57 protein-coding genes, 1 riboswitch and 1 other annotated feature (2 of these 59 cut by a window edge) are annotated in these 57,671 nt (G+C 50.0%); of the genes, 5 read left to right on the top strand and 52 right to left on the bottom strand.

Annotated elements, in window-relative coordinates:
- A protein-coding gene (locus K331_RS0102595; protein WP_018886272.1) for a CPBP family intramembrane glutamic endopeptidase crosses the window boundary here: on the bottom strand, positions 1–474 show its 5' portion. 114 nt of this gene lie to the left of the window's left edge; 474 of the gene's 588 nt are visible here — the first part of the coding sequence; it begins with the start codon at positions 472–474; its stop codon lies beyond the left edge, outside the window.
- Positions 475–662: 188 nt separating this feature from the next.
- Positions 663–905: a binding site (T-box leader), on the top strand.
- 175 nt (positions 906–1,080) lie between these two features.
- Between K331_RS0102595 and serA the strand changes: the two genes are divergently transcribed.
- Positions 1,081–2,673 (top strand): phosphoglycerate dehydrogenase, encoded by a 1,593-nt coding sequence (serA, locus tag K331_RS0102590; protein WP_028589063.1) that lies wholly within the window; start codon positions 1,081–1,083, stop codon positions 2,671–2,673.
- Between the two features lie 241 nt (positions 2,674–2,914).
- Here serA and K331_RS0102585 read toward each other — a convergent pair whose 3' ends face one another.
- From K331_RS0102585 to K331_RS0102435, 31 genes are all read right to left on the bottom strand, one after another.
- On the bottom strand, positions 2,915–4,342 hold the full coding sequence (locus tag K331_RS0102585; RefSeq protein ID WP_028589062.1) for a HAMP domain-containing sensor histidine kinase: 1,428 nt from the start codon (positions 4,340–4,342) through the stop codon (positions 2,915–2,917).
- A 1-nt stretch (position 4,343) separates the two neighbouring features.
- The gene (locus K331_RS0102580) at positions 4,344–5,060 is read right to left on the bottom strand and encodes a response regulator transcription factor (protein WP_018886275.1); all 717 of its coding nucleotides are present in this window, start codon (positions 5,058–5,060) and stop codon (positions 4,344–4,346) included.
- Between the two features lie 267 nt (positions 5,061–5,327).
- The gene (locus K331_RS0102575) at positions 5,328–6,062 is read right to left on the bottom strand and encodes a pseudouridine synthase (RefSeq protein ID WP_028589061.1); all 735 of its coding nucleotides are present in this window, start codon (positions 6,060–6,062) and stop codon (positions 5,328–5,330) included.
- 54 nt (positions 6,063–6,116) lie between these two features.
- Positions 6,117–6,647, bottom strand: a complete 531-nt coding sequence (locus K331_RS0102570; protein ID WP_028589060.1) for a spore maturation protein — start codon at positions 6,645–6,647, stop codon at positions 6,117–6,119.
- A 7-nt stretch (positions 6,648–6,654) separates the two neighbouring features.
- Positions 6,655–7,281: a nucleoside recognition domain-containing protein gene (locus tag K331_RS0102565; protein ID WP_028589059.1), complete on the bottom strand. Its 627-nt coding sequence runs from the start codon at positions 7,279–7,281 to the stop codon at positions 6,655–6,657.
- Between the two features lie 40 nt (positions 7,282–7,321).
- Entirely contained in the window at positions 7,322–8,515 is a 1,194-nt protein-coding gene (locus K331_RS0102560) for a D-alanyl-D-alanine carboxypeptidase family protein (protein WP_028589058.1), read from the bottom strand.
- A gap of 205 nt (positions 8,516–8,720) precedes the next feature.
- Positions 8,721–9,233, bottom strand: a complete 513-nt coding sequence (ytfJ, locus tag K331_RS0102555; protein WP_018886280.1) for a GerW family sporulation protein — start codon at positions 9,231–9,233, stop codon at positions 8,721–8,723.
- Positions 9,234–9,439: 206 nt separating this feature from the next.
- Positions 9,440–10,162, bottom strand: coding sequence for a DUF2953 domain-containing protein (locus K331_RS0102550; RefSeq protein WP_028589057.1), 723 nt, complete (start codon positions 10,160–10,162; stop codon positions 9,440–9,442).
- Between the two features lie 141 nt (positions 10,163–10,303).
- Positions 10,304–10,915 carry an SMC-Scp complex subunit ScpB gene (scpB, locus tag K331_RS0102545; RefSeq protein ID WP_018886282.1) on the bottom strand — a complete coding sequence of 204 codons (612 nt, stop codon included), beginning with the start codon at positions 10,913–10,915 and terminating at the stop codon, positions 10,304–10,306.
- The gene (locus tag K331_RS0102540) at positions 10,884–11,681 is read right to left on the bottom strand and encodes a segregation and condensation protein A (RefSeq protein ID WP_028589056.1); all 798 of its coding nucleotides are present in this window, start codon (positions 11,679–11,681) and stop codon (positions 10,884–10,886) included. Before K331_RS0102540 ends, scpB begins: the two co-directional genes overlap by 32 nt.
- A 204-nt stretch (positions 11,682–11,885) precedes the next feature.
- Positions 11,886–12,353 carry a 6,7-dimethyl-8-ribityllumazine synthase gene (ribH, locus tag K331_RS0102535; protein ID WP_018886284.1) on the bottom strand — a complete coding sequence of 156 codons (468 nt, stop codon included), beginning with the start codon at positions 12,351–12,353 and terminating at the stop codon, positions 11,886–11,888.
- Between the two features lie 31 nt (positions 12,354–12,384).
- The gene (locus K331_RS0102530; protein ID WP_028589055.1) at positions 12,385–13,620 is read right to left on the bottom strand and encodes a bifunctional 3,4-dihydroxy-2-butanone-4-phosphate synthase/GTP cyclohydrolase II; all 1,236 of its coding nucleotides are present in this window, start codon (positions 13,618–13,620) and stop codon (positions 12,385–12,387) included.
- Positions 13,621–13,691: 71 nt separating this feature from the next.
- Positions 13,692–14,354, bottom strand: coding sequence for a riboflavin synthase (gene ribE, locus K331_RS0102525; RefSeq protein WP_028589054.1), 663 nt, complete (start codon positions 14,352–14,354; stop codon positions 13,692–13,694).
- Between the two features lie 318 nt (positions 14,355–14,672).
- Positions 14,673–14,840: riboswitch (FMN riboswitch) on the bottom strand.
- 230 nt (positions 14,841–15,070) lie between these two features.
- A complete protein-coding gene (locus K331_RS0102520) occupies positions 15,071–15,520 on the bottom strand; it encodes an IDEAL domain-containing protein (protein WP_028589053.1) in 450 nt (149 codons plus the stop codon).
- Positions 15,521–15,743: 223 nt separating this feature from the next.
- A complete protein-coding gene (locus K331_RS0102515; RefSeq protein ID WP_028589052.1) occupies positions 15,744–16,208 on the bottom strand; it encodes a V4R domain-containing protein in 465 nt (154 codons plus the stop codon).
- 236 nt (positions 16,209–16,444) lie between these two features.
- Positions 16,445–16,876, bottom strand: a complete 432-nt coding sequence (locus tag K331_RS0102510) for a peptidylprolyl isomerase (protein WP_018886289.1) — start codon at positions 16,874–16,876, stop codon at positions 16,445–16,447.
- Positions 16,877–17,053: 177 nt separating this feature from the next.
- Entirely contained in the window at positions 17,054–18,376 is a 1,323-nt protein-coding gene (gene lysA / locus K331_RS0102505) for a diaminopimelate decarboxylase (RefSeq protein WP_028589051.1), read from the bottom strand.
- Positions 18,377–18,494: 118 nt separating this feature from the next.
- Positions 18,495–20,132: a spore germination protein gene (locus K331_RS0102500; protein ID WP_028589050.1), complete on the bottom strand. Its 1,638-nt coding sequence runs from the start codon at positions 20,130–20,132 to the stop codon at positions 18,495–18,497.
- Positions 20,133–20,175: 43 nt separating this feature from the next.
- Complete coding sequence (locus tag K331_RS0102495) at positions 20,176–20,598, bottom strand: stage V sporulation protein AB (RefSeq protein ID WP_028589049.1); 423 nt, start codon at positions 20,596–20,598, stop codon at positions 20,176–20,178.
- A gap of 2 nt (positions 20,599–20,600) precedes the next feature.
- Positions 20,601–21,236: a stage V sporulation protein AA gene (locus K331_RS0102490; RefSeq protein ID WP_018886293.1), complete on the bottom strand. Its 636-nt coding sequence runs from the start codon at positions 21,234–21,236 to the stop codon at positions 20,601–20,603.
- A 154-nt stretch (positions 21,237–21,390) separates the two neighbouring features.
- Positions 21,391–22,146 carry an RNA polymerase sporulation sigma factor SigF gene (gene sigF / locus K331_RS0102485; RefSeq protein ID WP_018886294.1) on the bottom strand — a complete coding sequence of 252 codons (756 nt, stop codon included), beginning with the start codon at positions 22,144–22,146 and terminating at the stop codon, positions 21,391–21,393.
- 11 nt (positions 22,147–22,157) lie between these two features.
- The gene (gene spoIIAB, locus K331_RS0102480) at positions 22,158–22,613 is read right to left on the bottom strand and encodes an anti-sigma F factor (protein ID WP_028589048.1); all 456 of its coding nucleotides are present in this window, start codon (positions 22,611–22,613) and stop codon (positions 22,158–22,160) included.
- Positions 22,610–22,963, bottom strand: a complete 354-nt coding sequence (gene spoIIAA, locus K331_RS0102475; RefSeq protein ID WP_025678469.1) for an anti-sigma F factor antagonist — start codon at positions 22,961–22,963, stop codon at positions 22,610–22,612. The genes spoIIAB and spoIIAA overlap by 4 nt, the downstream gene beginning before the upstream one ends.
- A gap of 272 nt (positions 22,964–23,235) precedes the next feature.
- Complete coding sequence (locus K331_RS0102470; RefSeq protein WP_028589047.1) at positions 23,236–24,414, bottom strand: D-alanyl-D-alanine carboxypeptidase family protein; 1,179 nt, start codon at positions 24,412–24,414, stop codon at positions 23,236–23,238.
- A 204-nt stretch (positions 24,415–24,618) separates the two neighbouring features.
- Positions 24,619–25,446 carry a purine-nucleoside phosphorylase gene (locus tag K331_RS0102465; RefSeq protein WP_028589046.1) on the bottom strand — a complete coding sequence of 276 codons (828 nt, stop codon included), beginning with the start codon at positions 25,444–25,446 and terminating at the stop codon, positions 24,619–24,621.
- A gap of 169 nt (positions 25,447–25,615) precedes the next feature.
- Entirely contained in the window at positions 25,616–26,566 is a 951-nt protein-coding gene (gene xerD, locus K331_RS0102460; RefSeq protein ID WP_028589045.1) for a site-specific tyrosine recombinase XerD, read from the bottom strand.
- A gap of 53 nt (positions 26,567–26,619) precedes the next feature.
- Complete coding sequence (locus K331_RS0102455) at positions 26,620–26,856, bottom strand: DUF4227 family protein (protein ID WP_028589044.1); 237 nt, start codon at positions 26,854–26,856, stop codon at positions 26,620–26,622.
- Positions 26,857–27,094: 238 nt separating this feature from the next.
- Positions 27,095–27,559 (bottom strand): ferric iron uptake transcriptional regulator, encoded by a 465-nt coding sequence (gene fur / locus K331_RS0102450; RefSeq protein ID WP_018886301.1) that lies wholly within the window; start codon positions 27,557–27,559, stop codon positions 27,095–27,097.
- A gap of 99 nt (positions 27,560–27,658) precedes the next feature.
- A complete protein-coding gene (gene spoIIM / locus K331_RS0102445; protein ID WP_028589043.1) occupies positions 27,659–28,309 on the bottom strand; it encodes a stage II sporulation protein M in 651 nt (216 codons plus the stop codon).
- 88 nt (positions 28,310–28,397) lie between these two features.
- Positions 28,398–29,621, bottom strand: coding sequence for an endonuclease Q family protein (locus K331_RS0102440; protein WP_028589042.1), 1,224 nt, complete (start codon positions 29,619–29,621; stop codon positions 28,398–28,400).
- Between the two features lie 25 nt (positions 29,622–29,646).
- A complete protein-coding gene (locus tag K331_RS0102435; protein ID WP_208115161.1) occupies positions 29,647–30,204 on the bottom strand; it encodes an NUDIX domain-containing protein in 558 nt (185 codons plus the stop codon).
- A gap of 392 nt (positions 30,205–30,596) precedes the next feature.
- On the opposite strand from K331_RS0102435, the gene K331_RS0102430 reads away from it, so the two are divergent.
- Positions 30,597–30,812: a Z-ring formation inhibitor MciZ gene (locus K331_RS0102430; RefSeq protein WP_028589040.1), complete on the top strand. Its 216-nt coding sequence runs from the start codon at positions 30,597–30,599 to the stop codon at positions 30,810–30,812.
- A 21-nt stretch (positions 30,813–30,833) separates the two neighbouring features.
- Positions 30,834–31,424 carry an SMI1/KNR4 family protein gene (locus tag K331_RS0102425; RefSeq protein WP_084165310.1) on the top strand — a complete coding sequence of 197 codons (591 nt, stop codon included), beginning with the start codon at positions 30,834–30,836 and terminating at the stop codon, positions 31,422–31,424.
- A 133-nt stretch (positions 31,425–31,557) separates the two neighbouring features.
- On the opposite strand, the gene K331_RS0102420 is transcribed toward K331_RS0102425, so the two are convergent.
- Entirely contained in the window at positions 31,558–32,685 is a 1,128-nt protein-coding gene (locus K331_RS0102420; RefSeq protein WP_028589038.1) for a M20/M25/M40 family metallo-hydrolase, read from the bottom strand.
- Positions 32,686–32,764: 79 nt separating this feature from the next.
- Between K331_RS0102420 and prli42 the strand changes: the two genes are divergently transcribed.
- Entirely contained in the window at positions 32,765–32,866 is a 102-nt protein-coding gene (gene prli42, locus K331_RS31330) for a stressosome-associated protein Prli42 (RefSeq protein ID WP_018886308.1), read from the top strand.
- A gap of 148 nt (positions 32,867–33,014) precedes the next feature.
- Here prli42 and K331_RS0102410 read toward each other — a convergent pair whose 3' ends face one another.
- The 12 genes from K331_RS0102410 to K331_RS0102355 form a co-directional block, all read right to left on the bottom strand.
- On the bottom strand, positions 33,015–33,314 hold the full coding sequence (locus K331_RS0102410; protein WP_028589037.1) for a hypothetical protein: 300 nt from the start codon (positions 33,312–33,314) through the stop codon (positions 33,015–33,017).
- 121 nt (positions 33,315–33,435) lie between these two features.
- Complete coding sequence (locus tag K331_RS0102405; RefSeq protein ID WP_028589036.1) at positions 33,436–35,226, bottom strand: SWIM zinc finger family protein; 1,791 nt, start codon at positions 35,224–35,226, stop codon at positions 33,436–33,438.
- 80 nt (positions 35,227–35,306) lie between these two features.
- A complete protein-coding gene (locus tag K331_RS30855) occupies positions 35,307–38,831 on the bottom strand; it encodes a DUF4132 domain-containing protein (RefSeq protein WP_028589035.1) in 3,525 nt (1,174 codons plus the stop codon).
- 55 nt (positions 38,832–38,886) lie between these two features.
- Positions 38,887–40,086, bottom strand: a complete 1,200-nt coding sequence (locus K331_RS0102395; protein WP_226383520.1) for a VWA domain-containing protein — start codon at positions 40,084–40,086, stop codon at positions 38,887–38,889.
- Positions 40,062–42,824: a DUF5682 family protein gene (locus K331_RS0102390; RefSeq protein WP_028589034.1), complete on the bottom strand. Its 2,763-nt coding sequence runs from the start codon at positions 42,822–42,824 to the stop codon at positions 40,062–40,064. Before K331_RS0102390 ends, K331_RS0102395 begins: the two co-directional genes overlap by 25 nt.
- Entirely contained in the window at positions 42,812–43,915 is a 1,104-nt protein-coding gene (locus tag K331_RS0102385) for an ATP-binding protein (RefSeq protein WP_028589033.1), read from the bottom strand. Before K331_RS0102385 ends, K331_RS0102390 begins: the two co-directional genes overlap by 13 nt.
- A 376-nt stretch (positions 43,916–44,291) precedes the next feature.
- Positions 44,292–44,981, bottom strand: a complete 690-nt coding sequence (gene lipB, locus K331_RS0102380) for a lipoyl(octanoyl) transferase LipB (RefSeq protein ID WP_028589032.1) — start codon at positions 44,979–44,981, stop codon at positions 44,292–44,294.
- 97 nt (positions 44,982–45,078) lie between these two features.
- Positions 45,079–46,461 (bottom strand): dihydrolipoamide acetyltransferase family protein, encoded by a 1,383-nt coding sequence (locus tag K331_RS0102375; protein WP_028589031.1) that lies wholly within the window; start codon positions 46,459–46,461, stop codon positions 45,079–45,081.
- Positions 46,462–46,567: 106 nt separating this feature from the next.
- The gene (locus tag K331_RS0102370; RefSeq protein WP_018886317.1) at positions 46,568–47,554 is read right to left on the bottom strand and encodes an alpha-ketoacid dehydrogenase subunit beta; all 987 of its coding nucleotides are present in this window, start codon (positions 47,552–47,554) and stop codon (positions 46,568–46,570) included.
- 3 nt (positions 47,555–47,557) lie between these two features.
- Entirely contained in the window at positions 47,558–48,586 is a 1,029-nt protein-coding gene (locus K331_RS0102365; RefSeq protein WP_028589030.1) for a thiamine pyrophosphate-dependent dehydrogenase E1 component subunit alpha, read from the bottom strand.
- 154 nt (positions 48,587–48,740) lie between these two features.
- Positions 48,741–50,162: a dihydrolipoyl dehydrogenase gene (gene lpdA / locus K331_RS0102360; RefSeq protein WP_028589029.1), complete on the bottom strand. Its 1,422-nt coding sequence runs from the start codon at positions 50,160–50,162 to the stop codon at positions 48,741–48,743.
- A 204-nt stretch (positions 50,163–50,366) separates the two neighbouring features.
- Complete coding sequence (locus K331_RS0102355; RefSeq protein ID WP_018886320.1) at positions 50,367–50,576, bottom strand: hypothetical protein; 210 nt, start codon at positions 50,574–50,576, stop codon at positions 50,367–50,369.
- Positions 50,577–50,898: 322 nt separating this feature from the next.
- Between K331_RS0102355 and K331_RS0102350 the strand changes: the two genes are divergently transcribed.
- Complete coding sequence (locus tag K331_RS0102350; RefSeq protein ID WP_018886321.1) at positions 50,899–51,495, top strand: thymidine kinase; 597 nt, start codon at positions 50,899–50,901, stop codon at positions 51,493–51,495.
- Between the two features lie 127 nt (positions 51,496–51,622).
- Here the strand turns inward: K331_RS0102350 and K331_RS0102345 are convergent, their stop codons facing one another.
- The 7 genes from K331_RS0102345 to K331_RS0102315 form a co-directional block, all read right to left on the bottom strand.
- Positions 51,623–51,976 (bottom strand): hypothetical protein, encoded by a 354-nt coding sequence (locus K331_RS0102345; RefSeq protein ID WP_028589028.1) that lies wholly within the window; start codon positions 51,974–51,976, stop codon positions 51,623–51,625.
- Positions 51,977–52,166: 190 nt separating this feature from the next.
- Positions 52,167–52,973, bottom strand: a complete 807-nt coding sequence (locus K331_RS0102340; protein WP_028589027.1) for a nucleoside phosphorylase — start codon at positions 52,971–52,973, stop codon at positions 52,167–52,169.
- Positions 52,974–52,976: 3 nt separating this feature from the next.
- On the bottom strand, positions 52,977–53,648 hold the full coding sequence (locus K331_RS0102335; protein WP_028589026.1) for a sulfite oxidase-like oxidoreductase: 672 nt from the start codon (positions 53,646–53,648) through the stop codon (positions 52,977–52,979).
- Positions 53,649–53,765: 117 nt separating this feature from the next.
- Entirely contained in the window at positions 53,766–54,689 is a 924-nt protein-coding gene (locus tag K331_RS0102330) for an ABC transporter permease (protein WP_028589025.1), read from the bottom strand.
- On the bottom strand, positions 54,673–55,740 hold the full coding sequence (locus tag K331_RS0102325; RefSeq protein WP_028589024.1) for an ABC transporter permease: 1,068 nt from the start codon (positions 55,738–55,740) through the stop codon (positions 54,673–54,675). Before K331_RS0102325 ends, K331_RS0102330 begins: the two co-directional genes overlap by 17 nt.
- The gene (locus K331_RS0102320; protein WP_028589023.1) at positions 55,737–57,236 is read right to left on the bottom strand and encodes an ABC transporter ATP-binding protein; all 1,500 of its coding nucleotides are present in this window, start codon (positions 57,234–57,236) and stop codon (positions 55,737–55,739) included. Before K331_RS0102320 ends, K331_RS0102325 begins: the two co-directional genes overlap by 4 nt.
- Positions 57,237–57,329: 93 nt before the next feature.
- Positions 57,330–57,671 carry the 3' portion of a BMP family lipoprotein gene (locus K331_RS0102315; RefSeq protein WP_028589022.1) on the bottom strand. The gene runs 702 nt beyond the window's last position, so 342 of the gene's 1,044 nt are visible here — the last part of the coding sequence; the start codon falls outside the window, past its right edge; its stop codon occupies positions 57,330–57,332.

The following is a 57,671-nucleotide window of genomic DNA, read 5'->3' as shown; positions in this document are numbered from 1 at the left end:
GCTGCTCAAGAATACCCAGCCAGTAGGGATCCAGTGCCGCAAATACCGAATGTGGATCAGCGCAAAAATAATGCTCGTCCAGTAAGGACCAAAGGCATGTTGTATCGCTCCACGAAACAGAAGCTCTTCACAAATCGACACGATGGCAGCAATACAGACAATATGCCATACAGGACGATTGCGGAACAACATCCGATTAATACCGCCATCATCCATAGCATCCTCTGGCACCACATTAGAGATTAGGAGATCCACTACCAGCATGACTGCAGCAAAGCCTAGCCCCCACCAGAGAAACCGCAGATCGCCAGGCAGGTCAAAAAGAACGAGTAGATTGCGTCCCTGCAATAGTACCCACACTGTTCCAATCAACAAGGTCAGGAACTGGGTCAAATACAGATTGATGAGCAGCATTCGCTCATTCAACTCATGAATTTCAGGCTGCCTGAAATTCAGCTTCCATTTCTTTTTCATATTGTACACGTAGTCCTCTGCTAAGTTATTCATTAAGCATCATAGCCAATTTTACCGCTTGATTCAAGGCACCAGACTCCTTATATTAGCACATTTAGCCCCCTGTAGACTCACTAGATTTAAACTCCTCATGCCCTATTGACATCTCCATGTCAGGCATGATACATTATGAAAAAATTAAGAGTATATGACAGACATCGATGGAGAGAAGACACTGACATTGTCCCTCAGAGAGTCGGTATTTGGTGAAAGCCGACGGCAATCAGTATGGTCTTTAGCGCTCCTGAGTTATTGCCCCGAATGTGGATTTTGTATATCCAGTAGGCGCAATCGGTTGAAATCCGTTATCTTTCAGGTCAATTGACCGTTGAGGCAGTTATTGCGAAATAATTGCGAATTAGGGTGGTACCACGACAGCTCTCGTCCCTTACTATGGAGATAGTATGCGGATCGGGGGCTTTTTTGTGCAAACTCCGAACCTGCGCATCTCCTCGGAGCTCAGCGCGGCGTGCTTTACCATGTGCCTTTGGTACGGTAATGCGGTGCTGCTGAAGTGTGGTTGACTGACATAGTTCACAAGTAGGATCAATTAAGAGGAGGATTCACATGTACAAAGTATTAGTTTCCGACCCCATCAGCGATCTTGGAATTCAACAGCTCATGGACGCAAGTGACGTCACCGTCGACAAAAACACAGGACTCAGCGAGGATGAGCTGGTTGCGATTATTGGCAACTACGATGCCCTGCTTGTGAGAAGCCAGACACGTGTAACGGAGCGCATCATGGCCGCCGGTACCAATTTGAAGGTCATTGGACGCGCTGGCGTGGGCGTAGACAACATTGATCTTGATGCCGCTACACAGCGCGGGATTATCGTCATCAATGCACCAGACGGCAATACCATTACAACATGTGAGCATGCGTTCGCTATGATGATGGCTCTTGCCCGTCATATCCCGCAAGCATACGCCAAGACAGTCAACGGAACTTGGGACCGCAAGAGCTTCCTCGGCGTTGAGCTCCGCAACAAAACGTTGGGTGTACTCGGCATGGGACGAATCGGAAGTGAAGTCGCCAAACGGGCCAAAGCCTTTGGCATGAACATTCTCGGCTATGATCCATTCCTGACAGAAGAGCGTGCCGAAAAACTTGGAGTGAAGCTAGCAAGTGTGGATGAAATCGTCAAGCATGCTGACTTCATGACGGTGCATACACCACTTACGCCAGAGACGCGCCACATGATCTCCCGTCCGCAATTCGAGGTTATGAAAAAAGGCATGCGCATTATCAACTGTGCTCGTGGTGGTGTAGTTGACGAAATGGCACTTGTAGAGGCTATTGACGAAGGCATTGTGGCTGGAGCTGCATTTGACGTCTTCGAATCTGAGCCACCAGCACCGGATCATCCTTTCTTGGGGCATCCAAACATTATCGTTACGCCTCACCTGGGAGCATCCACCGTGGAAGCTCAAGAAAATGTAGCCATTGACGTATCGGAGCAGGTGCTTCACATCCTGCGCGATGAGCCGTTCAAGAACGCCGTCAACATGCCGCCAGTTGCACCTAGTGTCATGAGCAAGCTGCAGCCTTATTTCACGCTTGGAGAGAAGCTTGGTAGTATGGCAGCTCAAATTATTAATGGGCCCGTCAGTGAGATTCAAGTGGACTATGCCGGTGAACTATCCGAGAGTGATACACAGCCACTGACGCGCTATATTATTAAGGGCGTGCTGCGCCGCCACCTCGGCAATGATGTTAATATCGTGAATTCCATGCACCTGGCTAAATCGAGAGATGTGAATTATGTGGTATCGAAATCCACAACGACCAAAGGCTTCACGAACCTGATTACCGTAACGCTCAAGAGCCAGAACGGTGAGGAGCACAAGGTCGCAGGAACACGCTTGAACGGCTATGGAGAGCGCATCGTCCGTCTGGATCAATTCCCGGTGGATGTATCACCAGAGAAGCACCAAATTCTGATCTCCCACAACGATAAACCAGGGATTATCGGTCGTGTTGGTACCCTTCTGGGGCAAAATGAAGTGAACATCGCCGCCATGCAAGTAGGTCGTAAAGTAATCGGCGGAGAAGCTATCATGATTCTGACGGTTGACAAGGCTGTTCCGAAGGACGTACTGGTACAGCTGACCACACTGGAAGACCTGAACATGGCTCAGGAAATCGTACTGGAATAGAAGCCTATCATTTCTGAAAGACAGCAGTATAAGACATCATCAAGCTGTACAGAAATGAATAGAAACCTACACGAAAGAAAAGCCTGCCGAACGAGGATAAATCCTTGCTCGGCAGGCTTATTTTTGTAATATCATTAGCGGCTCTACAAAGAACGTGTCATGCTTGTTTGCTTTTGTTCCACGATGAACAATATTATCTCTCAGCTTTCAACAAAAAACGTTCTGTTGCCTACACCATTCTTCAAGTAGGAAGGATCATTGTAAATACAGAGCCCTGACCAATACCACTCTCGGCTGTTATTTTACCATGATGGGCTTCAACGATAGTCCTGACAATCGCCAGGCCAAGACCAGTGCCTCCATCCTCTCCTCTTACCCTTGCCTTGTCTGCCTTATAGAAGCGATCAAAAATATAAGGGAGATCCTCCGGTGGAATGCCAACTCCTTCGTCCTTCACTCGGATTCTTACAGCCGAGCGTCGATCTGTCTCTGTCTCGTCGGCATGAATGACGATTCCCCTTCCAGCTGGTGTATGCCGGAAGGCGTTGTCCAGTAGATTCGTCAATACCTGCTCCAGACGATCCTCGTCAGCAGCAGAGAGCACTAATGGGCGATCTGCTGCTTCATAGACGAGTTCTACCTCCCTCTCCTTGGCTCGTACCAGGAACTTGCGCTGCACCCGCTGAATAAGCTCATGTACGTCCACTTGCTCCAGATGCAGGTCCATATGCCCAGCATCCATGCGAGTGAGGTCCAGCAAATCCTTTACCAATCTGCCCATTCGCAGCGATTCATCGTGAATGACCTGTACAAGCTCCTCGCTCTCCTCCGGGGAGGAAGCCATGCCATCAAGCAAGGCCTCACTGTAGCCCTGCATCATTGACAGCGGCGTTCGAATCTCATGCGATACATTCGCCACGAAATCCGCACGCATCTTCTCCAGTCTGGCCTCCTCGCTCACATCACGCAGTACAGCGACGACACCCCGGATGCTGTTATCCGTGTACAACGGCGCCATCTGCACAGACCATACATTTTGCTTCACGTGAACATTAGCGGATGCGTCCTCCCCATGCTTCAGCACACTATGGAATAATGGACGAAGCGGTTCAGGCAAGGCTGAGAAGCTCTCACTCTCCTCCTCTGCCTCCTGCTGCTCCCAATGCAGCTCACGCCAGCCATCTAGCAAATCCTGCCCTGGCGGGTTCGTCAGGACGATCTGTCCCTCACGATCAAAGGTTAGCACCGCATCCGTCATGCTGCGCAGAATGCTGGAGAGCTGATTCTTCTCTTGATTCAGGCTGCGAATCGTGGATTCCAGCTCTTCGGCCATATGATTGAACGTATGGGAGAGCACTCCGATCTCATCGCTATTCTCTAAAGAAAGTCTTGTCTCGTAATTGCCCTCTCGAATCGAATTCGTCGCCTGAATGAGCTGCTGCATCGGCTGCGTTATCTTCGTGAACAGAAACAGAGCAAAAAATGTCGTAAGCAAAAAGCCGACGATACAGGTGTAAGTGAACAGTCGCTTGATCTCGGCCGATTCATTCACAGCGAAGTTAGTATCAATATATGGCATCAAAAACAAACCAAGAAAGATAAGCACACACCCAACCAAGAAAATAATCGTCAGCCATAGTTTCCCTACGAGGGATCGCCAGAAATTCACGTTACTTGGGAACCTCCAATTTGTAACCGACTCCCCATACGGTTGTAATCATGCTGGCCGCCTCCGGTGATACTTTATTCAGCTTCTCCCTCAGACGCTTCACATGGGTATCTACTGTACGTAAATCACCGAAGAATTCATAATTCCACACATCCTTTAGCAACTCCTCGCGCGAGAAGACCTTGTCCGGAGAGATCGCCAGGTAGTGCAGAAGCTCATACTCCTTCGGCGTCAAGCTAATCTCAATTCCTCCTGCCGTGACCCGATGGGCATCGTTCTCAATGACCAGATTCGGGAATACGATGCTGTTGCTCGGGGTCGCTTCCTTGGTTAAGAATGCCGTCTCGGAGGAACGACGTAATATGGCCTTTACCCTGAATATAACTTCACGTGGACTGAACGGTTTCACGACATAATCATCCGCTCCCACTTCAAAGCCCTGTACCCGATTCATCTCCTCACCCTTGGCTGTAAGCATCAGCACAGGCGTAGCTTTGACCTGCCGCAGACGCGTACATACCTCAATGCCATCCATGCCAGGCAGCATAAGATCCAGTAGAATAATGCTGTAATCATTCGAAGTGGCTTTGCGTAAAGCCGTCTCTCCATCCTCGGCTTCCTCAATGATGTATCCTTCCTTCTCCAAATACATCTTCAGCAGCCTTCTGATACGCTCCTCATCATCAACGATCAGGATGCGGTTACCTTGATCCGACATCTAGAAACAACCCCTTTATGCGCTTTGCAGCCCTTACGCGCTTGGCCCCCATTACCTTGTCCTGAAAGCAAAATCCGTAAGCGCCATCATGAATTTCATGAAATGTTTTATATTTTGGTAATCAAGCCACTTTCTCTATTTTACTATTTTCCCGGCTTTGGTCAAATCCCGACCCACAAAAAAACAGAGGGGAAGCAACTCACCTCTGCTTGGAATGATCGCAAGCAGCCGAAGCTGCCCGCATTTTGGCTTCCTTACTGCTTATTTCTATTTCGCTTTTTTGGATTTGGCAAGCTGGATCAGACGGTTAATCTCATCCTTCGTGAGTGGCCGAGTCAGGCCACGCTTCAGGTTTTGCAGCAGCAAATCTCCAAAAGCAATACGCTTGAGTCGAAGCACCGGATGACCGATCGCTTCGAACATACGGCGAACCTGACGGTTCCGTCCTTCGTAGATCGTAATCACGATGACTGCTTCCTTCCCGTCAGGGTCAACATCTCGATATTCCACCTCAGCAGGAGCTGTGATACCGTCCTCCAGTACAATGCCAGCACGGAGCTTGTCCAGCTCGGTACCATGCGGTACCCCTTTAACGGTAGCTAGATACGTCTTGGGTACGTGATGACGTGGGTGTGTCAGCAGATTGGCGAACTCGCCATCGTTGGTTAGCAGTAACAGCCCTTCGGTATCGTAGTCCAGTCTCCCAACTGGATACACGCGTTCCTTGACGCCCTTCAGATAATCAGAGACGATCTTGCGACCTTCAGGGTCCGATGCACTTGTAATTACACCCTTAGGCTTATTCATCATTAGATAAATCTTCTTCTCTTGCTTAATTGGCTTGCCACTTACCGTAATCATATCCTGATCGGGATCAGCCTTGGTGCCGAGCTCCTGGACAACAACCCCGTTGACCTCAACTTGTCCGGCCAGAATCAGTTCCTCACATTTGCGTCTGGAGGCAACCCCTGCCTGTGCCAGAATTTTCTGTAAACGTTCCATTATCGTTATTTTCACCTCATGCTAATGATACCCAGCAAAGCGGGAAATCACAAGCTAAAAAACCAACAAACAAATAACGATAGCAGCGATGAAGCCAACCGCGTCCGAGAAGAGGCCTACCTTCAGGGCATATCGCCCATTACGAATGCCTACGGCTCCAAAATATACCGTTAGCACATATAGTGTCGTATCCGTGCTTCCCTGAATTGTCGCAGCAATGCGACCAATCATGGAATCAGGCCCATAGGTGCGTATCAGGTCTGTTGTAAAGGCAAGCGAGCCTGTTCCTGTCAATGGACGGAGCAAGCCCAGCGGTAGCACCTCCGGCGGAACGTCCCATAGTCGAAAAAGCGGAGCGAACCAGCTCAGCATATAATCAAGAGCACCCGATGCCCTGAAGATGCTGATCGCTACCATCATGCCTACCAGATGGGGGATAATGCCGATTGCCGTAGAAAAGCCATCCTTGGCACCTTCAACAAAGGACTCGTATACCGGAACTTTTCTGACATAGGCATATAGAGGAATAAAGGCCAGAATACATGGGATGGCCCAGGTGGATATGAGGGTGATCACCTGCAGCATGACGGTATCATCCTTTCGTAGCTCTATGGGCAGCAGTGCGTTCTGGTGGCGGACGTCGCGTCATGCGCTTGCGGTACCAGCGGTCCGCCGCAATAGCAGCTACCGTAGCGACCGCCGTAGCAACGAGCGTCGTTCCGACGATCTCAGCAGGATTGGCAGATTGATAATTAAGACGTATAGCAATCATCGTGGTCGGAATTAGTGTAATGCTTGCTGTGTTCAAGGCCAACAACGTACACATGGCTGGAGAGGCTGTCTGTTTGTCTGGATTCAGCTCCTGCAGCTCCTGCATAGCCTTGATCCCCATAGGCGTGGCTGCATTTCCCAAGCCTAGGAGATTCGCACTCATATTCGATAGAATGTAGCCCATGGCTGGATGATTCTTCGGAACGTCAGGGAAGAGAAAGCGAACGACAGGGGCCAACAGCCTGGATAGCTTGCCCATCAAACCCGCATCCTCTGCCATCCTCATCATTCCCAGCCAGAATACCATGACACTTATTAATCCAAAGCATACTGTAACCGCTGAAGCTGCACCGTCAAAAGCAGCCTTCGTTACGGCCTCTATGTTCCCCTGTACTGCTGCGAACCCAATTCCAATCAGGATCAATGCCAGCCAGATCAAGTTGATCATGTCTGCACCCCCCTTTTACTTAATGCCTCCCGGCGACATATCAGTTTCTGAATATGTTTCTTATGACATCCCGCCATGTATCTAACCAGGTCAGATTACGGGTGGTTGACATGAAGGAAGTAACCGTGCCATTGCTCTTCGTGTCTGGAATAAAGCTACCTTGCTCATATACAGGCACCTGCCCAATCACGTTACCATCCAGTACAAGCTCAACTCGACCACGCAGTCCAAAGTCGGCTGTTCTCTGCGACTCTGCGGCTGGCTTATTTAGCACCAGCTTGGTTACCAGCTTCTCTTTCTCGCCATCAGCCAGCGGATAAGTGAAGGATGAACCTGTCACGAAGTTATAGCCTTGAAGCGGCGTATTCTTGCGGGTAATCTCCTCTAGTGGATAATACTTGAAGCCGTAATCCAGCATGTTAGCATGATCATTCCAATCGTCTCCATCGTTGAGGGTCACCGCTGCAAGCTGCCTGCCATCTCGCGTAGCTGAGCTAACCAGGCATCGGAATGCCTTTTTCGTATATCCCGTCTTCACCCCATCTGCACCTTCATACAATCGGAGCATTTTATTCTTGTTCAGCCAAGTATAATCCCAAGGATCATTGGGGTTCGGCGCTTTCTTGTCACGTGTGCCTACGATTTTGCGGAAGGTAGGATTATGTAATGCGTAGGCGGTCAGCTTGGCCAAATCATTGGCGGTAGAATAGTGTCCTTCTGCATCAAGACCATGTGGATTCTGGAATTGTGTGTGATGAAGCCCCAGCTCCGCAGCCTTTTCATTCATCATAAATACGAAGCCCTCTTCCGATCCACCCACATGCTCTGCAATCGCTGTCGCGGCATCATTCCCGGAGCGAAGCATTAGCCCGTATAGCATATGCTCCAGTGTCATCTTCTCTCCCAGACGCAGGAATAGAGAGGAGCCTTCTTTGGCAAAAGCCCGGGAGCTGACCGTCACGTCATCGTTCAGATTCCCCTGCTCAATGGCTACGATTGCTGTCATAATCTTTGTAAGGCTGGCAATCCGTAGCTCCTTGTCCCCTTCCTTGGCATAAATGATCCGACCAGAGGTCACATCGATCAGGGCAGCAGCTTGAGCATGCGTCGACAATGGTGGCGGGGTATCGTCTGCCGGGCGACTCTTTTCAGCCCATGCAGGCTGAACCGATGACATGACCAGCATCAGACTACATAGCATCACAATGGTATGAATCCATTTCTTCTTTATCATCGGGGCACTCCTCATCTTTCCTGTCATACGGGAACTCCTTCCCTCAACTCATATCTTGTACCATCTTATGTACAAGTTGTATCGAGTATGTTATGAGTTTTGCGGCTAAAAACGTATAAATTCTTATATCTAATAAAAAAACCCTCTCCGCTCACATCGGCCACAAGGCACATGTTATGAGCGAAAAGGATTGTATACGAATGCATTACAGATAGGTTGGTCCCTGATGATGAGTTGTAGTGTCCGTTACGGGAACCTGAGGGATCAACTCAGATTGATCGCCTGCTGCATATCCGTTATTTCGGAACATGGACTGAATTTTATCCACCAGGATGGGCGTTGCATCAATAATTTTTTCGAACAGATGCGTCTGGTTATCCAGTGGGACAATCTGCGCACCATGGTGACCTACGACCAGAAAAGCAATCGGGTGGATGGAGACGCCACCGCCGCTACCTCCGCCGAACGGATGACCTTGTTTGAGTCCGCTTCCGGATTCATGATGTGAATGAGAATGCGAGCCATACTCCTCATCCTCGCCATTTACATTAAAATCACTACCACCCGCCGCAAAACCGAAGCCGACTTTACTAATCGGTAATATGACGGTACCGTCTTTCGTCTCAACTGGCTCCCCGACGATCGTGTTAACATCAACCATACCCTTGATATTTTCCATTGCAGTCTGCATTAGACCTTGAATAGGATGCTCTGACATTCAATATTCCTCCTCAATATACAATCCTTAATACGATGTACTTGCTCGTATTATGCTTCAGAGGAAGGCTGAATATCCATATAGGTAAGTTTCCACAAGAGAAATATATATCATTTCTTCGTATCAGCATGGGAATGTTTGTTGGATGCTTACGTGCCATTGGCTACATAATCCTTGGACATGAAAACCTGGGTCTGATTCGACCTTCATATTGTCGGCTCAGGGCGCTTTCTTCTTTCTTTCCCCGCAGACATCACTTTTCTCCATACTCTGAGCCCTCCCGGTGTACGGGATATTCGCCACAGCAGCAGGAGTATCGCTTTCAGCAGAGAGCCACTAGACACATGCAATTGCATATGAAATCTCATACTCAGTCGATAGCCCCCCTTCCATAGAGGTACAACAAAGAGGGACGGAGCGTGGTGAAATTGCAATAACGTACTTAGCCAGCCGACCAACGCGGATTTAATCGCCCAAAGCACGCCTGTCGAGGTAGCTGTATGCGCGCAATCCGCCAGCCCGATATTAGTGGACCAGTCCAGCTTATTCACGTGAAAATGGGCTATCATGGACATAGCCCAGCGTCCCAGCGATTGTGTACCTATAAGCAATTCTTTATATTGGTCATACCATTGCTTAATCTCATCCTTATCGATGGATTTCTTGCTGATCGTAGATTCATGCATGTGTAGATTGCCGTTGCGGTCAACTCGGAACAATAAGCCCTTCTTTAAGCCCAGCATTAGTACAGAGGGGACATCATAACGGAATCGGATTACACCATACAGTGCTCTAATTTTAATATGTAGCCGATCATCCTGATCATGCTTGACGAATTCTACATCAATATGTATGCGTGAGTATAGCACTGCTATTAGCAAACTTAGCAACACTACCGCTGCACCGATGATCCACCACCAGAACCACACGAATAACTCCCTCCTCTCCCGTCCATTTCTTACCTCAGGCAAGGTTGTATAAGTGTAGTATGAACCCAATGAAAGGAAAAGATTCAGACGCAAAAAGAGGGCGTCCCAGCTTGTTCAGCTTGAGAGCCCTGCTCTTAGTAGCTATACTTCTGTATCAGGCTCGACCTCTTCGAAGGTCAACTGATCTCCCAGCTTCTCGAATAGCAGCTGCGTCTCTTCCTCCAGCTGATCTGTATCCTCGAACAACTCTGGCTGCGGAAGATCCGAGAGGCTTGCCAGTCCAAAATATTCCATAAAGGCTTTGGTGGTTCCATAGAGAATGGGTCTTCCGATCGCATCAGCTCGTCCAGTCTCTTCTATAAGCTCTTTGTTCACCAATGTATGTATGGCTCGTTCTGACTTGACTCCACGAATCTCTTCAATTTCTACACGTGTAATCGGCTGCCGATAGGCCACAATCGCCAGCGTCTCCAGCGCAGCCTGTGATAGTGACACACGAGCGGGAGAATACGCTAGCTTCTCGAAGAATGGTGCATGCTCAGGTAAAGTCGCCAGCTGATATCGTCCAGCAAGTGTAATCAATTGAATCCCCCTGCCGGACTGCTGCATATCGTTCCTCATATCCTCCAGACAATCCTTGACCAGCTCTGGACGCTGCTCCACAATCTCGGCGATCTGCTTCACGGCAAGCCCTTCTTCCCCTGCCAGAAAAAGCAGTCCCTCAATAATCGATTTCAGCTTCGGGTATTCCATCGCCCAGTAATTCCCCTCTCCACTCCATAACAATATCCTCAAACACATGTTCCTGGAAACATACAATTTGCTTCATTTTCATCAGCTCCAGAATCGCCAGAAAGGTCACGACGATCTCATGGCGCTGCATATCCTCATGCATCAGCTTGGAGAAGAGCACCTTGCCTCCCCGCCCAGCTCCCTGCAGCACTCCCAGCACCTGCTGAATACGGTCTTTCACAGAAATCTCGTCGCGATGAATACGTGTGACGACAGAACGCCGTTCAGACTTACGTAGAGCCCGTTGAAAAGCTGCGATCAGGTCTGAGACATGCAGACCTTGCACAGGGTTAGCCGGAACAGAAGGCATGTATGAGCTGAGATCCTCCGGCTCCTTGCTGAACATGAGGCTGCGCTCCCATTCGCGTTCATTCAGATGCTGCGCGATTCCTTTATACTTACGATATTCGATCAGTCTACGTATCAGCTCTGCTCGTGGATCTTCATCGTCCTCTTCATATAAGAAGTAATCCTCCTCAAAGTCGAGAACCGGAGGCTTCGGAAGAAGCAGCTTGCTCTTGATGGACAAGAGCGTGGCCGCCATTACCAGAAATTCGCTCGTGATCTCGAGCTCCAGCTCCTGCATGCTGTTCAGATAAGCCATATACTGGTCGGTTATTTCACTGATGGGTATGTCCTGTATATCAATCTCGGCTTTATCAATTAAATGCAGCAGCAGATCAAGCGGACCCTCGAACGTCTCTAGTTTATATGTTACCACTGTCAAAAGTGCTTCCTCCCGCCAAATTACTACTTCCGGCCTGTGCTCATCTACAGTAATGTCACTTGTGGATTCCCAACAGGCTCATAAAGACGCTCGCCGTGAGTTGCACCGATGGCTGACAAGTCTCCTGATTGCAGGAGCTTATTCAGTAGACAGTACAATGTCCCGGCAAGCTATTCCATACTACCTTAGCAAGCCAGCAAGCTTCTATTGTAGCTGCTTGCTCAGATTTGCCATTTCAATAGCTGCGACAGCCGAATCCCAGCCTTTATTACCAGCCTTGGTTCCTGCACGTTCGACAGCCTGCTCTATATTCTCTGTAGTGACTAGACCGAAGATAACAGGCACCCCTGTCTTCAGGTTGATGGCAGATACGCCCTTAGCCACTTCATTACATACATAATCATAATGTGTTGTAGAACCACGAATGACCGTTCCCAAGGTGATGACTGCATCATACTTTCCACTCTCAGCCATCTTCTGTGCAATCAATGGAATCTCGAATGCACCTGGCACCCACGCCACGTCAACCTCTTCATCCATCACACCGTGACGGTTAAGCGCATCAAGTGCCCCACTCAGAAGCTTGCTGGTGATGAATTCATTGAACCTTCCTACTACAATACCATATTTTAAACCTTTAGATACAAGATGACCTTCAAAATAATGTGCCACGCTTCATCAGCCTCTCTTTTTCATAGTGATTTTAGATTTGCTCGTTCTGCTCTAATGCGTCAAAAGTCAACAGGTGCCCAAGCTTGGCCTGCTTGGTATGAAGATAGCCCGTATTGTTCTCATTCTCCGGAATTTGGATCGGAACACGCTCTACAACTTGCAAGCCATAGCCTTCCAGTCCTTTTATCTTGCGGGGATTGTTCGTCATGAGACGAATCTGCCGCACCCCCAAATCCCGAAGCATCTGTGCACCGATGCCATAATCGCGTAGATCAGCCGAGAAGCCCAGCTTCAGATTGGCGTCAACTGTATCCAGTCCTTCTTCTTGAAGTTTATAGGCTTTTAGCTTATTAATCAAGCCAATGCCACGGCCCTCCTGACGCATATACAGCAGCACACCTGCACCCTCTGCTTGAATCTGTTGTAGAGCGGCAGCGAACTGCGGCCCACAATCACATCTTAAGGAATGGAAGACATCTCCTGTCAGGCATTCAGAGTGAACTCGCACCAGCACAGGCTTGCTTGGATCGATCGTCCCTTTAACCAGTGCCAGATGCTCCTTGGAATCAAGCTCATTCGTATAGGCTACCGCCTGAAATTCACCGAACTCGGTTGGCATCTTCACAGATACCTCCCGCTGAACCAACTGCTCTCTGCTGATTCTGTAGCTGATGAGGTCCTTGATGGTGATTAGCTTCAATCCATGCTTCGTAGCCAGCTCAGCCAGATCCGGTAGTCTTGCCATCGTGCCATCTTCCTTGATGACCTCGCAAATGACCCCTGCCTCTGCTCCGCCGCTAAGCCGTGCCAGATCAACAGCAGCCTCCGTATGTCCGGCCCTTCTTAGTACGCCGCCATCCTTGGCAATCAACGGGAACATGTGCCCAGGCTTGCGGAAATCCTCCGCTCCTGTAGATTCATCGACCAAGGCTCTTACCGTCATCGCCCGCTCGACAGCGGAGATGCCAGTCGTAGTAAGCTTATGATCTACCGATACGGTAAAGGCGGTCCCATGAAAATCCGTATTCTGGCTGACCATCGGCTTCAACTGCAGTTGATCCGCACGCTGCTGTGAAATAGCTACGCAGACGAGACCTCGACCTTCTGTAATCATGAAATTAATGGCTTCAGGCGTTACCTTATCAGCCAGAACGATGAAATCCCCCTCATTTTCACGATCTTCGTCATCCACGACAATGACAATTTTGCCTTGGCGCAGATCAGCGATTGCATCCTCAATGCGATCCAATCGAATGGTGTCATCCACAATAATCCCTCCTTCAAATTACTCTATCTGTTGTCAGTCTCCTGACTTTCACTGCTCTGGCCGACCCTTTTTTAACAAAAGCCATGCTTGGACAGGTACTCCATGTCGATGCGGCTGCTCTCCTGCTTCGGTCCGCTCTCATATCTGGCATGTAGCAGATGCTCTACATATTTCCCTAGAATGTCGCACTCCAGATTCACAACGTCACCATTGTGCTTACCCTGCAGGGCTGTAGCTGCCAGTGTATGCGGGATGATCGATACAGCGAATAGATCCTGCTGCGTGTAGGCCACCGTCAAGCTAATCCCGTCAATCGTCACAGAGCCCTTGGGAATCAAGTATTTGAATAATGCTGTATCCTCAGGCATGAGCTCGAAGACCACCGCATTCTGATCCTTATACACCCGGATAATCTTCCCTGTTGCATCTACATGCCCTTGCACAATATGTCCGCCAAAGCGTCCATCGGCCAGCATGGCCCGCTCCAGGTTCACACGGCTGCCAGACTCCAGCAAACGCAGACCTGTATGGCGGAACGTCTGCGGCATGACATCCGCCCCGAAGCTGCTGCCTGCAATCTGTGTGACGGTCAGACATACACCATTCACCGCCACGCTGTCACCCAGCTTCAGATCATCCATAATGAGAGCAGCCTGGATGTGCAGCACCATGGCTTCTCCGTTACGGGTGATCCGATTCACCGTGCCGACCTCCTCCACCAAGCCAGTAAACATGCCTCTCCCTCCTTTCCAGCCACCGTACCGAGTGCACGGGACTATGTACAAATGAACCGTAAAACACAGAAAACCCCTAACGGATGCTCCGCCAGGGGTTTGAGAGATATCAGATCATTTTCAATCATTCACATTATCCATAGGTCAACAGACCATCCCAGCAGGAATAGCGTTGCCTAAATAAGCCCTGCTCATTCGAAAATGAGTAGACTACTTTGTGAAATGAAGCACAGCATAGCATCTGTAGGTATGTAAGAAACATACCTGCGTACAACCACTGTCTTATACAGCAGATGTACATAGAGCTATTCTGTGTCCGATCTCCTTCTCCCATCCAGACTATACTGTCGGTCCCGGAATTGCACCAGGTCCACCTTCTGCTGTCTTGCAGACAGCATCCGGGTCACGGACTAAGGCTAATCACGCTTCGTAAGCGTAAGAGCCATCACCGCCGGTAGGGAATTTCACCCAACCCCGAAGGAAACTTACATGTAGTTGTACAAGCAAATTACGACAATTCTGTTGAACTGCCATCTCAGAACAAAATGAATTGTTCAAGAAATTATATCTAAACTAACACTAGACTGAAAAAAATGCAAGCCAGTCTTATAAATGTGTTCCTACACCCACCCCGTGCTTGTTAGCTTTTTTACACATCCCACTGCAAAAAGGCTACTCGTTGATCACAAGTAACCTTTCGCCATACAGACAGTCCTTTAACGCTGCATTTCCGTGTATTTGTACATTAGCTCTTTGAACCAATGCTTGTCATTCATCTGCAAGGCCAGGTCAATCAGAATTTCAAGATCCTGTATATCCAACTCAGCAGTATCATCAAAGGTAATGACAGCTATTGCCGAAGGAGCCTGCTCCATCCCCTCACGCAAATCATAATCAAGCCGCAAGTCTACGGTCCCGTCCATGTACTCACATTTCAGAAAATAGATAATTTCACACATCAAAATAGGCCGAACCTCATGCTCCAGTACACAGTCCATCACCTTGGCCGAATAATGTTGGTTCGTTAGACTGAATTTCTGTGCAGCTGTCGGACGTTCTCGTCCAAAATCGTTTGTAAATTTCAACTCTATAGGAAATAGCCGCATGACCTTCGCCATTTGCTTTCTTGTAATATCAATAATCTCAGCCTTGTTTAGCGTCAGCATTAATGCACCTCTCGTAATTCCAGTTTGTCCCATTTCAAGTGAGCATCGCTATATTTAAAGTAGCCCCTACCGCTATATCGGAATTTACATCACCATTGTTTAATTGTGCACGTGAAAAATATGTTCATTTTGCCGCATAAAAAAGACCTTGCTCCTGTCATTATCAGGACCAAGGTCTTCTGGTTCGAGATGGACTCACATGAGCCAAGTCTCTTATTGTCATTTAGTAACGAACCTCATATTCGCAATGCTCATCGCCGTTAACATTGCATTTAATTTCACGAACATGAACTCTCCGTTTCAAAATTTGGGTCAAGGCACCCTCCATGATCGCCCCCTCCAGGTCACACACCATGCTCTCTTCCATCTCGGGCAAGCCTGAGCAAAAGCAATCCTTCACTGCGACGACCATACGATGTTCTTCCTCTACGACAATCTGAGGGTCTCCGATCTTCAGCTCGCGAAATAAATCCAGCAATTCTGTCACCGATTGGACAGGGAGGCTTTCGCCTATTTTTCGACCGATAGTCACCGTGGTACCCTTGCCCTTCATAGGAAGCCCTTGATACATGCCAATCAGGCGGATTGCCCGATACAGCTCGATTGGAAGTGAATCGCCCATTCGGGTTCGGGAGATTTTTTTCAGGTCAGCAAATGTATATTCTTGTACTGTATTGGCTTTATTCATAGCGCTCCCACCCCTAGTTTGAATTATGTACTCCGCAAGTAATGCACACATGTACAGCTGATTTTTCATTTCTCAGAAACACTAAATTTTAAATATATGCACATTATAGTCCTAGGTGAGAGAGTCACTTGTGATTGAAATCACGAGACCTCGGGCAATTGAGCGCAACAAAAAAAGTACAGATCAGAACCAATCTGACCTGTACTTCCCTACGTGCATAACGCACATGTATTCAATTAAACCTCTACAACCTCTACAGTCTCCATGCGATCACGGCCTTGGAAAGCATCAACCAATTCCATACCTTTGGTCACTTTACCAAATACGGTATGTTGACCATCCAGGTGAGGCTGTGGCTGGTAGCAGATGTAGAACTGGCTGCCACCTGTGTTGCGTCCAGCATGAGCCATGGCCAGCGTGCCGCGCTCATGTTTGTTCGGGTTGATTTCACAGTTAATAGTGTAACCAGGGCCGCCTGTTCCTGAACCGTTCGGGCAACCGCCTTGGGCTACGAAGCCAGGAATGACACGGTGGAATACCAATCCGTTGTAGAACCCGGAATTCGCCAGCTTCTCAAAGTTAGCTACCGTATTCGGTGCTTCATTGTCAAACAGATCGATCAGCACTTCGCCGCCGTTCTCCAGCTTGATTTTTGCTTGTTTTGCCATCTATGTTCGTTCTCCTTTCGCTCTTCAGCGTCAATAAAAAGTCCAAGTACTAGTGTACTATGAAACCGCACAGTTAGCAAAATTTTCACATCTTTTTTACGATCTATACATCATCGAGTATGTCGAATCCGTCACATCCAGTCTGTCGAAGTGATCATCTTTGCTCACAGTTAGTCTCTAGCATTGCGATAGCGCCTTCTTCGGCACCAGATCATTACGCACAATATCCTCAAAGGTCTCACGGCGTACGACCAGCTCTGCGTGACCATCCTTCACGAACACAACGGCCGGACGGCGCAGTCGGTTGTAATTGCTCGCCATCGAATAGTTATAGGCTCCTGTAGCCGCTACAGCCAGCAGGTCTCCAGATTGTACCTGTGGCAACTCCATATCCCAGATTAACATGTCACCACTCTCGCAGCATTTCCCGGCAATGGACACTGTCTCTTCATCCGAATCATTGGCCCGATTGGCCAGCATAGCCTCATACTTGGCCTGATAGAGCGCAGGTCTTGGATTATCGGTCATCCCGCCGTCTACTGACACGTATTTTCTGATGTCCGGAATATCCTTGACACTTCCTATCGTGTACAGGGTAGTCCCGGCATCCCCTACAATACTGCGACCTGGCTCAATCCAGATCTCGGGCAACTGCTTGCCAATTCCCGAAAAATGAGTGTGGACCGCTTGGCTAATGGCCTCCACATATTTGGCAACAGCCAGAGGCGTATCCTCTTCTGTATAACGAATACCGAAGCCTCCGCCCAGGTTAATGACCCTGAACTCCGCATGCAGCTGTTCGTACACCTCACGAGTAAAATGAGCCACACGCTCTGCCGCAACCATAAATCCGTCTACCTCGAAAATTTGCGAGCCGATGTGGGAATGCACACCTAGCAGGCGCAGATGGCTTTTTTGCAAGGCAAGCTTAACCGCCTCGTAAGCCGACCCGTTACCGATGTCGAATCCGAACTTGGAATCCGTCTGTCCCGTAGAAATGTACTCATGGGTGTGGGCCTCGACTCCCGGAGTTACACGGAGCAAAATATTCGCCTGTACGTTCTTCTCGCTTGCAATCGCCTGCAGCAGATGCAGCTCAGTCTCATTGTCTACGACAAAGCAGCCGATTCCGGCTTCCAGCGCCATCTCGATCTCGTCGGGAGTCTTGTTGTTGCCATGAAAGTGAATCCGTTCAACAGGGAAGCCCGCCTGCAATGCAGTGAACAATTCCCCGTCGGATACGACATCCAGCGACATGCCTTCCTCGGCAACCAGTGCACACATGGCCACCGTACAGAATGCCTTGCTCGCATATGCGACCTGGAAGGACAGTCCTGTAGCGCGGAATGCACTCACGAACTCCCGGCAGCGCTGACGAATCAATTGCTCGTCCATAATATATAATGGGGTGCCGAATTGTTCCTTCAACTGAACCGTATCGCAGCCCCCGATCTCCAAATGTCCCTGTGCATTAATTTGACTTGTACCATGTAAAAACATACCCTGGAGCCTCACTTTCTGGGAATCCTGTCTCATTCCATCGAAACATTTACACCAGTATAGCAAAAATCCGATGAATGGGTATGGATTTTTATGCAAATCGTTTGTACTTGCCGTCTTATTCTCTTCGACGCTCACGAGGCGGCATCCGCGAGCTATCCCGTGTCTTGTTGAAGGAAGGACGATCTCTGGAGGTCAGCATCGGCCTACGAAGTATAATTTCCGCCATAGCCTTCGCATTGAACGGAATGAACGGCCACATATAGGATGAATTATACGAACGGTGTGTGATCAGTAGGATCAGAATCAAGGTAACACCTACTACGAAGCCTTTAACCTTGAATACCGCCACCAGTACCAGTAATACGAGGCGAATCAGCCTGTTGGCTAGACCCAACTCATAGCTTGGCGTAGCGAACATCCCGATCGCAGCCACGGCCATATACAGTACCACTTCATTCACGAAGATGCCCGTCTTGACCGCAATGTCTCCGACCAGAATGGCAGCAATCAGACCCATCGCAGACGCCAGCGGTGTCGGGGTATGTACAGCAGCAAGACGTAGCAGGTCCACCCCAAACTCAATCATCAGAAACTGGGCAATTAGTGGAATATGAGTATTGTTCTCGTTAGGTCCCAAAAACTCAAGACCTGGCATGCGCACCTCAGGATAGATAACCATCAGCATCCACAATGGCAGCAGGAACAAGGAGGCAAATATCCCCGCAAATCGAATCCAACGTAAATAGCTCCCCATAAATGGTGTCTGCCGATTCTCCTCTGCATGCTGACACAGATCAAAAAACGTGGTCGGCATAATCATCGCACTTGGCGAGGTATCGACGAGAATGACTACACGCCCCTCCATAATATGCGAAGCTACCGCATCTGGTCTCTCCGAGTAACGCACTAGCGGATACGGATGCCAGCCTTTATTAATAATCAGCTCCTCCAGCTGCTTGTCTGCAAGTGGAATACCATCATTATCAATCTTTTTGATCTTCTCGCGGATCGAATCGACCATCACTTTATCAACAATATCGTCGATATACGCAATACACACGTCCGTCCGCGTCCTTCTCCCCACCTGCATCACCTCGAACTTCAGACCCGGATCACGCAAACGTCTACGGATCAAGGCTACATTCGTCAGCATGGTCTCCGTGAAGCCGTCTCGCGCACCGCGGACGACACGCTCCAATGATGGCTCCTCTGGCCCTCTGGCTGGATAGCTGCGTGTATCGAGGACGATTGCAGCCATCCCGCCTTCCACGAAGATCGCGCTCATCCCCGTCATAACACTGTTAATGACTGACGACAGCTTGTGCTCCTTGGTGACCTGGATGTGAGGTATATAATATTCAAAATAGGAATGGAGCGCATGGGAGGATACCTGCTCCGGCGTCAGATAGCTTAGTCTTTTCAGAATCTCGGTCAGAATGTTATCCTTGGCGAACCCGTTGATGAATAGTATGCCAGTCGGTGTCCCGCCAAATGTCATCTCCCGAAATACGACATCAAATGTCTCTCCGAGTCCAAGCACCTTGGTCAGCGTCTCTTTGTTCTCCTTGAGGCTTCTGGATATATCATCCTGTCCCTGCCAATAGATGACGGATTCCTCGACATTGGCCGAAGTCTCCTTCTCTTTCTTTCGTTCCTCTTCCTCCTCATGCTGACGCTTGTGCTCGACATAATCAGCATCCAATACAGGCTCGTCGGTATGCTCCTCCTGTCCCCTTCGCCCCATTTTGCGCATCACGATCATGCTCCTTTCCAAAATCAATCCATATGTCTGACCTTTATCGGTAGTAGACGAACCAATCGAACAGCGAACCACATACCTTGCCGATGACCATAGCCATGTATAAACCAAAAATGTATGGCATCATATTCATACGCTTGGCCAAAATCGGTAGCACATTCAGGACCTCTGTCAAAGCAGCTGCCAGCATGCCGACAAATACCCCGCAGAACAGTCCCGGCAGCCATGTTACCCAGACGGGTGCATATCCCGTCAGATTCCAGAAATCCCCGATCGTACCGGCAACCGAGCCGAACACCATGACACCCTCGTACCAATGAGCCTTGTCATAGGATCTTGTGAGCTGGGCGAGACGCGGGATAATGTTCAGTACGATAAAGAGCGCCACCACTCCGCCGCCAATAGCTATACCAGAGGCTAGTCCAAGCAACAGCTGGAGTCCCCAGCTGACAAGCGTCATCATCATGACGTATCCGCATCCTGCTTATGAATGCGCTCATATTCCTCGGCTACGACATACTGATCCACGTTCTGCTGGTACAAAAACATTTCCACCTCCAGCGGCGTAGGCTCCTCGTTCCACTTTTTCTTGAACAAATGGTTGAAAAACACGATCATCCCTGCTCCAATGCCTATAGAATAGGCGATCTGGAATACATGCGGATTCGTATTCTTCTTCCCCGTAATCATTTCTACAATTCGAACATGTACAGCCTGCATGCTGACGTCCGCATGAAAATTCATGATGGTCAGTGCCGAACCGAAAAATAGCAGCACCCAGACGATAACAAACAGTATTTTCGAAGGCTGACGGGGCTTCTCCACCAGCTCCACCAGAACATGCGACTTCCCCATGGATTCAATCACTGCGCCCGGCAGCTTTTGCCGAATAGCAGCAATAATCTGCAGGATGTCAATCAGGATGAGGTTGCCCTCATTCACTTGAGGACGCTTCAATGTCAATTGCAGTAAGGGCTTCTCCCATTGCGGGTCGGTTAATAGCTGCGCTACGTCCCCCAGCCGCAGCTGCTGTCCGGGTGATACCTGTACACGAGTACGTAAGCGCAAATAGACAGTTGGCGCGTTGTAATTCTCCATGCTGTCCCTCTCCCAACATTTTGAGATGTAGTCATAGTATGAATTGCTTCCCGTTTTTTATCCCGTTACGCAAAAAAAGACAAGGCACCCTAAGTGGCTATATCCTTGTCGACTCGACAGGGGTATACCCAAAGTGCACTTGTCTCAGCTACGCTTATTGTGCGATCTGCTCTTTGATGGACTGCAGAATCTTTTTTTCCAGACGGGAGACCTGCACCTGAGAGATGCCCAGACGCGCTGCCACCTCTGATTGGGTCTGATCCCTGTAGTATCGTAAATAGACGATAAGCCTCTCTCGCTCGGTAAGTCCGCCAATGGCCTCGTTGAGGGCCAGCTTCTCGAACCACTTCTCCTGAGAATCATCAGCAATCTGATCCATGAGGGTGATTGGATCACCATCATTCTCAAATACAGTCTCATGAATAGAGCTCGGCGGCTTGTTGGCTTCCTGGGCGAATACTACCTCTTCCGGCGATACGCCTAGGCCATCTGCGACCTCCTTGATCGTCGGTAGCCGATTCAGCTCCTTGGAGAGCTCGTCCCGCTTTTTACGGACTTTATTGGCCATTTCCTTCAATGAACGACTGACCTTCAAGGTCCCGTCATCCCGCAGGAAGCGTTGAATTTCCCCGATGATCATAGGTACCGCGTAGGTAGAGAACTTCACGTCATAGCTCAAATCGAACTTATCCACGGACTTGAGCAGTCCGATACAGCCGATCTGGAATAGATCCTCGGGCTCATAGCCGCGATTCATGAATCTTTGTACTACAGACCATACGAGACGGATGTTGCAATTGACGAGTGTATCTCGGGCCGTATGATCTCCTGCCTGACTGAGAGCAATCAGACGCTTGACTTCCGCATCATCCAGATAAGTTTGCGCACCACGCTTCATTTCAGCATCCATAGGTCCAACCCCTAATTATACAAGGCTTTCTTAGATTCAATCCTTTTCTTCATACGGATCGTGGTTCCTGTGCCTGGCTGACTGACGACCTCAAATTCATCCATGAAGTTCTCCATGATCGTGAACCCCATACCAGAACGCTCAAGCTCTGGCTTCGATGTGTAGAGTGGTTGCTGTGCTAACTCCAGATCCTCAATGCCTAATCCCGAATCCTCAATGATGATGGTTACCACGTCGCTATCAATCGCTGCCTTGATTGTCACTATCCCTTCAGGATTGCTGTTGTAGCCATGGATAATGCTGTTCGTCACAGCTTCCGATACGACCGTCTTCAGGTCGCTCAGCTCATCCATGGTCGGGTCCAGCTGGGATACAAAAGCCGCCACCGTGACGCGGGCAAAGGCTTCATTCTCGGAGCGGGCAGCAAATTGCAGTGTCATGAAATTATTTCCCTGAGCCTCCATCATGACACCACCTCCATTTCTGTAAGCGCATTGTCTTCCTTCTCATAGCAGGGCATGATTTTGAACAGTCCCGACATCTCCAGCAAGCGATACACCGCAGTATTCGCTTCACAGATGGCCATTTTGCCACCCTTCTGCTTGAGCAGCTTGTAACGGCCCAGAATGACACCCAGCCCGGAGCTGTCCATGAATTGAAGGTGCTGTAAATTCAACACGACATGCTCACACTGCTGCCGCATAATCGCTTCATCCATCTGAACACGTACCTGATCTGCCGTATGGTGATCGAGCTCACCTGATAAACGAACGATTAACACACTGCGATGGTGCTCCATATGCAACTGCAAATCCATGCTTGTTCACTCTCCTCCCTGTCTTAGGACAAGGATTTCTCCACTTTAGAAGGGGAATCCTGCATGCCGACAAAACTAGAAGAAAACTCCGAGAAATCAACAACACTGCGGCGAAAATCTACACGGGACCGTAATGTTCCTACCCCGATACCCATCAATCGACGAATCCGCATAGAACAACAGCGATCTACAAGAGGTCCGTTGCAGCTGCTAAAGACACCTGACGATTCAATTCGTATGAGACCGATTGTTCTGAAAGTCTCAAATGAGGACTACGAGAACAGCTCAGAAGTAGTGCGCTTGAATAGCTGCCACCAATTCGCCTTCTGAACATCCGTATCCGAATAGATCTCGAATTCCTTTAGTACTTTGTCCTTCTGATATACGACCAGCTTACCGATCGTCTGACCTTTGTGAACAGGTGCCTTTAGATGTTCTTGAAGCTGCACCTCATGACGTATTCCTTCCGCTGTGCCGTCTCGTTTGACGAGCACACTATACGGCTTGTCTGCACGGATCTGCAAGGAGGATTGCGTGCCCTTCTCAATCGGTAGTGTACCGATGACTTCGCCACTCTTGACGATTGATTTCATTGTATATTGCGTGAAGGCGTAGTCGAACATGGATGCAACCTCACTGTTGCGTGTCTTCGTATTCGGTTCGCCCAGCACCACAGCTATGACACGCAGGCCATCCTTCACGGCTGTAGCCGAGAGGCAGAATTTTGCCTCCGAGGTGTAGCCCGTCTTCAGACCGTCTGCACCCGTATAGAATCTCACGAGCTTATTCGTGTTGACGAGCCAGAAGGGCTTCTCGGACGTCTTGCGCAAATAATCCTGATATGCCCCCGTGTATTTGGTAATCTGCGGATACTTCAATAGCTCACGGCTCATGACGGCGATATCATGCGCAGATGAATAATGCTCAGCAGAAGGAAGTCCATTGCAATTCGCAAATTTAGTATCCTTCAGGCCCAATTGCTGCGCCTTCTCATTCATCTTCGCCACAAAGGCCTGCTCCGAGCCTGCGATCTTCTCGGCCATGGCCACAGATGCATCATTACCGGAAGCCATCGCAATGCCTTTCAGCATCTCATCGACAGTCATCTCCTCGCCAGGCTCCAGGAAGATTTGCGAGCCTCCCATCGAAGCAGCGTATTCGCTCGTCCGCACCTTATCCGTCAGCTTCAGGCGTCCATCGTGCAGCGCCTCCATCGTCAGCAGCATCGTCATGATCTTGGTAATGCTCGCCGGGGGTAGCTTGGCATGACTATTCTTCTCGTAGATGACAGTCCCTGTGTCAGCATCCATCAGAATAGCTGAGCCTGCGCCAGGTGCCAGTTCTACTGCTGAAGTCACATTCTCCCGGGAATCAACTGCAAGCACTGCCGGATTCAGTGTAGACAGACCAATGGCAGCGGACAACATGAGCGATATTCCTAACTTCTTCACTTCGGTTCCCTCCTCTGGACATAACCCGTGAGCTGCACAGAATCTGGTCTCTGTCTGCTCATACGGGTGCTGCTAACCATTGTCGGCAGAACTTGTGAAAATTATTCCAGTACCACGCACAAAAAAGAAAAGGTGCCCCGGCAGGAACAAGCACCTGTAGGACACCTTCGTGTATCTATGTTCAACTATTGTATTAGGCTGCAATTACATCTTCGGGATAATTCCAAGTACCAGCTTCAGGAACTTCTCACGGACCCGATCAGCGGTCTCCATGACCTCGCTATGGTCCAACGGCTGGTCAAGAATTCCCGCTGCCATATTCGTAATACAGGAGAAGCCCAGCACTTCCAGGCCAGCATGACGTGCCACGATTACCTCTGACACAGTGGACATTCCCACGGCATCAGAACCGAGTGTGCGCAGCATTACGATCTCTGCAGGCGTCTCGTAGTTCGGCCCCAGTAGTCCTGCATATACACCCTCCTGCAGCTTTACACCTTGTTCCTGCGCTACTTCATGAGCTACCGCGCGCAATCTTTTGCTGTACGCCTCAGACATATCCGGGAAGCGCACACCCAAGGCATTATCATTTGGCCCCATCAGCGGATTGGTACCTGTCATGTTCAGATGGTCACTAATGACCATCAGGTCTCCAGCTTCATAGGACGTATTCACGCCGCCAGCGGCATTGGTGACAAGCATGCTCTTGACGCCCAATTCCTTCATGACACGGACAGGGAAGGTCGTGAGCTCTGGCTTGTAGCCTTCGTACAGATGGAATCTGCCCTTCATCATCATCACTTTGCGGCCCCCTACGGTGCCGAGCAGAAGCTCACCAGCATGTCCTTCTACTGTGGACACCGGGAAATGCGGAATGTCATGGTAAGGAATGCTAATGCCATCCTCAATTAGATCTGCCAGTACTCCCAGACCTGAGCCCAGGATGAGGCCGATTTCAGGATTGATGTTGTTGCTGTGCTGACGAATATACGCCGCTGCTTCTTGGATGGCTGCTTGATTAATTGTAGACATATGTATCTCTCCTTATGCTGTTATTGTTTTAGATAGAACGAAGCGCTTCAAAGGCTAGACGTTCCTTTCGCGGAAGCGAAATCTGAACCTGTGACCAGCACCTTGACCAGATCAGTCGGGTCCAATTCAACATGAAATCAGTTTCGAGCCAAGATACCAAGAGCTTTGTCTAGGTCTTGGTATCCCCGACATGCGCCGAATCTGGTGAAGCCGTGGATGATTTACCGGCCCGCGGATGAAATTTCTCATAGATATCCTTCATGTTCCCCTTGGACGTATGAGCATACATCCGTGTCGTGGATACATCAGCATGACCCAGAAGATCCTGCACAGCTCGCAGATCAGCTCCGTTATGGACCAGATGCATCGCGAACGAATGACGCAGGGTATGCGGGGTAAGCTTGTCCTCCATCCCGATTAGAGCTGCATGCTTCTTGAGTATTTTCCATAGACCCTGACGGCTTAAGCGTCCCCCTGCTGCGTTGATGAACAGGGGTCTGTGTGTATCGCGCCCGCTCGTATCAGGCTCTGTGCCTAGATTATGCTTGTCCAGATAGCGTTCAAGCCATAGACAGGCCTCCCGGCTGACCGGAATGATTCGTTCATTCCCCTTGGAGTCGGTACAATGCACATAACGTAGCTCCAAATGTACATCATTGACGTTCAACCCTACCAGCTCGGATACGCGCATACCCGTGGCATACAATAGCTCCAGCATAGCTCTGTCCCGTAGTCCTTGTGCTGAGGAGATGTTCGGCGTCTCCAGCAGCTTCTCCATATCCTCAGTTGTCAGGACGACCGGTACCTTCTTCTCCTTCTTGGGCGCCTCCAGCAGGACAGTAGGGTCCTGTAGGGTGACACCTTCCCTGATCAAAAAATGAAAGAAGGCACGAATTGCGATTAAGCTGCGGGCCACAGTGGCAGACGCCTTGTCCTTCTTCAACCCATTCAAGTAGGCCGTCAGATGCAGCCGCCGTACGTCGTCCGGCTCCTCAATTCCCTGCTTGTCTATATAGGACAGGAACGATTCCACATCATGCTGGTAAGCTTCCCGTGTAGCTGCAGATACTCCTTTATCCTCCACCAGATAATGGATGAAAGGCTGTATATATTGCTTCATACAATCATTTAACGCTCCTTGCCCGAAAATTCATGCCGTAGCCAGTGGCTACTCTACTCCCCATACCAGTAGAAGAAGCGAAGTCGTTCCGACAATGGAGACGGCTCTTCCTTGGCTGGCAGTTCATCAATGAACACCTTGATCGCATTTCCTTCCGGAATTCTGTAATGATCGACTGGTGAGATCCAGTCGCTTATCCACTGCAGCGCCAAATAGAGTACAAGCGTCAGACAGCAGAATACACAGAGCAGTGCCAGCGTTCTGCAGGCCCTCCTAATAGACAATATCATTTTCACAGCCCCCTAGGCAATGGCTTCCTTCTTCACGGCATGCGCGAATACAGGCTATCACTACACTATATGATCAATCAAATCAGGTTATGAAAGGGCGTGCCGCTTCTGGCAGGCAGTCTACATGGGCAGCAAAAAAGCTCTCCCGAAATATCGGTGAGAGCTTGGCTCTTCAGTTTCTTGAGTCTTAAGCAATCGAATACTCATACAATTCTGTTGTCTACCTGAATAAGTCGGATTAGTCAGTTCCATCCTGCTTGTCATTCTTGCTTTTACAGCGATAGCAGATGCCATGGAAATCAAGTCGGTGATCCAGAACTGAGAAATTGAATTCACGCTCCAGACGCTCCTCCAACGGCCCCAGCCAATCTTCCCTGATCTCATCCATACTTCCACACTGTACACAAATCAAATGATGGTGATGATGCTTGGAGGTATCGCCACGCAAATCATAGCGCGCAACGCCGTCACCAAAATTGATCTTCTCAACTACATGCAGCTCGCTTAGTAGTTCAAGGGTACGGTATACGGTTGCCAGACCGATTTCAGGAGCTTTTTCTTTGACGAGCATGAATACATCTTCCGCACTCAGATGGTCTTCTTCATTCTCAAGCAATACTCTTACTGTGGCTTCCCGCTGAGGCGTTAACTTGTAGCCCTGCGATTGCAATTGTTGTTTAATCTTGTCGATCCGCGCTTCCATTGTCTCCCTCCCCCTCAGAGATTTTGTGCGCACTGCCCAATTTTCACTTCTACTATTATAGGGGGAAAATTCAAATAAAGTCAAACACTTTGCGCACACTCAAATCTTCAACAAAGCGGTCAGCATTGGCGTGGTCCATTGCATCATCACCGGGGTCACCCAGGTCTCGAAGCAGGCACTTCCGATGAGCAATACGATCATGGAGGCTGTTACCAGCGAATACGATGTGAAGGGGCGCAAAAATCCATTCGATCTGCCTGGCATAAACACGCTATCTTTAATCATCTGAATTGAAAAGTTCATAGCTGCTACGCTGCATACCAGCAATGCAGGAATGACCAGCAGATTATGTGGTGCTATAGATACCAAGGCAAACAGTAATCCCTTCCATGAATACTGCCCCACCAGAAATCCGACAGAGAAGCCGATCAAGGCTCCCTTCAGAAAATTCAACACTAGAATACCCGGCAGCCCAATTACAGACAGGCCGCATACCCATATGATCGCTACCCATTTCAAATGAAGAGCGACGATATCCCAGAAGGAAGCAATCGTTGCTGCGGTGCCAGAGCCAGACATCTGATTCACCGTAATAAAGAAATTATTCAGATATCTACCCAGATCCTGCTGCTGCTCCAGCGACAAGGCATTTACCATGAGTGCCCCAAATACGACTCCTACCAAAAATAAGACGGCAAAGAAGATATAGAACGTCATTCGTTCCCGGAAAGATTGGATCATCCGTTGCATCGGCTACCTGGCCCCTTTCGTCTGCTTATTCTAAAATATGAACAAGCAGGGTAGCCTATGACTCTTGTTATTTAATCCATGAACTCTTTCATTTACCGGGGCCAGCAGCGATCTTGCCGTAGGTACCTCCACCACCGTCTACGACCTGAAGCCGTCCCTCGCGAGCCTTCACGATCTTCTCGGCTACATCCGCTCCCGCCACGTCAGCCAGTGAGGCTTCGTCTGCGGCATGCAATATATTCATTTCTGTTCCGAATGCTGTCAGGAGCTTTGCGAGCTTCGCCTTTCCAAGACCTGGAATGAATTCTAGCGGCACCTGGTACCGATAAGGAGGACGGGCGAAGGATTTCTGATTCTGTGGTTGCTCCTGATCCGCAATGCTCACAATGCGGTCCCAGACACCCCGGACGAGCTTCTTCTTGCCGCATGTCGTACAGCAAGAGCTCAAGTCACCCGTATGGTCTGCCATCGTCCCACAAGCAGTGCAGCAGGTCCGGTGATATTTTCCGAGTCGCGGATTCAGCCCGTAATTGGCCACAATCGCTCTTCCTTCATACCCTTGCAAGGCCAGGCGAAATTCCTCGAAGCTCGGCTCACGAAGCAGCAGCTCGTTGTATTCCCGACCGATCTTCCCAAGCGAATGAGCGTCCGAGTTCGTGAGAAATGCATAACGGTCCAGCTCCGAAATCATCCCGGCCATAGCCGTATCCGCGGACAGTCCCAGTTCTACGGCATGGATCTGCTCCAGATCCAGAATCTCAGCCATTCGCTCAGCAGAACTTCCATATATCCCCTTATGAGGGGTGAAAATATGGGCAGGAATGAACAGCCCTCCGCGTCCGATGACCTCCTGCTGAATCTCCTTTGGTGGAGCGTAGATGCGTTGAGAGCTGAGATTTACATTTTTCATATGGCGGCTCATCCAGTCGGTGAAGTCCTCCATGATCACAAGGGTAGGAAAATAAGCAAGCACATGCGCCTCTGGGCGTCCGGCCTCTCGAATCTCCATCTCAGTGCCCAGCAGAATAACTGTATTCCTGTAAGCAATTCCCCCACCAGGTAGCTCAGACATGTCCCCCTTATCCAGGCTATTGTGTATATCCATCTGAACAGCCGGAGAGTGGCAGTCAATGACGCCAGTGAGCTGGATGCCTTTCCGCTCAGAAGCTTCGTGTGCAATATTGGCAAAGGTAAGGTCTCGACTGCCGCTAATCTTGACCGGAATACCCCGTTCGGTACGACCGATATGAATGTGAAGATCAGCATAGATCGTCTGCAGCCCGGTTACGGTTACTTTATCATTTTTATTCATTACTAAATTTCGCCTCTTCCTGTAGTTAAGAGAAGCTCCCTGTCAGCATGCGCAACTGCCAAGCATACACCGCCATGATGGTCTTGGCATCACTGATACGCCCTTCCTTAATCCACGTCAAGGCTTCCTCCAACGTAATCTCGGATACCTCCAGGAACTCATCCTCATCTGGTGACATCTGTCCTGGCTGAAGATCTTCTGTGACATAGAGGTGGATAATCTCATCAGCAAAGCCTGGTGAGGTATAGAACGACTGGAGCAGTCGCAGGCTGGTGGACGTATAGCCCGTCTCCTCACGCAGCTCCCTTCCTGCCGCTTCCAGCGGGTCCTCGCCGGGATCGAGCTTGCCTGCAGGAATCTCTACCTCGCAGCGCCCCAACGGCTGTCTATATTGATCGACGACCAGTAGCTTCCCTTGATGCAGGGCGAGTACAGCAACAGCTCCTGGATGCTTCACCACTTCACGTGTAGCCGAGCTACCATTCGGTAGCCTAACAGTATCCACCTGCAGTGATATGATTTTGCCTTGAAATACAGGCTCAGTGGATATAAAGCTCTCTTCCAGCTTCGGATTCGAGTACACTACGCTGGCGTGGGCTGGATTGAGACTGTCCAGGTTCGTGTTAGACCGGGTTGCGTTGGACGAGTTCACATTAGATGAGTTAGTACTGATCGAGTCAGTGCTAGTCGGGTTGGAGCTGATTGAGCTGGAGCCTGAATTATTGGAATTGGTTGGGTGATTGGAGCTTGTCTGTTGGGACTTCATCTGATTAGTATGCCTCCTTAATGATTAAGCTAGGCTCTTAGAAGAGCCTTTATTGTTAACAAACCTTAAATAACAAAAAAAACAACAAAAAAATCTGTCATTCACCTATTATTAGCCACTAATCGAATTTGTAGCTTACGCGTATATCATTCTCTCAACCTACATATGATCTCATTATAGCAGATCATAGAGGGAAGGAGTTGAGGGGCATGACAACACACCGAGCCACACAAGCCTTGTTCATTGTAGGTAAAGGCTGGGAAATTCGAGCGACGCTTCGGCAGTGGCAACGTGCGGCTGGAAGCGACATGACGCTCATCGAATGGCAAAACTGTCAGGCAGCGCGGAGCAGCTCTGGACATATGGATAATAATGTATTAGAATACACAAAGAACACACGTTCCTGTAAAATGACTTTGGAATGAGGATAAGAAGGAGCTTTCAGCATGGAACATTTGAACATTCGTAGCTACATCAAGCAAGGACTTGAAGCCTACTACGAGCGCTACAATTATATGATAGAGGATGACTTTTGCCGCTGGATGCACCCTGATGTTCCAGACGAGATGAAGGTCGAGAATGCTACCATTTCTTCTGAGCAGGACTGGACGAGATGGAGGATGATAACTTCCATGGTTACCCGGGAGGATATTGCACAATTGGAGCATGAGTTTGGCTTGACCTTTCCTGAGTGGTATCAGGCGTTTATTTCCACTTATCATCATTACTTTGACGTCGTTCCCTCTCAAGGTGTTGATGACCCGCTGGGTGACATTAGAAATATGTACAATCCTGTCCTCTGCAAGCTTGGGTATCTACCATTCGCCTGGGATGCCGAATATGGCAAGATTCGCTGTATAGATCTGAGCGCAGCTCCGAATGAAGATGAGTGTGCGATCTATGAGATTGAGCATGAAATTCTGTTCGGTCTGGACGAGCTCGTGGCTGAGCGCAGTAGTCTGCAAGACCACCTTGTGCAGCTATATCCGAATTTCAAAGCTTACTTTGATCATACATTCCTTGAAGAACGTCACTGAGAGCTGATTATACCATTGCCATGTAGTACAAATGTACAACAATGATTCGTATTCACAGTCGATACATAGAAGATATGGCCTGAATCGGAGATGCTCCCAATCCAGGCCATTTTTATGTTCTAGAGCCCGTGTCTCATTTACCTGCAGTCTCACGGATAATGGCGACCACAATCTCCGCTGCCTTGACGATATCGTCTGCCTTAATTTTCTCTTGAGTCGTATGAATATATTCATAACCTAACGCAAGATTAATTGTAGGAATGCCCAAGCCATTAAAGACATTCGCATCAGACCCACCACCTGAGACAAAGGTTTCTGAATTCAGCCCAATGCCGCGAATCGCCCGTTGTGCAAGCTGCACCAGTTCATCGTCCTCCTTGAACTTATATGCAGGATAGGCAATCTCACTGCGGAATTCAGACTGTGCTCCGTACTCCCGACAGGTCGTCTCCAGCGCGTCCCTCATTTGCTGAATCTGCTGACTCATCTTCTCCTGCACATTGCTACGTGCTTCAGCGTATAACGTCACCAGTTCACATACAACATTAGTTGCTCCGCCACCTTCGAATTTGCCAATATTTGCGGTCGTATCCTTATCAATCCGGCCGAGCTTCATGGCACTGATAGCCTTGGAAGCAACCTGAATAGCGCTGATTCCATCCTCAGGATTTACCCCAGCATGAGCAGACTTGCCAGTAATCGTCATCTCAATGTTCGCTCTGGTAGGGGCACCGATGCAGATGGATCCTACTTCGCCATTCGAGTCCAAGGCGAATCCGAATTCCGCATCGAGATCCTCAGGCTTCATCGCACTTGCACCAATCAGACCAGATTCCTCGCCCACCGTGATCACAAATTGAATCTGACCATGTGGAAGCTTCTGCTCCTCTGCGACGCGAATGGCTTCGAATAGTGCAGCTATTCCCGCTTTATCATCGGCTCCCAGAATCGTCGCACCCTTGCTACGAATCCATCCATCTTCGCCCAGCTCTGGTTGTATTCCTACACCTGGAGCAACTGTATCCATATGACAGGTAAACAGAATTTTCGGTGCTTGTTCCGTGCCTGTTGCCTTCCAGGTCGCAATCAGATTGCCTGCACCGTGCCCAGTACGTTCCTTGGAATCGTCTTCCTTCACCTCTAGACCCAACGCCATAAATTTATCCTTCAGCACCTTCGCAATTTCCTGCTCGTGCCTAGTTTCACTATCTACCTGTACAAGTTCCATAAATTCAGCAATCAATCGCTCTTTAACAACCATACTACCTTTCCTCCCTACTCGGATTGCGTTACAATAGTATTAACTTCAACATTCCATATTCATTATAAAGGAGTTACACATGCAGCACAAAAAATGGTTTAAAGTATTTGTATACGTCATGCTAATCGCCATGGTCGGCTCGACCCTACTGGCAGTGCTGGAGCCTCTTATATTTAGATAACCAGCAATAAGGATGACAACACAACAATACTAATAACAGCAAATAAGAGCGAATGCTACACACAAATAGGCAAGCTGCATTTAGAAGCAGACTGCCTATTTTGTGCTGGTATTTATTTGTAATCGGCCTCCTCAATCTCAACTTAAGATCATTCTGCCAGTGCATGCAGAGCCTCAGGCTCCTGAACAATCAGACTAACATACTGACTAAGCATGCAGTAGGCCTCCAGCAATTGTGTACCTGCATCACCACCCAGTACAGCAGCTCGTCCAGTATATATCACCTGCTCCAGCAATTGCTGGAGGAATAGGAGATTGAGTCGGGCAGCTTCTGCCGACCGCTGTTCTAGTAGAGCCAGATCATCCAATGTGAGCTGAGACAAGCCTCGAAGCAGTAGCTCCTGACACCAGCTATGTATCTTATCACTGAGCGAATGCATTCCCTGCACGACTTCACCTCACTCCTCTTCTTCATTTATTTTCTGAGCATAATCCTGCTTTGCTAGTCTTAATACTGAGACTGGATAATAACTAAAGATTGCTCTTCTATCCAGTTCAGTAGATCCGAAGCTACAGATCGAGCTTGAGATTTACCACCTGCGTTCCCTTCAAAAAACTGATCGGATAGAGCTTCTGTCCCTGTATTCTTACGAGCGTGTAAAAATGCTCCAGCTCCTGGGTGCGATTATCCTTCTCCAATGCTTTGATAGCCGTCTTCCATTCCTGATCATAGGGAATCGTCATTGTCACCCTGAGTTGGTCCGTATCTTCCCCAATCAGAATCAGCTCTTGTGCCAACTGATCAAAATAACGATCCACGATGCGTTCAAGCTTCAGCACAACCAATTGCTCCGTTCGGGCAGCAAATAGTTTTGGCTGCCGTGAGGCTCCTTCCAACTGTGAAATACTTTTGAACAAGTCCCCCTCTAGCGGAATCTCCTCAATTCGATTTCGTGGCAGCAATTCAAGCACTGCCGAATCCGACGAGGATAGCCTGTGGTCGCGATTTACTTTCACTTGCCTAAACTCCAGCTGCTCTCTGGATAGACGATCCATTGTTAATCCTGGCAACCATGGGGCAAAGGATGCATAATGCACTCCGAACGCGAACTCGTTCTTTTCATAGAACACCGGTCGAGCATCGGTATAAGTATATATACCTTGATCATCCGGGCAATAAAAATAGTAAGTAATTCCCCGATAGCCGGAACGACTCTCCCAGGGCTCCGCCCCCAGTCCATACAGCTGCAGACGAGGCACAGTATGGTAACGGGAGCGATATTCGCCTGCCAGCTCGGATAGTTGAGGTAATGACAGCTGCTGTTCACCCAATAGCTTGAGGGTCAGTTCCAATCGGGTTATGCGGTCCAGGAGTACCCCCATGGAGCTCCGGATATGTCTGTTGAAGAACAGCTCTAGATCCCCCTTCAATCCACGCAACTGCCGTTCTACTTCAGGAAGCTCCCCGCTATGGGCTGTCACCGCGGCAATCTCAAGCCGGGCCAGCATACTCTCTGGCAATCTGGCTAGTCCTGTCAACAGCAGCTCCTGAAGGAGTCTACGGCACTCACGAACTGCCTGCATAGAATAGCGGACAGAATACAACGAGGAATTCAAGGCTTCGATATCCTTCAGACCATGCATTCTACGATAGCGCAGCAACGCCTCTAGTCGAAGCAGGTCTCCCTCCTTACCCTTAGCTGAGCACAGAGCCTTCGCCGGTTCAGGCTTCCCTGTGAAGGATACCTCTACTTCTCGTCTGGCTAATCGTACTGTCAACAAGGAGTCATGCTTGACCTCCAGTGGCTCCTCATACTTCAACCGGAACACCACTTCTTCCAGAATTGCCGGCTTAAAACCAGCAATCAGAGATTCAGGTTCCGGGGTCAGCAGCCAGCTAAAATCGACCTTGGGTTGAACAGCTAGAGGGGACGGTGTTGCATGGGTTGGTTTGGTTATCTGGGATACTGCGTTCGCGTCAGTCTCCATTGGAACCTGTGCTGAGACTTGCACATCCACCATGCTACTCTCCACCTGCGAAGCCGTTCCTTCCGGTTCCTCTCGGCTCTCCATGAGCTGCTGCTGATAATATAACACGGAGGTTAGAATGTGCTTGCATATAGCTTCAGATGGACAACTGCATTCCCATTTCTCTAGCGTGTCATACAGCTTACATGTCGTTCCATCATCAAGCTGGCAGCTCACCGACGCAGGCAGAAAGGTATAATCAACACGGGTACCCTTGGCTATTTCCTTAAGCGCGCGATTGTACAACCCTTTATTGGCATAACGGATCAAATAATCCGCTGTGCATAAGTCGATAAATTGATTAAATTGCAACCTATAGCCAGCATCATCCATGCGCCGTCCTCCTCCTGTTCGCCGCAGCTACACCGCTGCCTTGATGCGCTTCCTATACTGCTCTCACCGAGCAGTTGCTATTACCGTCCTGTGGCACGCAAAATATCATAGATGGTCTCACTGTACACACGAGCGGGTACACGCTCTAGCTCCATAGCCTCATCCCTATAATAGGAGTGGTATTTATTGTTCCGATTGCGATAGAACTCCAGCGAGGTAAGTGTAATATCCTCCAGGCCCTCATAGTACACAACACTGGTTCCACTGAATTGCAGCTCGACAATCAATTCGCCGTACGCCTTGTACATCTCGTGGTAGAAGCCACCATCTGCAGGGGCACCTTTATACCAGCCATATTTCTCAAGCGTCTTGGGGAGGGCAGTCGGAGAATACTCTTCGGCAGGCAAGTGAGCATACTCACGCGACTTCCTCTCATCCTCTGCGACAATATATACGGTACGCTCCAACTGCTCGAAGGGCTGTTCAATTTCATAATCCTGAAGCTGAGTCTTCCAGGCCTCAAGCTGCTCCTGATCAAGCTCCAACGGGTGCACGAGTCCAATCCGGACATCTGCCCCCAGCTCGTATTCCTCTTCATCAACCGTGTTGAAGGTTCCGTCGTCCATGTATCGGAAAGTATCCTTGAGCTGTTCGTTCTCATAGACGCCCCACACAAGTCCTACGGCAAAGTGATGCATAATCACATTGTTAACGAACAAATCCGTCCATTCCTGGGTAGACCACAGTCGCTGTTTGGACAAGGATTCTTCCAGCCGCTGTGACTGCAACGTAACCATGGTCTTCAGGTCCTTCTTGAGCTGAGTGAAGCGGATCTTTGCTTCCTTTGCCTGCTCGGCATCATCTTTCTCACCTGGTGCAGGCAGACTCTTGACCACCTTACCTGTCTCTTCATTCAGTACGCTCAATTGATAATCACGATTCACCTTGACGAGGAAGGATCGGGCTCCATAGCTGAGACGCTGTGTACCTGTACTATCAAAACCAAGCGCAGTAATGAGTCGATCCTCCAGCTGCTCCTGTGTCAATCCAGCATTCTCTGCTGCCATCTGCAGCGCTTCCGCCGCCGCCGTCTTTACCTGACGATTCTTAATGGTACGCCCCAGCTTGTCGATGGTCATCAGGGCAGATAGATCCTTGACGTAGGACATAACCTTGACAGACTCGGCTGCAATAGCCCCTCGTCCGCTCTCAGACCAGCCTTTGATTTCCCTACTTAACAAATCTACCAGCCTGCGGTCTCCGAACATTGCACCCAGATACAATACCCACTTCTCTTTCGCAGGAGCCCCTATCTGGAGCCATTGCTGTATAAGCTCACTGCTGAAGTCTGCCAGGGAGGCAGCTTGCACATAAACATTCATCTCCTCCAGCATTTCATTCGGCCCTGAGTTGTATTCCAAGGATTGCAGTAGCACATATACCTGAATATCCTGGCTCAGCGGCTGAGCATCAGTATCCCTGAGCAGCGGTAGATCCGCCAGCGAGAGCCAGCTCAGGCGGGACTTCTTCTTATCATCCGCCTGTCTTGCCAGAGCAGCATGTGCCTGTGCCGGACCTTGCCCCGCCGTATCCAGTAGCACCTGAATAAGCTCGCGCAGAGCGCTATTTTTCTCTTTCGACAGCAGTTCGGTGTACGCATCCTTGGCCTCAGGAAGTCGACGTATCAGATTCAGCACCTGCTCCTTGATGCCTGATTTTTTACTGGCAAGATACACATCCTTATACAACTGAAGATCTACACGATCCGTGAAGGCTGCAGTGATCTGTTTGCGGAGTTTTTTGGACGAATCATTCAACCCCTTCAGGAACACCTTTGTCATTAATTCAGCTGGCTGCTGCTCCCATGATGACAGCATGGTGCTCAGGAACAACTCCCGTGCATCCGTAGAGAGCTCATCATATTTTCCAAGCACAGCCTCTGGATACGTGTGGAGCAGACGCTGATAAGCCTCTTCCCCCATAAAGTTATAGTCATACGTATCGCCCGTTACTCCGTTCAGCCAGACAAGCGCTTCAAGCAGCTTCTGGTGATCTACCTCGGGATGATCTGCGTAGGTCTCCAGTACCTTCTGTCCGTCAAAAGCATAAGAGCGATACAGCTCCGAGACACATTCCAGTGTATTGACGCCCTTGTACGAGATTAGGCTCGCAAGACGACGAGTCGCCTCGGACTCCAGCGGCAGGAAGGACAGTGCAATGACGAGTTGCTTGCGGTTCATATCCTTGTTCAGTCTGTTGAATAGTCCATGGTTCTGCTGGTCGCCCCAATATTCCTCAAGAGTAAGCTCACCTTCGAGGTAACGAGCCAGCATCAATCCAAAGCGTCCACTGAATGCCTTATTTCGCAAATTAGCTATAATAGCCTGCTCTACGGTTCCAGCACCTTTTGGAAGTGGTTCCCCCTGGTCGGCAAGCACGGTATGGATAATCAGCTTCAAAAAAGGATTCTCCAAAATCTCGTAAGCCCGATGACTCTCCTCCAAATGTCCCGGGATCATGTCTAGCAGCTTTCGCCAAGTAATCATGTTGTATTTGAACGAGTCTGCCAACTGCTCGATGAATGAAAAGGGTTCATCCGTAGGCAGCAGCCCCTCAAGCAACTCATCTGGCTTGGAGGAGTTATAATCCATCCTCAGAAGATGGCTGCGAACCTCCAGTGGGCATACCTCATGCAACAGTCGTACTGCTTCCAGCAGTACGTGATCGATCTCCTCTTGACTGGCCAGCATCCTGTCCTTTCCACCATGGAGGTTGCAGCGATACAGGAGAGCAGCAGTTATCAGATACAACGTATCGATCAGTGTAGTCCTCGGCAGCAATTCTTTGGCATTCGCAGTGCTGTCAGGGAAATGAGTAGCAACTACTTGTGCACGACGCTCTGAAACCCACTCTGCATTCAGATCCACAGTGGTCGCATTATGTCTATCCCGGTAATCTGCCCGCCGTAGAATAATTGGCTCCATCGCCGTATGTAACTGCTTGCGTAATTCGTCTGCATCCTCAGTCACTACCAACCGCAGCCATTCCGGAATTCTCTTCAACCCCTCCTGCGCCTGATTCGCGTTAGCTTGATAGTAAAGTCTCAGCAGGAGCAAGGCTTGTATCAATTGATGCGGAGTGACCGCACTACGAGCACGCATCTCACCTTGTCCCAATTGTTTTTCAATCAGCCTGTTCATCTCGGCTTCTCCAAGGTAAGACGAGAGCTTGTCCATAATGGGCTGCATTCGTTCCATACGTTCTGCTCCATTCTTACTCGTCTTGCCTAGACCGACTGGATAGATCTGATTACGGAAGATGACAGGAATCAGATATTCTCCCCAGCTAAGACCTTTATTCGTCAGGATCACTGCGGATAAGCGAAGAGCTTCATCGCTGGTCTCCTGCTTGAATAGCTTCTCCAGGTAATCTATGGTACTGAAAGAGAAATTGGAAATTGAGCTGAGCCTTGGAACTGTACTTTCTTTGCCCATTACATAATTTCGAATCTGCTCGATATCCTGCTTCGTCAGGCGATTATCCTTCCCATACAGCTCCAGTGTCTTGTCTACTAATGATTGCTCCGTTAAAGTTTCCTTTAGCATAATCTAGCCCTCCCATTCTAATGATGATTCATGTACACAAGCAACCGTGTGTAATCTAACGAATGACCCCAGCAACCCACTCCGCCAGCTCGTTCGGTGTAATAGCTGCAACCTCGGCTCCGATATTGCTCAAGGCCTGGGCAGCATTCCGGTTGTATACTGCTTCACCGCTGAAATCCAACGCTGTTAACACGAGTAGCTTTGCTCCCGCGTCTACAATATCCTTGCAGGCCTTATACATATATGGAAGCGGGTAACCTTCCTCCAGATCACTTACCAATACAAAAATCGTCTTGCCCGGGTTATCCATAAGACGTTCCGCATAACGAAGTGCCTTGGTAATATGCGTCCCCCCACCAAGCTGGACACTCATCAGCAGATCAACCGGGTCCTCCAGCCGATCACTGAGATCCACCACCTCGGTATCAAAAATAATCAGATGAGTACGCAACGCATTCAGACTATGGAAGATACTCGCCATGACTGCACTATAAATAACAGAATCCAGCATACTCCCGCTTTCATCGACAGCAATGACGATGTTCCATTTATTGTAGGTCTGGACACTTCCATCAAAATAAAGACGATCAATGACGAATCTGCCGCGTTTTTTATCATAGTTTTTGAGATTTCGGGTTATGGTCTTCTTCATATTCAGATTACGCAGCGACTTTACGGGACTGCTCACATAGCGACTCTTCTTGCCCAAAATGCTGGAACGTACCTCAAGCTCCAACCGGCGGCGCAAATCCTCTACGACTGTACGCACGATGTCCTTAGCGCTACGTAGCACCTCACCCTTCATGCGACCTTTGAACTGCATAATATTTTTGAGCAGATTCATATTGGGTTCTAGTGACTCCAGAAGCTTCCGATCCGTCAGTAGCTCTGACAGGCCGTAGCGCTCCAGCGCTTGCTTCTCCAATACCTCTACCGTTGTCTTGGGAAAAAGTGTTCTGATCTTGTGCAGCCAATCTGGTACCGTCAATTGGGGAGCTCCTTGTCCCCCTTCACGACGGAAGCCCTGCTCCTCGCTATATTCACGATCATACAGATAGCCCAGTACCTCATCCAGTTCCGTATAAGAGTAATCATCATAGCTATATTCTGAATTCTGCGACAGACTCTCTTCTGCCGAGGCTCCCAGTAATAATCGCCATCGATTCAGTAGTTCTGTCGACCCTGACTTGGCGTTTGTCGCTGTAGAAGTACGCTGTATTACTCCATCATCTACTTCGTGTTGATCAGCATCCATGTGATGAACTCCTTTCGCAATGCGTCATCAAGGGCCTGGGCACGTAGCAGCTCTTGCTCCTCCACACCCGCTTCCTCCAGCAAGGCATCCTGTGAATTCAGCAAATGTGCCACACGGTCTGCAATCAGTGAGGTCTCCATAGGAGTGAAGTAGGTAAACGCAAGCCTTAATTCCGCTACCATAGCAATAAACTCCTCATGCGGAAGCTCCTCCAGAAGACGATTGACCTCGATCAGCAACTCATCATCATATAGGAACACATCACGTCCAGCCGTGAATAGTCCCTGTAGATAGAGCGCAGACTTCTGGACCTGTTCTGGCGTACCACGAACATATCCTCTCGTTCGTTGTGCGATCTCTGCGCGACTACGATCCCCTGCAGACACAGCTAGCGCCATACATACGCCCTCAAGCAATGGCGGCAGCTCCTCCTCCAGTAGCGTTGTCAACTGTTCTCTGAACCTACTATCGAAAAGCTCATCGGGCGTAGAGGACAGCATCGCAAGCAGCTTCAGCCCCTCAACGATGTCGTTGTGCTCATCGGGTGCTGTCCCTATAATGGAAGGCAACCTGTCCACCGCTAAACGATATGCCTCAACAAGCAGCTGCGGAAGCTGCTCATCATCACGAAGACCCAGCAGTACTCCATGCTGTTGAAGGCGGTATAGGACTCGCAGCGTCTGGCATAACGACAGTAGACTGCCATCCATGCGCAGTGCAGCGCGTACAAGCCCATAGAGACTGCTCGCGAGCTCCTGCAGCCCCATGAGAAGAGCGTGCAGAAGCAGATCTGCCAGCCGTCCACTATGATGCCCCGGTATCTCCGTCGCCGCTTCTTCCAGCTTGCGTACAGCTGCGGCCTGAAGTGTACCGCCAAATATCGAATTCTCAATTAATCTTGCCTCAATCAATGCTGAGTAGGAATATGTCCACGTCTCGCGCACAAGGTTCATGTTCCGATTGCCCAGCCAATCAGGGCCTGCATTCTTCTCGGCGAACTCTGGCACCAGAAAGCTCACGCAATGCAGCAATTGGCTAATCCGTCGATGGTCAGGTCGCGCGTACAAATCCAGTGTTTTCTTATGTCTGGCTGTCGTTTTAATCTGTAGCTTAGCCGCAGCAGCATGACGCTTGAAGTCCTCCACAATGGGAACAAGCCAATCATTGGGCGCAATCTGACCAATCTTGTCTCCCGTTAACAGCTCCTTCAGCCTCGTGAAGGGTTCAGACGTGGCGATCGAATACTCACCCTTGACGAAGGCGGATAGCACTGCATCCAGCAGCTCATAGACTCCTCCCTCGTGTTTGCTGCGCAGGTGAGCTAATCCCTGTAACATCGCATAAGCCTCAATAGCATCACTGGTAGATACATGCTGCTTCTGTTCACGTAGCCTGTGGGTCAATGCTGTCAGCAGCTGCAGCGATGTACGTGTATAGGGCTCTTGTCTCGACCGCTCAATATGGGTCCATGCCAGCTCATAATAGTTCACATATGGCATACCACTAGCGTAGCCATTCAGTCGATCGGCTTCGGCAAAGGTATAGATCATGGGGTACATCTGCTTCGTATACTGAACTGAGCTCACAGCGCCAGAATCATGAGTCGCCAGGGCTGCTTCAGAAGTACCAGCTGTGGATTCAGATGAAGATGTAGTAGCGGTTGTCTCGACCTCCTCAGACACATCCTTAGACAGATCTTTTGACAGATCTTTTGACAGATCTTTTGACAGATCTTTTGACAGATCTTTTGACAGATCTTTTGACACATCTTTTGACGCTTCTTTAGACGTAGTCTTACCCACTTCTTCTGCTTGCCTTTCCAGACCTCCGCTCTCCTTCAGTCCTCGATGCAGTAGACCATACGTATGAAAGCCACCCGTTACCACCAGGACCCGCTCATAATTCTGAACAGCCTGACTGATGTGACGCCTCATGTTCTGCTCCCGCTCTAGCTCCCCTTCCTCCTGAAGGCGCTGTAACGTATAGCACATACGCGATAAGGTGCAATAGGTGAATACTTCACGAGCAAAATCAGTCGTACGGAGCTGTAGACCACGAATCTCGAACAATCTCTCCCACAACTCATCGAAGTTGCGACAATTCAGGCTCTCGCACAGCTTGTCCATGAATGCCGAGGAGGTGAGTAGCGTCTCATCCTGCAAGGATGACCTGTCTCTGCCTTGTTCTTGTCCCTCCTTCTCAGCGAGAATATCAGCTTCAGACTGAGCTTTCAGGAAGCGGGGGCGAACATCCAGATCAATGAAATGGACAGGAATGTTCTGACGCACAGCCTCCCTCATCGCCACATATTCAGGAGAGTAGCTCAATAGCGGGTAGTAGAAGGCCGCCTTTTCCACATTGGTCTCGTATGTACAATATAGACTTACAGGCGGTACAGTTGCCTCATCCGTCAATACTTGAATTAACGGGTCCGCACTCTCCGGGCCTTCAATTAATATAATTTGGGGCTTATAGGCTTCTATTGCTTGGAATAAGTGAAACGAGCAAGCCGGGCTATGATGACGTACCGGAAAATACACTACGTTAGATGACAAATTAAATACCTGCTCACGATATAGCAGATCTAGCTGTTCCATAGATACACCCGACTCCTCAGAGGCTAGCGCGGAGAGATCGTCCATTGTGGAATGGTGCGACATAGTCATGGAAATGTTCGAATCCGTAGAATGCTTGTCCGTCCTGTTATCCCCCTTCGCGACAGACATCAGCGAATCCATGTTCTCGCCTCATAGTAAGCCTTCCATAGCTCGTCCTCTCTGGCACGTTCCTTCACGACCTTGCTGAAATAACCCTTGAGCACTGACAAATCCTTGTCGCTCTCCTTAGCCACCGTTCCCAGCATATTCTGCACAAGTCGATCCATGGTAACAGGTCGATCCTCATAATAGTAAGAGGTCATGGCGCTCTGCACATAGACAGATACAGCTTCTGCCGTACTCAGTGTGGCCTGTGGCATATCCAGCTTGTAGCCCTCGCGGCTTTGGCCCTTTCTCAGCTCCATAAAGGTCGTAGCCAGCAGCTCCACAACATCCTGCTCAATCTCTACTTCAACACCATTATGCTGCAGCAGATTTTTGGCCTGAGATTCGATAATGTGTGCTTCCATCTTGACATTGCCTATTGGATGAATCGTCTCAAAGTTGAATCTCCGCTTGAGTGCTCCGCTCATCTCGTTGACACCTTTGTCACGAATGTTCGCCGTAGCAATGACATTGAAGCCAGGCTTCGCGAACAATACCCCACTTTCCAGCTCCGGTATGCTGAGTACTTTGTCACTCAGGATGCTTATGAGACTATCCTGTACCTCGGAGGGACAGCGTGTAATCTCCTCAAAGCGAGTAATCATCCCCTGCTTCATTCCCTGGTATAAAGGCGACGGCACAAGCGCAGCCTCAGACGGTCCCTGATCGAGCAGCATGGCATAGTTCCAGGAATACTTGATCATATCCTCCGTCGTTCCCGCCGTTCCCTGTACTGTATTCAGACTGGTGCCCGAGATGGCCGCAGATAATAGCTCGCTCAGCATTGTCTTGGCCGTTCCTGGCTCTCCGACCAGCATCAGTCCCCGATTCCCGGCCAGCGTTACGATAGCCCGCTCAATCAATACATCGTTACCGTAAAATTTGCGTGTTATCTGAACCTCCTGTCCATCCAACATCACTGGCTTGTCTCTGCCTATAATGAAGTCTCTCACATACATAGGTGACAGCAGCCAATTCGGCGGTCTTCTACCTGTATCCTCCTCGCGCAGAGCCCTCAGCTCCTGCTCGTATAGTGTCTCAGCCGGAGGCTTGATCATCTCTAGCATGGTTGTTCTCCCTTCCGCGAAACAGATCGTATGTTCTCATATTTTCATCATAGCATAGCGCCCTAAGTCCGAGCGACACTACCCGCCAAAAATGGTTGATTCGTCCCCTTCTGTTGCCATTTTGTATGAGTCATTAGACTTACATGGGAAGCTGGTTGGTATAAATGTGAACACCTATTTTTGAATATCTGGAATTGTAGCAATTTATACTGAGCTCCAGTGAACTGTAGTGATTTGAAGCAATCTTTGTTACTCCTTCCTGAGTCTATGTATGATTTGGACATCTAGTCCGTTTCAACAAAAAAGGAAGCCCACATACGCTGTGGACTTCCTCACAATCTGATCTATGAAGACATATTGGGTCTGTCTAGGTCTATCATGAATGAATTCTCTGAATATCGTAGGGAAAATTGCGCACAAAGTGCGGCAAAATGTCCTGCGCTACCTGTTCTACGCTGATGCTCTGACCCAGAGCGCTTTCCAGCGAGGTTACTCCATAATCCTGAATACCGCACGGAACAATCCCGCTGAAGCCGTCCTGCTCCACACCTTCCTCCACATTGAATGCGAAGCCGTGGCTGGTAATGAAGCCTCTGCGGTGCTTGCAGCGGTTGAACTTGACCCCGATCGCGGCGATCTTGCGATCTCCGATCCATACTCCTGTGTAGCTTGGCTTGCGTGTCCCTTCCAGACCATACTCACCAAGCAGGTCGATAATGACCTGCTCCAGCGATCGCAAATATCCGTGCAAATCCAGGTCTTGTCCATAGCCGAGCATCAACAGTGGATAGCCGACCAATTGTCCCGGACCATGATACGTAATATCGCCGCCACGGTCAATCTCGAATACCGAGATTCCCTTTGCCTCTAACTGCTCTGTGCTCAGCAGCAGGTGCTCAGGATGACGCTGCGAACCGATGGTGTACGTTGGAGGGTGCTGCAGCAGCAACAGCGCTTCCTGTCTTGAGCCCTGGTCAAGCGCCTGCACGATCTCCTTTTGCAATTCCCATGCTTCTCCATACGGCATTGTTGGTATATAGCTGACTTCAAGCGGACGTCTGTTCACAGCCTGTACCCTTCTCTCTTCGGCGACACGAAGAAGCCGCGCGCCTTGTTCATCCGAATACTGCCCAATTGAATAAGACTGACTACATACAGTTTTTTTAATACAGCTTGGTTTCCAAAGAATAGCTCTCCAGGTTCTCTTTCACACGCTGCAGGAATCGTCCACAGATGACGCCATCCAGAATACGATGATCCAGAGACAGACAGAGGTTGGCCATCGAGCGAACCGCAATCATGTCATTTATAACTACAGGCTTCTTAACGATAGATTCAAACGTCAGAATCGCAGCCTGCGGATAGTTGATGATGGGATACGACAGGATGGAGCCAAAGGAGCCCGTGTTGTTTACCGTAAATGTCCCGCCCTGCATATCGTCCAGCTTCAGCTTGCCCTCGCGGGTCTTGCGCGCCAGATCATCAATTTCGCGGGCCAGCCCTGCAATGTTCTTCTGATCTGCTTTCTGGATAACCGGAGTCAATACGGAGTCCTCCGTGCCGACTGCCAGCGAGATATTGATATCCCGCTTCACGATAATTTTATCCACGGCCCAGAAGGAATTCATGATCGGATAATCCTTGATCGCATTCACTACGGCCTTCAGTAAGAAGGCCAGATAAGTAATATTAATGCCTTCCTTGCGCTTGAATTCATCCTTAATGCTATTGCGCAGCATAACCAGATTCGTCACGTCAACCTCGATCATGGTCCAGGCATGCGGAATTTCTGACACACTTTGGCGCATATTACGAGCGATTGCATTGCGAATCGGCGTCACATCAATATAATATTCACTTCTGCCTGTAGGATCGTCCTCGACCTCGATCGTAGGAATCTTCGGCATCTCCGTCAGATGAATTCCGCTGTTACGAACAGGTATTGCAGCATCTCCGAGCGTAGCAGTCGCCTGTTCGCCGGGGACGGAGGCAGCACTATTGACATTGGTTCTTGGTGCTTCCACAGCTATGCCCGCTTGGGCTGGTTTACTCGCTTGCGGAGCAACTGTACCCTTCCGCTGCACATACGCCAGTACATCCTTGCGGGTAATACGCCCACCAATTCCTGTGCCTGTGACGTTGCTCAACTGAATTCCGTGCTGAGCCGCCAGCGACTGGACTACCGGAGAATAGCGATTACGCATTGATTGATCAGCACCGTTCTCAGCTTCTAGCTCAGCAGCGACAGGGCTATGCTCAGGCTGCTGCGCAGACTGGACTGCTCCGTCTCCCTCTGAAGTCTGGATGCGACAGATGATCTCATCGACTGCAATTACTTGCCCCTCTACAGCCAGATGCTCGCCCATGATTCCATCTACGGTTGAAGGAATCTCCGCGTTTACTTTATCGGTAATGACCTCACAAATCGGATCATATTGTTCCACTTGCTCCCCAGGCTGCTTGAGCCATTTGGCAATGGTAGCAGAGACGAGTGATTCCGCTAGCTGCGGCATGACTACATCAGTCCACTGCTTGTTGTCAGACATGTTCTTCAACTCCTTGATTTACATCCATCAGTTCTCGACTACACGGCTTCACGCCGCACATTCGTGCTAATTGTGATGTCACTTAAGGGGCCTCTCTCGTACTAGCCTAGTACAGAGCAAGCTCCTGCATGGCTTCCTTCACCTTGTCCTTGTTCAATAAAAAGAACTTCTCCATCGGTGGGCTAATCGGCATTGCAGGTACATCTGGCCCGCACAGGCGAGCGATTGGCGCATCTAGATCAAAGAGACATTCCTCACTTATAATCGCAGAGACCTCTGCGCCAACTCCGCCCGTCTTGTTGTCCTCATGGACGATCAGTACCTTACCTGTATGACGAGCAGCTTCAATGATGGCATTACGATCAAGTGGCTGCAAGGTGCGCAGATCAAGTACATGAGAAGTTATGCCCTGCTCCTTCTCCAGCTCCGCAGCTGCTTCCATCACGAATTGTAGCGTACGACTGTAGCTGATGACCGTAATGTCATCCCCTTCTCGCAGTAGATTCGCTTCCCCGATCGGAACGATATAATCGCTCTCAGGCACCTCACCCTTAAGCAGCTTGTAGCTCTTCTTGTTCTCAAAATACAACACTGGGTCAGGATCACGAATAGCTGCCTTCAGCAATCCCTTGGCATCATAAGGCGAATACGGCGCTACAATCTTCAGGCCTGGTGTTCCGAAGAAGATGGATTCCGGACACTGAGAATGGTAGAGCCCACCGAAGATACCGCCGCCAATCGGCGCACGGACCACGATCGGGCAATTCCAGTCATTGTTCGAGCGGTAGCGGATTTTGGCCGCTTCACTGATGATCTGGTTCGTTGCTGGCAGCATGAAATCGGAATACTGCATCTCTGCAACAGGCTTCATACCGTACATGGCCGCCCCGATCGCTACGCCGGCAATTGCGGATTCGGCCAGAGGGGTATCCATAACCCGCATCTCCCCGAATTGCTCCATCAGTCCCTTGGTGGTCGTAAAGACGCCACCCTTGACGCCAACATCCTCACCGAGCACGAACACTGTCTCGTCCTGCTCCATCTCTTCCTTCATTGCCAACCGAATGGCATCAATATATTCCATTACAGCCATGTGCTATTGCCCCTCTCCGCTGCTGTCCGCATACACGTGCAGAAGTGTATCCTCAGGCTGAGGAAACGGCGCCTTGTCCGCATATTCGATAGCATCCTTCATTACCTGAAGCAGCTCTGTCTTCAGCTCCTGATCCCGCTGTTCATCCCAGATGCCAGCATCAATCAGATACGTCTTCATTCGCAGCAGTCCATCCTTCTTCCAATTCTCGTCCACCTCTTCCTTGGTTCGGTAAGCCAGATCATTGTCTGAAGTGGAGTGCGGGGACAGACGGTACATCATGGCCTCGATCAGCGTCGGACCTTCGCCACGAATGGCGCGTTCACGTGCTTCTTTGACTGCCTCATAGATTGCAAAGGCATCATTGCCGTCCACGCGAATACCTGGGAAGCCGTATCCAAGCGCACGATCGCTAACCTTGCCGCTGAGCTGCTTGTGCACAGGCACAGAGATCGCATACTGGTTGTTCTCACACATAATAATGACTGGCAGCTTGTGGACACCGGCAAAGTTACAGCCCTCATGAAAATCTCCCTGGTTACTGGAGCCCTCACCGAAGGTCACGAAGGATACAATGTCCTTCTTCTGCATCTTCGCAGCCAGAGCAATCCCCACAGCATGTGGAACCTGCGTCGTTACCGGGCTAGAGCCCGTGACGATCCGCAGTCTTTTGCTTCCGAAGTGCCCTGGCATCTGTCTGCCGCCACTGTTCGGGTCCTCTGCCTTCGCAAAGGCAGATAGCATTAGTTCACGAGCGGTCATACCTACCGATAGGACGAACCCATAGTCACGGTAGTAGGGTAGAAAATAATCGTGCTCCCTGTCCAGAGCAAAAGCCGCCGCTACTTGTGCAGCCTCCTGCCCGATCCCGGATACGTGAAAATTGATCTTGCCTGCACGCTGCAGCAGCAGATTACGCTCGTCGAACGTACGCGCCAGCAGCATGAATCTATACATTTCAATAGCTTGCTCATCTGTCAATCCTAACTGTTCATGCCTTTGCTTGCTGTGCACAGCACTTTTTGCATTCATGGAGACACCTCCCGAGTTATACAGCCTGCATTCAAGTACTCATACCGTCTTGTCTTAAAACCTGGTACTAAGACTTGGCTTAACCCTATTATAATCGTTTTCTCCCGAAAAAGAAAACACCTGCTTCAGCATTTTGCATCATCCGATTTCAAGGCTAGATTCCAATCGCTTTCCCATCTACCGCCTGCATCGCTTCTCCAAGAATTTCGGAGAGCGTCGGATGCGGATATGCGAGCTGGCCGACCTCCCATGGTGTAGCATCAAGCAGCTGTGCAAGTGCAGCCTCGCTGATTAGATCCGTTACATGGGTACCGATCATATGCACACCAAGAATATCATTGCTCTCACGGTCAGCTATCACCTTCACGAAGCCATCTTTGCTGCCGTATACAAGTGATTTTCCAATCGCTTGAAATGGGAATTTGCCCACCTTGATCTCACGTCCAGCCTGCTTGGCCTGTTCCTCCGTCAGCCCCACACTGGCCGTCTCAGGACGGGTATACACACAACGCGGAATCATGTGCTCAGGTGTGTGGTGAGCTTGTTCTCCGGACAGGTGATGAACCGCAGCAATCCCTTCATGGCTGGCAGCATGGGCAAGCTGTACCCCTCCAATGCAATCCCCGATCGCATAAATATGAGGCTCATGCGTCTGATAATCCGCATTCACGGCTATGAAGCCGTTCACGACGCGGATATCTGTATTTTCCAATCCGATATTCTCTACATTGGCTTGTCTGCCGACAGACACCAGTAGCTTCACCGCGCTCAACGTCTGTGTCTTCTCGCCCTGTCTGATGTCAATCTGGACGCCTTCCTCGTCCTTGCCGTAGCTATCTGTCAGAAGCTCACAGCTCGTCAGAATCTTGACCCCACGTGCGCTTAGCAGGCGCTGTAGCTCCTTGGACACATCCGGATCTTCAGCAGGCAGCAAGCGGGGAGCAGCCTCCACAATGGTAACCTCCACCCCAAAGTCATTCAGCATCGAAGCCCATTCCACACCTATAACGCCGCCGCCGACAATAATAATGGAAGCTGGTAGGGCATCCATCGTCAACGCTTCATCACTGCTCATGATATACTGTCCATCGGGTTCAAGTCCTGGAAGCTGACGTGGTCGGGAGCCCGTGGCAATGATCAAATTGCCTGACACGACGGTCTCCATCTCTCCATCCTCCAGCTCCACGGCAATGGAACCGCTCTTCGGCGAGAAGATCGAAGGCCCAATGACGCGCCCTGTTCCCTTCAGTACCGTAATCTTGTTCTTGCGCATCAGATATTGCACCCCTTGGTGCAGCTGCTGAACTACCTGTTCCTTGCGTTCCTGTACTTTGGGGAACACAAGCGTAGCACCCGCAGTCTCCACGCCGAAGGCAGCACTTTCCTTGACAGTCGCATACACCTCTGCACTACGCAGCAACGCCTTGCTCGGAATACATCCGCGGTGCAGACAGGTCCCTCCAAGCTTGTCCTGTTCGATGATGACGACCTCCTTGCCCAATTGGGCTGCGCGAATCGCCGCCACATAACCACCAGTTCCTCCACCAAGCACCGCCACATCACAATTAATCGTCATAGCTTCCTCCGTTACATACATATTTGAATGCATTGATATCCATTATTCCATTCGGTATTTATGAAAATTTTAACCATTTACAAATCTGCGCAAACGAAAGAGACACGTATGATTGCTGCTCATGACAGCGGAGCGCTGGGCAATCGTCGTGTACAGTAGCTTCTATCCGTTCTTATTATCCTTACGCTTCCTATGTAACATGGACTATTCATAAAGGGCATCCTTGAGCTTACTCGACATGCGCGGCGTCCCGGACTGTGCTCGTACTGCCTTCCGTAAACGCTCATTACGTTGCTCCAGCTCCTGAATCTTGGCAGCCATTTGAGCAATCAGCTCTCCTGCCTGTGGACTTAGCTGCCCGTTCTGCCGAAGCTCCTCTATTCGAGCCGTGTAATCCTTAGCTTGATCTGCCATGACACATCACCTTTTCTGTTGTTCGTATCACCTTACCTTACCATGTGGCAAAGTGTCATAGCAATGAGCAATCCATATATGGAGTCTCTTGACCATAAGCACCAGAAGACCGAAAGCAGAACCCCCCGGGGACTTTCGAATACAATACAGGATAGGTTAGGCGTATAGCAACAGCACTGGGATCGATCACCATTGTATGATTTTATCTGGAACGTGAGCTTGCGGTATGGTAATCTATAATGGCGTTTTCTTCGGATAGAGGTTCGCAAGTTGCATATTAAGCCTTGTATGTCTTGTTGTTAGGAAAGAGAGGAGAATCGTATTGTCTAGAGGACGTATTACCGTAATTACGGGTCCCATGTTCAGTGAGAAATCCGGAGAACTGATCCGCCGCTGCCAGAAGCTCATGAAGTACGGGCGTCGCAAGGTAGTAGCGTACAAGCCGGCAGAGGATAACCGATATGCCGAGGATGAGATTGTGAGCCGCATTGGCTACAGGCTCCCTGCTATCTCTATTCCTCGTAAGCTGACTGAGGAGACGGTACAGCAGATTCTGGTCGAAACGAAGGATGCGGATGTGGTTGCCTTTGACGAGGTGCAGTTCTTTAGTCGTCCAATCATGCAGCTTGTGCAGGAATTGGCCTATTGCGGCAAGCATGTCATTGTCGATGGTCTGAATATGGATTACAGAGGTAAAGAGTTCGGCTACATTGGTGGCTTGCTGGCTATGGCCGATGACATTGAGAAGCTAAGCTCATTCTGCGCAGTGTGCGGCAGTGCTGAGGCAAACTTCACACAGCGTATTGTGAACGGTGAACCCGCAAAGGTAGGTCCGATCGTCATGATTGGCGATTCCGAGGCTTATGAGCCACGTTGCCGGGAATGCTTTGTTCCACCCCACAAGGTGGATTGCAACTAACCGACACCGACGGAACTATGGTGGCACGTTATACATAGCCCGGAGATGCCAGGGACAGCCACCTGCATCTCTGAGCGGTATATACGAATCGAAGCCCATCATCAGACTATAAAAAATCAGCTTGCAACTACAAGGGTAGCATATCCCGACGCTCTGCCTGAGGCTTGCAGTTCTTGCATACACCCCATATTTGACCGTTATCCCCAGCATAGAAGGTAAGCTTCTCTTCCTTTTTGCAAAAGCTGCATTTCTGCGTCTTCGGTGCCTTCTCAGGCTTACGCTGGAATTTCACCACGTTAGCTCCACGCGCGCCCTGATCACGGTGACTATCCTGCGGATTTCTAGTCCGCTGCAGAAAAACCACAATAGCAGATATCATGATAACCCCGATTAGTACATACCATATGAAGTTCCACATGGCCACGCTCTCCTTTGGCAGATTGTTGTTGTCTACACCATTACCTTCCATAAATTGTGACATTGCACAATCTCATGTAAGCGCCTACCTCCAAAGTAAACCATTTGAACCATCGGTGTCAAATCGCCCGCTCTCTTCCCTTATACGACGGCTAATCAATAGCCAACGCGAATGGCCCGAGGCCAATTTCGGTCCTCGGGTAACATAAGCAGTCCATCTCTTACATTATGTCAGCAATCAGACATTCGCACATTCAGGCACCCTGTTCCTCCTGACGCGCTACATGAGTTAAGGCACGCAGTGCCGCCTCAATCTCCAATTCAACAGCTGCGGCCACGGCATTCGTATGCGGGTCATACTCGGCAGCCAGATCGCTATCCGCGAAGCCATCAATAGCTACGATCGCACCTGCCCGTGCTCCACGCAGCGTACTGACGATGTATAGTGCTGCTATCTCCATCTCTGCTGCCAGCGCACCAGCCAGCTTGAATTTACGATGCGGTATGTCTTCCACTCCGGTAAAGAAAGCATCCAACGTCACCGTAATGCCTTTCCCCACCTTACACCCTGTAAATTCAGCTGAGCCGACTGCCTCGCCAGGCTCTGCATTTCCAGCAGCCGAATGAGCAGCAGAGCCGGCAAGTGCTGCAGCGTACAGAGCCTCTGTCACCCCGCTATCCGCTACAGCCGGAAATCCTTCGGGTACGAGCTGTCGTGTCAGTCCATCTGTACGTACTGCTGCCGTGCTGACAATAACGCTGCCCGCAGGGTATTCCGCCGTGTAGGAGCCTGCTGTGCCAACGCGGATGAGCGTATTCACGCCAGCGCGGATAAGCTCCTCGAAGCATACCGCTGCTCCTGGTGATCCGACACCATGACTGACGACGGCAATCTTCACCCCTTCATATGCACCGACAAAAGTTCTGTATTCACGACTGAATGCCAGCTCACGCGCATTGTCTAGCTTGCGGGAGATTTTCTCCGCACGTGCAGGATCACCACACACTATGGCGTATGGTGGAACATCCTCGGAGTGAATTTGCAAAATAGGCATTAACATAGCTCAATCAAACTCCTTTTTCGTCCATTCATCCTCTGGGATCGGCAGGTCCTCTCCCGAGAAGCGCTGTTCCTTGAACGGATCGGCAAAATGATGGAAGCCATTATTCTCCCAAAATCCGTTGCGATCCTCTTTCATAAACTCCAGCCCCCGCACCCACTTGGCACTCTTCCAGAAGTACAGCTGAGGTACAACCAGACGCAACGGATAACCATGCTTGGGGGTGAGAGGTTCACCGTTATACTTGAAGGCCAGCAGCACATCATCGTGCAGTAGCTCCTCTAGAGGAACATTGGTCTCATAGTCATGGTCCGCATGAATCATGACATACTTGGCATCAGGCTTTATCCGCAGCTCCTTCAGAAAGTCAGAGAAACGAATACCCTCCCACGGGGTATCGAACTTTGACCATCGTGTCACGCAATGAATGTCGCTTACGATGCTCACCTGTGGCATGGCCAGCAGGTCTGTGAAGGAGAAGCTGCGTTCTTCCTCAACTTCCCCGAATACCTTCAAATTCCAAGTGGTCATGTCGTATTCTGGCACTTCCCCTTCGTGCAGAATCGGAAACTTCTCTGTCAACACCTGTCCTGGAGGCAGGCGGTCACCATGCTCTTGAGCGGCACCCGGCAGGGGTGCCTTCGTTTTTTTCAGTCGCTCAGCCTTGTTATGCAAGCTACTCCCTCCTCAGTCCATACATTCGTTGATTGCTATTTGTGTCTGTACATCTTAACCCTTGATCCACAGCCCTCGGTTCTTGGCTGTAATCCACTCATCTCAATGCCCACTAGCTTAGCGCGAGCTGCCGCCTGCCTTCAGTGCGTCCTGTGCGTAGGTCTTGTCCTTGAAGAAGAACATCGCCAGCAAGGTCACGATATATGGCAGCATCATCGTAAAATGTGTGGGCAGCGAGAAGCCCTGCAATCGAATGCCGAGTGCATCCATGAAGCCGAACAGCAGACTAGAGGCCATAACACCCAATGGATTGGATTGCCCGAGCATCGTTGCTACTAGGGCAATGAAGCCCCGGCCAGCGGTCATCCCCTCCGTGAACATCGTCACCTGACCCAAGGACAGCTGTGCTCCGGCCAGCGCACAGAGCACACCGCACATCAGGATGGCACCATACTGAATACGGCGCACCTTGATCCCGATGCTTTGCGCAGCGACCGGATTCTCGCCAACAGAGCGCAGACGGAAGCCGGATACGCTTTTGAACAGATACCATTGAAGCACAATGGCAAGAACGATGCCTAAGTACACTAGTGGGCTATGCCCGGAAAATACCGTGCCAACCCAAGGAATATCCTGAATGAGCGGAATATCCCATTTCGGCAGACCCACCATATTCTTGTCATAATAGGCACCCTTTACATCGAAAATCGCACGAAGTGCGAATGTGGTCAGTCCTGCTGCCAGAAAATTTAGCGAGATCCCGACAACAATCGCATTCGCCTTGAGATTAAGGCTAATAAACGCGAACATTGCCGAGAAGAGAACTACTATTATAATAGAAAAGATTACAGCAAGCAGCACATGACCAAATAGATAGTTGCCCAGTATAGCGGAGAAGGCGCCGATTAGAATAAGTCCTTCCAGGCCTACATTGAATACACCAACCCGGGAGCACAATGCTCCGCCGAGCGCTGCCAGCAGGATCGGTGTGACCATTCGCAGCGTCGAGTTGAACAGGGAGGCATCAAACAGTTGTTCCATTGGACTTCTTCTCCTTTCTCCGTTTCAGGAATGCATACCCGATCTGAGCTGATACGAACAGTGTCAATACCGCCTGAATTACACTTCCTACCTCTAGCGGCACATCGGTGTTCCGCTCCATTCCCATAGACCCCGTCTGAAGTGCGGCCAACAGAATGGCTGCGACAGCTGTACCAAGCGGGTGGGATCGAGCCAGTAGTGTAGCCATAATCCCACTCCACGCATAGCTCGCCGAGGAGAAGGAGCCGTCAATGAAGCGATATTGGGTCCCCAGCACTTCCCCAGCCCCGGCCAATCCGGCCAGCCCTCCGCTCACAATCATAGTTAGAATCATCATGCGAATCCGACGGACGCCTCCATAGGCTGCAAAGGAGGGATTACTGCCTAACATGCGGATTTCATAGCCGATCACGGTTCTCTGCGTGAACCAATAGACCAGCAGCGCAGCAACGATTGCTATAACGAATCCGGCATGAAGTCCCATCCCTTGGAACAACTTCGGCAGCCATGTCGCCTGCTCCAGCATGGGCGTCTGCGCCATGGCCGCCGAGCCAGTCTGATCCTTGAACGGATAGGCTACCATATAGCCACTGAACCATAAGGCGATATAGTTGAGCAGCAATGTCGTGATGAGCAGATGCATGCCGAAGCGGGCATCCAGCCAGCCCGCCAGCAGGGAGTACAGTCCGCCAGCGATCATGCCTGCTGCTACTGCTGCAATGCAGACAAGCCAGCCCGGTCCCGGCACATATAATGCGGTCAAAGCTGCGCTAAGACCACCAAGAATCATTTGTCCCTCTGCCCCCATGTTGAAGAAGCCGGCGCGGAACGCCAGAGCTACTCCAAGTCCAGCTAATATAATCGGCGTGGACCGGGCGAGAGTATTCGTGAAGAAGTAGAAGTTACCGAAGGCCCCCTTCCACATTTCTGCATACGTTTCAATTACAGAGCCTCCAACCAGAAGGATGGCCAATGCTCCAGCCAAGAGGCCGATGAGCACAGCCAGAAGCGGCTGTACCAGCCCGCGAAGACTGTCTTTCACACGATTCATATCCGTTCTTTCCCTCCTGCCATCCACAAGCTGATCTGTTCCTCCGTAGCAGCCTCTGCCGTCAGCTCACCAACAATCTCACCTTCGTACATAACCAGAATCCGGTCGGAAAGCTGTAAGATCTCGGATAGCTCCGACGAGACGAGCAGAATACCTGCTCCCTCATTCCGCTTGCGCAGCAACTCGGCATGTATGGCTTCCATCGCGCCAATATCGACACCACGCGTAGGCTCAGCTGCAATCAAAAATGGAGTGTCCTGCGCGAATTCGCGAGCTGCAATCAGCTTCTGCAGATTACCTCCCGATAGAAACTGTGCCTTCGTGTCCACTGATCCCGTCTTGATGCCAAATTGCTTGATCCAGCGCTCCACCATCTCGCGAGCCTGTCGTGTTCTTACGATTCCCTTCGATTGCAGCCGATGATGATGCCCCATAAGACCATTTTCGCGAACCGTGGCATCCTTTGCTGCTCCCCACATATAACGATCCTCCGGGATATGCGCCAGACCCTGCTCCCGAATGCGGCGGACCGGCCAATTCGTCGTATCCTGACCTGACAATCGGATCTGTCCTTGCTTTGGCTTGCGCAGTCCTGCGATCACCTGAATCAGCTCGGATTGTCCGTTACCAGAGATACCTGCAATACCGACAATCTCGCCCTGTCGAACCTCCATTTGAATATCCTTCAGGGCCGACTGGTTCTTGCTGCCTTCCAGTGTCAGATCCTTCACCTGCAGGACGGGCTCACCCACGGTAACTGGCGGCTTCACAATACGAATCAATTCTCGGCCTACCATCAGCCGTGAGAGCTGCTCCACATCGGTCTCATTCGCATTCATCGTTCCCGTCACCTGCCCGTCACGCAGCACAGTAATCCGATCTGCTACCTCCATGACCTCCTGCAGCTTGTGCGTGATCAGGATGAAGCTCTTTCCGAGCTGTGCGAGCGACTTCATATTGGCAAGCAGCTCCTTCACCTCCAGCGGGGTAAGTACGGCTGATGGCTCATCCAGAATGATGACATCTGCACCTTGGTACAGCACCTTCAGGATCTCCACACGCTGCTGCATGCCAAGCGGGCATTCGCCTACTCTTTTCCACGGGTCCACAGGCATGCTGTATTGTTGCCCCAATTCTTGCACAAGCTGCGCAGCAGCCTTTCTGTCAAAGGCCCCAGCCTTGGCTGGCTCGCGACCAATCACGATATTCTCGGCTACCGTGAAGGAAGGAAACAGCATAAAGTGCTGATGCACCATCCCGATTCCATGCGCCATTGCCTGAGACGGGCTGGAAATGCTGACCTCACGGCCCCGGACTCGAATCGTTCCGGAGGTGGGCTGCTCCATCCCGTACAGCATGCGCATCAGCGTTGTTTTGCCAGCACCGTTCTCGCCAACGAGAGCATGAATCTCACCTTCACGTAGTTGAAAGTCGATGCTCCGGTTCGCAGTGAATCCACCGTACATCTTTGTAATTTTGTCCATCTCCAGCAACATTTCTGGGATTCGCTCCTCTCGTACTCAGGCTTGAAATAGCAGCAAAACCGGCTGCCTCATTGGGCAGCCGGCGAATCACTCTATGGCTGAAGCTTATGGCTGCAGCGGATCTTTCACGACGATTTTACCAGATACGATATCATCCTTGATCGCTTTAACCTTGTCTACAACTTCTTGTCCAACAAAAGCGTTCAGTGGAGTCTGGCTATCACGCGTTACATAAGTAAGACCCACTCCATCTTCTTGCAGTCCGTAGTTCACAGCACCATATTGAAAGTCACCTTCGACAAAATCCTTCACAGTCTCATATGCAACGGTATCTGTGGATTTCAATTGTGAAAGGACAATATGCTCTGGATCTTCAACGGTGCGGTCCGTGTCTTGACCGGAGGTGTAGAAGCCCTTCTCCTTGGCCGCCTCGAACACTCCAAGATC

Origin of the sequence: Paenibacillus massiliensis subsp. panacisoli DSM 21345 (assembly GCF_000426545.1) — a bacterium.
GTDB classification, from domain to species: Bacteria; Bacillota; Bacilli; order Paenibacillales; family Paenibacillaceae; genus Paenibacillus; species Paenibacillus panacisoli.
This window is presented reverse-complemented; position numbering and strand designations above follow the sequence as displayed.

Excerpts from the sequence above, each read along its gene's own strand:
- serA (WP_028589063.1), top strand. The coding sequence starts at position 1,081 with ATGTACAAAGTATTAGTTTCCGACCCCATCAGCGATCTTGGAATTCAA.
- K331_RS0102320 (WP_028589023.1), bottom strand. The coding sequence starts at position 57,236 with ATGTTGCTGGAGATGGACAAAATTACAAAGATGTACGGTGGATTCACT.
- K331_RS0102395 (WP_226383520.1), bottom strand. The coding sequence starts at position 40,086 with ATGGATGCTGATCAACACGAAGTAGATGATGGAGTAATACAGCGTACT.
- K331_RS0102330 (WP_028589025.1), bottom strand. The coding sequence starts at position 54,689 with ATGGAACAACTGTTTGATGCCTCCCTGTTCAACTCGACGCTGCGAATG.
- xerD (WP_028589045.1), bottom strand. The coding sequence starts at position 26,566 with ATGAAGCAATATATACAGCCTTTCATCCATTATCTGGTGGAGGATAAA.
- K331_RS0102365 (WP_028589030.1), bottom strand. The coding sequence starts at position 48,586 with ATGAATGCAAAAAGTGCTGTGCACAGCAAGCAAAGGCATGAACAGTTA.
- K331_RS0102495 (WP_028589049.1), bottom strand. The coding sequence starts at position 20,598 with ATGACGCTTGTCAGCTGGGGACTCCAGCTGTTGCTTGGACTAGCCTCT.
- K331_RS0102390 (WP_028589034.1), bottom strand. The coding sequence starts at position 42,824 with ATGGATTCGCTGATGTCTGTCGCGAAGGGGGATAACAGGACGGACAAG.
- ytfJ (WP_018886280.1), bottom strand. The coding sequence starts at position 9,233 with ATGTCAGAGCATCCTATTCAAGGTCTAATGCAGACTGCAATGGAAAAT.
- K331_RS0102520 (WP_028589053.1), bottom strand. The coding sequence starts at position 15,520 with ATGCTGACGCTAAACAAGGCTGAGATTATTGATATTACAAGAAAGCAA.
- K331_RS0102345 (WP_028589028.1), bottom strand. The coding sequence starts at position 51,976 with ATGTCACAATTTATGGAAGGTAATGGTGTAGACAACAACAATCTGCCA.
- K331_RS0102500 (WP_028589050.1), bottom strand. The coding sequence starts at position 20,132 with ATGCGCAAAATGGGGCGAAGGGGACAGGAGGAGCATACCGACGAGCCT.
- prli42 (WP_018886308.1), top strand. The coding sequence starts at position 32,765 with ATGCAGCACAAAAAATGGTTTAAAGTATTTGTATACGTCATGCTAATC.
- K331_RS0102420 (WP_028589038.1), bottom strand. The coding sequence starts at position 32,685 with ATGGTTGTTAAAGAGCGATTGATTGCTGAATTTATGGAACTTGTACAG.
- scpB (WP_018886282.1), bottom strand. The coding sequence starts at position 10,915 with ATGGAATACCCGAAGCTGAAATCGATTATTGAGGGACTGCTTTTTCTG.
- ribE (WP_028589054.1), bottom strand. The coding sequence starts at position 14,354 with ATGTTTACTGGCTTGGTGGAGGAGGTCGGCACGGTGAATCGGATCACC.
- K331_RS0102325 (WP_028589024.1), bottom strand. The coding sequence starts at position 55,740 with ATGAATCGTGTGAAAGACAGTCTTCGCGGGCTGGTACAGCCGCTTCTG.
- K331_RS0102370 (WP_018886317.1), bottom strand. The coding sequence starts at position 47,554 with ATGGCTGTAATGGAATATATTGATGCCATTCGGTTGGCAATGAAGGAA.
- K331_RS0102405 (WP_028589036.1), bottom strand. The coding sequence starts at position 35,226 with ATGGATGATGCTGGCTATAGGTTGCAATTTAATCAATTTATCGACTTA.
- K331_RS0102510 (WP_018886289.1), bottom strand. The coding sequence starts at position 16,876 with ATGGCAAAACAAGCAAAAATCAAGCTGGAGAACGGCGGCGAAGTGCTG.
- K331_RS0102385 (WP_028589033.1), bottom strand. The coding sequence starts at position 43,915 with ATGCTAGAGATGATCAAGCCTCCGGCTGAGACACTATACGAGCAGGAG.
- lysA (WP_028589051.1), bottom strand. The coding sequence starts at position 18,376 with ATGTTTTTACATGGTACAAGTCAAATTAATGCACAGGGACATTTGGAG.
- K331_RS0102580 (WP_018886275.1), bottom strand. The coding sequence starts at position 5,060 with ATGTCGGATCAAGGTAACCGCATCCTGATCGTTGATGATGAGGAGCGT.
- K331_RS0102340 (WP_028589027.1), bottom strand. The coding sequence starts at position 52,973 with ATGTTAATGCCTATTTTGCAAATTCACTCCGAGGATGTTCCACCATAC.
- spoIIAB (WP_028589048.1), bottom strand. The coding sequence starts at position 22,613 with ATGATGGAGGCTCAGGGAAATAATTTCATGACACTGCAATTTGCTGCC.
- K331_RS0102570 (WP_028589060.1), bottom strand. The coding sequence starts at position 6,647 with ATGCTGCAGGTGATCACCCTCATATCCACCTGGGCCATCCCATGTATT.
- K331_RS0102465 (WP_028589046.1), bottom strand. The coding sequence starts at position 25,446 with ATGTCTACAATTAATCAAGCAGCCATCCAAGAAGCAGCGGCGTATATT.
- K331_RS0102560 (WP_028589058.1), bottom strand. The coding sequence starts at position 8,515 with ATGATAAAGAAGAAATGGATTCATACCATTGTGATGCTATGTAGTCTG.
- K331_RS0102455 (WP_028589044.1), bottom strand. The coding sequence starts at position 26,856 with ATGATATTGTCTATTAGGAGGGCCTGCAGAACGCTGGCACTGCTCTGT.
- spoIIM (WP_028589043.1), bottom strand. The coding sequence starts at position 28,309 with ATGCAACGGATGATCCAATCTTTCCGGGAACGAATGACGTTCTATATC.
- K331_RS0102490 (WP_018886293.1), bottom strand. The coding sequence starts at position 21,236 with ATGGAGAATTACAACGCGCCAACTGTCTATTTGCGCTTACGTACTCGT.
- K331_RS0102430 (WP_028589040.1), top strand. The coding sequence starts at position 30,597 with ATGACAACACACCGAGCCACACAAGCCTTGTTCATTGTAGGTAAAGGC.
- K331_RS0102375 (WP_028589031.1), bottom strand. The coding sequence starts at position 46,461 with ATGTCTGACAACAAGCAGTGGACTGATGTAGTCATGCCGCAGCTAGCG.
- K331_RS0102425 (WP_084165310.1), top strand. The coding sequence starts at position 30,834 with ATGGAACATTTGAACATTCGTAGCTACATCAAGCAAGGACTTGAAGCC.
- K331_RS0102355 (WP_018886320.1), bottom strand. The coding sequence starts at position 50,576 with ATGGCAGATCAAGCTAAGGATTACACGGCTCGAATAGAGGAGCTTCGG.
- K331_RS0102565 (WP_028589059.1), bottom strand. The coding sequence starts at position 7,281 with ATGATCAACTTGATCTGGCTGGCATTGATCCTGATTGGAATTGGGTTC.
- sigF (WP_018886294.1), bottom strand. The coding sequence starts at position 22,146 with ATGGATGCTGAAATGAAGCGTGGTGCGCAAACTTATCTGGATGATGCG.
- fur (WP_018886301.1), bottom strand. The coding sequence starts at position 27,559 with ATGGAAGCGCGGATCGACAAGATTAAACAACAATTGCAATCGCAGGGC.
- K331_RS0102440 (WP_028589042.1), bottom strand. The coding sequence starts at position 29,621 with ATGAATAAAAATGATAAAGTAACCGTAACCGGGCTGCAGACGATCTAT.
- lpdA (WP_028589029.1), bottom strand. The coding sequence starts at position 50,162 with ATGACGATTAATTGTGATGTGGCGGTGCTTGGTGGAGGAACTGGTGGT.
- K331_RS0102575 (WP_028589061.1), bottom strand. The coding sequence starts at position 6,062 with ATGGAACGTTTACAGAAAATTCTGGCACAGGCAGGGGTTGCCTCCAGA.
- K331_RS30855 (WP_028589035.1), bottom strand. The coding sequence starts at position 38,831 with ATGCTAAAGGAAACTTTAACGGAGCAATCATTAGTAGACAAGACACTG.
- spoIIAA (WP_025678469.1), bottom strand. The coding sequence starts at position 22,963 with ATGGATTTGCAGTTGCATATGGAGCACCATCGCAGTGTGTTAATCGTT.
- K331_RS0102515 (WP_028589052.1), bottom strand. The coding sequence starts at position 16,208 with ATGAATAAAGCCAATACAGTACAAGAATATACATTTGCTGACCTGAAA.